52 protein-coding genes and 1 tRNA gene (1 of these 53 cut by a window edge) are annotated in these 57,017 nt (G+C 62.1%); 24 read left to right on the plus strand and 29 right to left on the minus strand.

What is annotated here, in order from left to right:
- A protein-coding gene (locus LVS58_RS07485) for a DNA polymerase II (RefSeq protein ID WP_233690514.1) crosses the window boundary here: on the minus strand, positions 1–201 show its start. The gene continues 2,160 nt to the left of window position 1, outside the view; the window shows 201 of its 2,361 coding nt (coding positions 1–201); its start codon is at positions 199–201; its stop codon lies off the left edge, out of view.
- Positions 202–267: 66 nt separating this feature from the next.
- The gene (locus LVS58_RS07490; protein ID WP_233690515.1) at positions 268–1,458 is read right to left on the minus strand and encodes an MFS transporter; all 1,191 of its coding nucleotides are present in this window, start codon (positions 1,456–1,458) and stop codon (positions 268–270) included.
- A gap of 117 nt (positions 1,459–1,575) precedes the next feature.
- Here LVS58_RS07490 and LVS58_RS07495 point away from each other — a divergent pair, with 117 nt between their 5' ends.
- The gene (locus tag LVS58_RS07495) at positions 1,576–2,472 is read left to right on the plus strand and encodes a LysR family transcriptional regulator (RefSeq protein WP_233690516.1); all 897 of its coding nucleotides are present in this window, start codon (positions 1,576–1,578) and stop codon (positions 2,470–2,472) included.
- Here the strand turns inward: LVS58_RS07495 and LVS58_RS07500 are convergent.
- A complete protein-coding gene (locus LVS58_RS07500; RefSeq protein WP_233690517.1) occupies positions 2,453–3,373 on the minus strand; it encodes a LysR substrate-binding domain-containing protein in 921 nt (306 codons plus the stop codon). The genes LVS58_RS07495 and LVS58_RS07500 overlap by 20 nt on opposite strands.
- Positions 3,374–3,532: 159 nt before the next feature.
- On the opposite strand from LVS58_RS07500, the gene LVS58_RS07505 reads away from it, so the two are divergent.
- From LVS58_RS07505 to LVS58_RS07535, 7 genes are all read left to right on the plus strand, one after another.
- Entirely contained in the window at positions 3,533–4,321 is a 789-nt protein-coding gene (locus LVS58_RS07505) for a YqcI/YcgG family protein (RefSeq protein ID WP_233690518.1), read from the plus strand.
- Between the two features lie 2 nt (positions 4,322–4,323).
- Entirely contained in the window at positions 4,324–4,950 is a 627-nt protein-coding gene (locus LVS58_RS07510; protein ID WP_233690519.1) for a LysE family translocator, read from the plus strand.
- A 39-nt stretch (positions 4,951–4,989) separates the two neighbouring features.
- A complete protein-coding gene (locus tag LVS58_RS07515) occupies positions 4,990–6,072 on the plus strand; it encodes a hypothetical protein (protein ID WP_233690520.1) in 1,083 nt (360 codons plus the stop codon).
- A 138-nt stretch (positions 6,073–6,210) separates the two neighbouring features.
- Positions 6,211–6,906: a sel1 repeat family protein gene (locus tag LVS58_RS07520; protein WP_233690521.1), complete on the plus strand. Its 696-nt coding sequence runs from the start codon at positions 6,211–6,213 to the stop codon at positions 6,904–6,906.
- 147 nt (positions 6,907–7,053) lie between these two features.
- The gene (locus LVS58_RS07525) at positions 7,054–7,746 is read left to right on the plus strand and encodes an AzlC family ABC transporter permease (protein WP_233690522.1); all 693 of its coding nucleotides are present in this window, start codon (positions 7,054–7,056) and stop codon (positions 7,744–7,746) included.
- A complete protein-coding gene (locus LVS58_RS07530) occupies positions 7,743–8,057 on the plus strand; it encodes an AzlD domain-containing protein (RefSeq protein ID WP_233690523.1) in 315 nt (104 codons plus the stop codon). The genes LVS58_RS07525 and LVS58_RS07530 overlap by 4 nt, the downstream gene beginning before the upstream one ends.
- A complete protein-coding gene (locus tag LVS58_RS07535; protein WP_233690524.1) occupies positions 8,054–8,956 on the plus strand; it encodes an AraC family transcriptional regulator in 903 nt (300 codons plus the stop codon). The genes LVS58_RS07530 and LVS58_RS07535 overlap by 4 nt, the downstream gene beginning before the upstream one ends.
- Here LVS58_RS07535 and dinB read toward each other — a convergent pair.
- The 5 genes from dinB to speD are packed head-to-tail and all read right to left on the minus strand — an operon-like array spanning position 8,904 to position 15,025.
- Complete coding sequence (gene dinB / locus LVS58_RS07540; protein ID WP_233690525.1) at positions 8,904–9,992, minus strand: DNA polymerase IV; 1,089 nt, start codon at positions 9,990–9,992, stop codon at positions 8,904–8,906. The two genes, LVS58_RS07535 and dinB, sit on opposite strands and share 53 nt — an antisense overlap.
- Complete coding sequence (locus LVS58_RS07545) at positions 9,985–12,036, minus strand: ornithine decarboxylase (protein WP_233690526.1); 2,052 nt, start codon at positions 12,034–12,036, stop codon at positions 9,985–9,987. The genes dinB and LVS58_RS07545 overlap by 8 nt, the downstream gene beginning before the upstream one ends.
- Positions 12,014–13,231, minus strand: coding sequence for an MFS transporter (locus LVS58_RS07550; RefSeq protein ID WP_233690527.1), 1,218 nt, complete (start codon positions 13,229–13,231; stop codon positions 12,014–12,016). The genes LVS58_RS07545 and LVS58_RS07550 overlap by 23 nt, the downstream gene beginning before the upstream one ends.
- A 14-nt stretch (positions 13,232–13,245) precedes the next feature.
- Positions 13,246–14,652: a coproporphyrinogen-III oxidase family protein gene (locus LVS58_RS07555; RefSeq protein ID WP_233690528.1), complete on the minus strand. Its 1,407-nt coding sequence runs from the start codon at positions 14,650–14,652 to the stop codon at positions 13,246–13,248.
- Positions 14,636–15,025, minus strand: a complete 390-nt coding sequence (speD, locus tag LVS58_RS07560; protein ID WP_233690529.1) for an adenosylmethionine decarboxylase — start codon at positions 15,023–15,025, stop codon at positions 14,636–14,638. Before speD ends, LVS58_RS07555 begins: the two co-directional genes overlap by 17 nt.
- Before the next feature lie 534 nt (positions 15,026–15,559).
- Here speD and LVS58_RS07565 point away from each other — a divergent pair.
- Positions 15,560–15,787 carry a hypothetical protein gene (locus LVS58_RS07565; protein ID WP_003250422.1) on the plus strand — a complete coding sequence of 76 codons (228 nt, stop codon included), beginning with the start codon at positions 15,560–15,562 and terminating at the stop codon, positions 15,785–15,787.
- Between the two features lie 51 nt (positions 15,788–15,838).
- On the opposite strand, the gene LVS58_RS07570 is transcribed toward LVS58_RS07565, so the two are convergent.
- The 5 genes from LVS58_RS07570 to LVS58_RS07590 all read right to left on the minus strand — a co-directional run bounded on the left by LVS58_RS07570 (position 15,839) and on the right by LVS58_RS07590 (position 21,296).
- Positions 15,839–16,321, minus strand: a complete 483-nt coding sequence (locus LVS58_RS07570) for a copper chaperone PCu(A)C (RefSeq protein ID WP_233690530.1) — start codon at positions 16,319–16,321, stop codon at positions 15,839–15,841.
- Positions 16,322–16,930, minus strand: coding sequence for an SCO family protein (locus tag LVS58_RS07575; protein WP_233690531.1), 609 nt, complete (start codon positions 16,928–16,930; stop codon positions 16,322–16,324).
- Positions 16,931–17,126: 196 nt separating this feature from the next.
- Complete coding sequence (gene nfuA / locus LVS58_RS07580) at positions 17,127–17,711, minus strand: Fe-S biogenesis protein NfuA (protein WP_003250416.1); 585 nt, start codon at positions 17,709–17,711, stop codon at positions 17,127–17,129.
- 58 nt (positions 17,712–17,769) lie between these two features.
- Complete coding sequence (locus LVS58_RS07585; protein WP_233690532.1) at positions 17,770–18,804, minus strand: acyltransferase family protein; 1,035 nt, start codon at positions 18,802–18,804, stop codon at positions 17,770–17,772.
- Between the two features lie 191 nt (positions 18,805–18,995).
- On the minus strand, positions 18,996–21,296 hold the full coding sequence (locus LVS58_RS07590) for a fatty acid cis/trans isomerase (protein WP_233690614.1): 2,301 nt from the start codon (positions 21,294–21,296) through the stop codon (positions 18,996–18,998).
- A gap of 181 nt (positions 21,297–21,477) precedes the next feature.
- On the opposite strand from LVS58_RS07590, the gene metH reads away from it, so the two are divergent.
- Entirely contained in the window at positions 21,478–25,185 is a 3,708-nt protein-coding gene (gene metH / locus LVS58_RS07595; protein ID WP_233690533.1) for a methionine synthase, read from the plus strand.
- 169 nt (positions 25,186–25,354) lie between these two features.
- Complete coding sequence (locus LVS58_RS07600) at positions 25,355–25,570, plus strand: DUF2970 domain-containing protein (protein ID WP_233690534.1); 216 nt, start codon at positions 25,355–25,357, stop codon at positions 25,568–25,570.
- Positions 25,571–26,231: 661 nt separating this feature from the next.
- Here LVS58_RS07600 and LVS58_RS07605 read toward each other — a convergent pair.
- Positions 26,232–27,308 (minus strand): ABC transporter substrate-binding protein, encoded by a 1,077-nt coding sequence (locus LVS58_RS07605; RefSeq protein WP_233690535.1) that lies wholly within the window; start codon positions 27,306–27,308, stop codon positions 26,232–26,234.
- A gap of 213 nt (positions 27,309–27,521) precedes the next feature.
- Between LVS58_RS07605 and LVS58_RS07610 the strand changes: the two genes are divergently transcribed.
- A complete protein-coding gene (locus LVS58_RS07610; protein ID WP_233690536.1) occupies positions 27,522–29,174 on the plus strand; it encodes a nitrite/sulfite reductase in 1,653 nt (550 codons plus the stop codon).
- A complete protein-coding gene (locus LVS58_RS07615) occupies positions 29,158–29,652 on the plus strand; it encodes a DUF934 domain-containing protein (protein WP_003250391.1) in 495 nt (164 codons plus the stop codon). Before LVS58_RS07610 ends, LVS58_RS07615 begins: the two co-directional genes overlap by 17 nt.
- 46 nt (positions 29,653–29,698) lie before the next feature.
- Here the strand turns inward: LVS58_RS07615 and LVS58_RS25235 are convergent, their stop codons facing one another.
- Positions 29,699–30,106 carry an NEL domain-containing protein gene (locus LVS58_RS25235; RefSeq protein ID WP_233690537.1) on the minus strand — a complete coding sequence of 136 codons (408 nt, stop codon included), beginning with the start codon at positions 30,104–30,106 and terminating at the stop codon, positions 29,699–29,701.
- 207 nt (positions 30,107–30,313) lie between these two features.
- On the opposite strand from LVS58_RS25235, the gene dkgB reads away from it, so the two are divergent.
- The 5 genes from dkgB (at position 30,314) to LVS58_RS07645 (ending at position 35,807) form a co-directional block, all read left to right on the plus strand.
- Entirely contained in the window at positions 30,314–31,117 is an 804-nt protein-coding gene (gene dkgB / locus LVS58_RS07625; protein ID WP_233690538.1) for a 2,5-didehydrogluconate reductase DkgB, read from the plus strand.
- A 20-nt stretch (positions 31,118–31,137) separates the two neighbouring features.
- Positions 31,138–32,310, plus strand: a complete 1,173-nt coding sequence (locus LVS58_RS07630) for an MFS transporter (RefSeq protein ID WP_233690615.1) — start codon at positions 31,138–31,140, stop codon at positions 32,308–32,310.
- Positions 32,311–32,472: 162 nt separating this feature from the next.
- Positions 32,473–33,705 (plus strand): MFS transporter, encoded by a 1,233-nt coding sequence (locus LVS58_RS07635; protein ID WP_233690539.1) that lies wholly within the window; start codon positions 32,473–32,475, stop codon positions 33,703–33,705.
- Positions 33,706–33,742: 37 nt separating this feature from the next.
- Entirely contained in the window at positions 33,743–34,516 is a 774-nt protein-coding gene (locus tag LVS58_RS07640) for an AraC family transcriptional regulator (protein ID WP_233690540.1), read from the plus strand.
- Positions 34,517–34,658: 142 nt separating this feature from the next.
- A complete protein-coding gene (locus tag LVS58_RS07645; protein WP_233690541.1) occupies positions 34,659–35,807 on the plus strand; it encodes a M14 family metallopeptidase in 1,149 nt (382 codons plus the stop codon).
- Between the two features lie 89 nt (positions 35,808–35,896).
- On the opposite strand, the gene LVS58_RS07650 is transcribed toward LVS58_RS07645, so the two are convergent.
- The 7 genes from LVS58_RS07650 to LVS58_RS07680 all read right to left on the minus strand — a co-directional run bounded on the left by LVS58_RS07650 (position 35,897) and on the right by LVS58_RS07680 (position 42,245).
- Positions 35,897–36,868, minus strand: a complete 972-nt coding sequence (locus LVS58_RS07650) for a Csu type fimbrial protein (RefSeq protein WP_233690542.1) — start codon at positions 36,866–36,868, stop codon at positions 35,897–35,899.
- A complete protein-coding gene (locus LVS58_RS07655; RefSeq protein WP_233690543.1) occupies positions 36,865–39,162 on the minus strand; it encodes a fimbria/pilus outer membrane usher protein in 2,298 nt (765 codons plus the stop codon). The genes LVS58_RS07650 and LVS58_RS07655 overlap by 4 nt, the downstream gene beginning before the upstream one ends.
- A gap of 108 nt (positions 39,163–39,270) precedes the next feature.
- Entirely contained in the window at positions 39,271–40,047 is a 777-nt protein-coding gene (locus LVS58_RS07660; RefSeq protein WP_233690544.1) for a fimbrial biogenesis chaperone, read from the minus strand.
- Between the two features lie 44 nt (positions 40,048–40,091).
- Positions 40,092–40,595 carry a Csu type fimbrial protein gene (locus LVS58_RS07665; RefSeq protein WP_233690545.1) on the minus strand — a complete coding sequence of 168 codons (504 nt, stop codon included), beginning with the start codon at positions 40,593–40,595 and terminating at the stop codon, positions 40,092–40,094.
- 3 nt (positions 40,596–40,598) lie between these two features.
- Positions 40,599–41,132, minus strand: coding sequence for a Csu type fimbrial protein (locus tag LVS58_RS07670; protein WP_233690546.1), 534 nt, complete (start codon positions 41,130–41,132; stop codon positions 40,599–40,601).
- An 18-nt stretch (positions 41,133–41,150) separates the two neighbouring features.
- The gene (locus LVS58_RS07675; protein WP_233690547.1) at positions 41,151–41,687 is read right to left on the minus strand and encodes a Csu type fimbrial protein; all 537 of its coding nucleotides are present in this window, start codon (positions 41,685–41,687) and stop codon (positions 41,151–41,153) included.
- A 30-nt stretch (positions 41,688–41,717) separates the two neighbouring features.
- Positions 41,718–42,245 (minus strand): Csu type fimbrial protein, encoded by a 528-nt coding sequence (locus tag LVS58_RS07680; protein WP_233690548.1) that lies wholly within the window; start codon positions 42,243–42,245, stop codon positions 41,718–41,720.
- Positions 42,246–42,512: 267 nt separating this feature from the next.
- On the opposite strand from LVS58_RS07680, the gene LVS58_RS07685 reads away from it, so the two are divergent.
- The 3 genes from LVS58_RS07685 to LVS58_RS07695 are packed head-to-tail and all read left to right on the plus strand — an operon-like array spanning position 42,513 to position 47,637.
- Complete coding sequence (locus LVS58_RS07685; RefSeq protein ID WP_233690549.1) at positions 42,513–44,759, plus strand: ATP-binding protein; 2,247 nt, start codon at positions 42,513–42,515, stop codon at positions 44,757–44,759.
- Positions 44,760–44,774: 15 nt separating this feature from the next.
- Positions 44,775–45,236, plus strand: coding sequence for a response regulator (locus LVS58_RS07690; RefSeq protein ID WP_020191520.1), 462 nt, complete (start codon positions 44,775–44,777; stop codon positions 45,234–45,236).
- Positions 45,237–45,249: 13 nt separating this feature from the next.
- Positions 45,250–47,637, plus strand: a complete 2,388-nt coding sequence (locus LVS58_RS07695; protein ID WP_233690550.1) for a hybrid sensor histidine kinase/response regulator — start codon at positions 45,250–45,252, stop codon at positions 47,635–47,637.
- A gap of 113 nt (positions 47,638–47,750) precedes the next feature.
- On the opposite strand, the gene LVS58_RS07700 is transcribed toward LVS58_RS07695, so the two are convergent.
- A tRNA-Gln gene (locus tag LVS58_RS07700) sits at positions 47,751–47,825 on the minus strand.
- A 259-nt stretch (positions 47,826–48,084) separates the two neighbouring features.
- On the opposite strand from LVS58_RS07700, the gene LVS58_RS07705 reads away from it, so the two are divergent.
- A complete protein-coding gene (locus LVS58_RS07705) occupies positions 48,085–48,327 on the plus strand; it encodes a hypothetical protein (RefSeq protein ID WP_012271609.1) in 243 nt (80 codons plus the stop codon).
- 133 nt (positions 48,328–48,460) lie between these two features.
- On the plus strand, positions 48,461–49,531 hold the full coding sequence (gene zapE, locus LVS58_RS07710) for a cell division protein ZapE (protein WP_233690551.1): 1,071 nt from the start codon (positions 48,461–48,463) through the stop codon (positions 49,529–49,531).
- A gap of 452 nt (positions 49,532–49,983) precedes the next feature.
- Here zapE and LVS58_RS07715 read toward each other — a convergent pair whose 3' ends face one another.
- Entirely contained in the window at positions 49,984–51,873 is a 1,890-nt protein-coding gene (locus LVS58_RS07715; protein WP_233690552.1) for a propionyl-CoA synthetase, read from the minus strand.
- 180 nt (positions 51,874–52,053) lie between these two features.
- Between LVS58_RS07715 and LVS58_RS07720 the strand changes: the two genes are divergently transcribed.
- Complete coding sequence (locus LVS58_RS07720) at positions 52,054–52,920, plus strand: LysR family transcriptional regulator (RefSeq protein WP_233690553.1); 867 nt, start codon at positions 52,054–52,056, stop codon at positions 52,918–52,920.
- Here LVS58_RS07720 and LVS58_RS07725 read toward each other — a convergent pair.
- From LVS58_RS07725 to LVS58_RS07745, 5 genes are all read right to left on the minus strand, one after another.
- Positions 52,894–54,048 (minus strand): HPP family protein, encoded by a 1,155-nt coding sequence (locus tag LVS58_RS07725; RefSeq protein WP_233690554.1) that lies wholly within the window; start codon positions 54,046–54,048, stop codon positions 52,894–52,896. The two genes, LVS58_RS07720 and LVS58_RS07725, sit on opposite strands and share 27 nt — an antisense overlap.
- A gap of 282 nt (positions 54,049–54,330) precedes the next feature.
- Positions 54,331–55,650: an ATP-binding protein gene (locus LVS58_RS07730; RefSeq protein ID WP_233690555.1), complete on the minus strand. Its 1,320-nt coding sequence runs from the start codon at positions 55,648–55,650 to the stop codon at positions 54,331–54,333.
- Positions 55,647–56,315, minus strand: coding sequence for a response regulator transcription factor (locus LVS58_RS07735; RefSeq protein WP_014591651.1), 669 nt, complete (start codon positions 56,313–56,315; stop codon positions 55,647–55,649). The genes LVS58_RS07730 and LVS58_RS07735 overlap by 4 nt, the downstream gene beginning before the upstream one ends.
- On the minus strand, positions 56,316–56,630 hold the full coding sequence (locus tag LVS58_RS07740; RefSeq protein ID WP_233690556.1) for a PepSY domain-containing protein: 315 nt from the start codon (positions 56,628–56,630) through the stop codon (positions 56,316–56,318). It abuts the gene before it with no gap.
- The gene (locus LVS58_RS07745; protein WP_233690557.1) at positions 56,630–56,938 is read right to left on the minus strand and encodes a PepSY domain-containing protein; all 309 of its coding nucleotides are present in this window, start codon (positions 56,936–56,938) and stop codon (positions 56,630–56,632) included. The genes LVS58_RS07740 and LVS58_RS07745 overlap by 1 nt, the downstream gene beginning before the upstream one ends.
- Between the last annotated feature and the right edge of the window lie 79 nt (positions 56,939–57,017).

Consider the following 57,017-nt stretch of genomic DNA (forward strand, 5'->3'; position numbering starts at 1 on the left):
CTTGAGCGTCGTCCCTGTTTCGTTGGCCAGCAGCACACGGGCGTGCTCGGCCTGCGCCTGAGGGATGAACGCCACCGACTCCTGCGCAGCCAGCCGCAACAGCCGCGGCCCAGCATCGGTGGCCAGCCAGAACTCCACACAGGTGCCCTCCGGCGTATCGTGCCAGTGCCGGGTCAGGACAAAACCCTGCTGCAACTCCACTGCGTCGACCTCTGGATTGTGGGTAGATGGCGTTATTCTACCTGTGTCGCGCCTGGCATGAGTGTTTTAGCGCCTACCCGCCACAAAACCGCTTCCACGCCCCGCCCAGGCCAGCAGCCAGGCCAAGGCGATCAACACCAGCACCACCACGCCAAACCACGCCACACCTGCCCCAGCCAGCAGTAATCCGCCAATGATCCCGCCCAGGGCAATGGCGCTGTTCCACACCGTCACCAACATCGACTGCGCCACATCCCCCCCCTCGCCTGCTGCGTCGGCGCACGCTGTCTGCAACAGGGTCGGGGCGCCGCCATAGGTCATTCCCCACAAGGCGATGCTCAAGTACACAAGCCACGACGATGCCTGCCCCAATGCGAGCGTGGCCAAGGCAAAACCGGCCAGACTCAGCAACACCAGCTTGCGCAGGTGCCGGTCGACCAGCAGCCCGACCAGGCCGATCCCGGCCAGCGCCGACAGACCAAACACCATCAGCACGGGGCCAATGTCCGCAGCCATGCCTGCCGCCGCCAGCAACGGCACGATATAGGTGTACAGAATGTTATGGCCAAGGATCCAGGTGAGGATCACCAGCAAGACGATCAACACCCCTGGCGTGCGCAATACCTGCATGGCCGCCGGGCGCTTGCCGGCAGCCTGCCCCGGGTAGTCCGGCACGGATCGCAACACCCACACCACCAGCAGCGACGCCACCAACGTGACGACCACGAACGTCGCGCGCCAGCCCAACCCCGCGCCCAGCCAGGTCGCAATCGGCAAGCCGAGCGACAGGGCAATCGGCTGCCCGAGCATGGCCAGCGCCATGGCCCGGCCCTGCAACGGTACCGGCACCATGCGCCGGGCATGGCCAGCGATCAGGCCCCATGCCAGGCCGGCCGCAGCCCCCGTGAAAAAGCGCAGCACCAGGGTCAGGCTGTTGGAGTCCGACATGGCCGTCAGGCCGTTGAACAGCACGAAGCCGATGATCGCCAGCAACAGCGCCCGGCGCCGATACCAGCCTTGGGTCAACGTCACCAACGGGATGGCAGTCAGCAACGAGCCCAAGGCATACGCCGTGACCCATTGCCCAGCCATGGCCTGGCTGATGTGCATGCCATCGGCGATCTGGTCGAGCAAACCCGCCGGCAGGGTTTCGCTGAGGATGGCGATGAAACCGGTCATGGCCAGCGCCAGCAGTCCGCCAACGGGCAGACGTTCGTTGCTGGCGGCCAGCAACGGTGCGGAAGATGTCTGGGACATTGCAAATGCCTTGAGTGGGAAACGAGGCGAACAGTCTGCAAGACAAGGCCATTGCGGAAAAAGACGGTTACAATACCGTTCACCCAGGACACCAATGTCCGCAATCAGGAATGAAACATGGACAGCCTCAGCGGCTTCGTGGTCTTCAATCGGGTAGCCGAAACCCGCAGCTTCGTCGCCGCCGGTCAGTCATTGGGGATCAGTGCCTCGGCAGTGGGCAAGCGAGTAGCGCGTCTGGAAAGCCGCCTGGGTGTGCGCCTGTTCCACCGCAGCACACGCAGCATCACCCTCACCGCCGAGGGCACGATGTTTCTCGAACGTAGCCGGCGCATCCTCGCTGAAATCGAGGCCACCGAGCAGGAGCTGTCACAAGCCAGCGAAACCCCGCGCGGGCGCCTGCGGGTGAGCATGCCGCAGGTCACCGGGCTGGTGATGCCGGCTCTGGCCGAGTTCATGGCGCTGTACCCACAAGTGGAACTGGACCTGGACTTCTCCGACCGCATGGTGGATATCGTCGGTGAAGGCTTCGATGTGGTGATGCGCGGCGGCCAGCCGGTGGATTCCCGGCTCAGCGCCAAATTCCTGGGGCACTTTCAGCACCGTCTGGTGGCCTCGCCCGAGTACCTGCGCGAACGCGGCACACCCTTGCACCCGCGCGACCTGGCGGCGCATACCTGCCTGCATTATCGCTTCCCCAGCAATGGCAAGCTGGAAACCTGGCCGCTGCGCCAGGAGCACCCCGAGCAAGCCTACGACATCCCCATCTCGATGGTCTGCAACCACGTCGAAACACGCGTCTGCTTTGCCTTGAACCACCGCGGCATTACCTGTCTGCCGGACTTCAACGTGGGTCGTGAACTGGGCAATGGCTCACTGGTCAGCGTACTCGACGACTTCATGGAGCGGCGCGGCAGCTTCTACCTGCTGTGGCCGTCCGGGCGGCAGATGCCGCCAAAGTTGCGGGTATTCATCGACTTCATGCTCGAGCGGGTATTCAACCGTACAGGTAGTTGATGTCCTTGTAGGCCAACGGCGGGACCTGGCCGAGCAGAAAGTCACGCAGCTTGTGCATTTGCCGCGCTTTCGGGCTGGCCTTGAGCCAGGTCATGTAGTAACCGTCGCCGGTCGCAACGGCATGCTTGAACGGTGTGACCAGGCGCCCGGCGGCCAGATCGGTGCTGGCCAGCACCAGATCGACCACTGAAATGCCCAGGCCTTGCTGGGCGGCCGATATGCCTTGGTCGAGGGTGTCGAACACCTGCCCCTGGTCGATGCTGATGTCCAGCGCATCCATTCGCGCCAGCCATCGCCGCCAGTCTCGCCGGTCGGGTGACGGGTGCAGGAACTCGCATCGGCTCAGGTCGGCCAGTTGCGGCTGTACCTGCGTCATGTAATCCGGATGACATACCGGGATCAGCCACTCATCGAACAGTTTGAAACTCTCGATATCGGCGGGAAAACGCCCGCTGGCCAAGAGAATGGCGCAGTCGTAGGGCTCGGAATAGAAGTCCACGCTGTCGATGTCCATCCAAACACTCGATAGCTGCACGCTGCAGTTGTCCTCAACCTTCTTGAACGCATCCAGCGCCCGCAGCAGCCAGCGCACCGTGAGCGTGGACGGCGCCTTCAGGCGCAGGCCGTAGCGATCCTGACGCAGCAGTGCGCAGGCATTTTCGATGATCTTGAAGCCGACCTTCAGCTCTTGGGCCAGCAGGCGGCCATGCTCGGTCAGGCTCAGTTTCGGCCCCCGCCGTTCGAACAGGTCGCAGCCGAACAGGGCTTCGAGGGTCTTGATGTGGTGGCTGACGGCGCCCTGGGTCAGGGCCAGCTCTTCAGCCGCACGGGTGAAAGAGCCATAGCGAGAGGCCACCTCGAAGGCACGCAGCGCGTGCAAGGCCTGAATCCGTTCCGACATGGCGGCGTCCCGAGCATGAGTAAGACTAATAGTAGGTCATAACTCCACGCGTTTTACAACGATAGGAGCGTCTCGGAAAATGCCGTAAATAACAAACATAACCAAGATCCTGCCTGCATGTGACTGGAACGTTCACTTAAATCAACGCCTGGGGAAATCATGTTTACGGGATATGGAAATTGCTATCGCCTGGATGCGCTGGAGCTCGCCGCTGACCATGGTCACACCATGCAACACTGGACGTTCAAAACCATAGAACACTTTCGCAGTATTCTCGCCAACCCCGAATTCCCCTGCCTGTTTGGCCGCAAGGCGGTAAACGGCGAAACCTGCCACATTCTCTTCGCTCGCGCCGAGCAACTGGCCGATGATATCGCACAGGGCCTGGCCAATTATGTGCGTACCGTCTCACCGATCGCACCCAAACAGCGCATTGGCAGCCCTTTGGTGGTGTTTCTCGAAACCGCCGCCGGCAGCAGCCTGGCCGAGCAGCAGGCCTTGGCCTGGAAGGTGCTGCGCGGCGTGCATGCGCGCGACCCGCACCCGTGGCCTCAGGGCATCCCGACCGATCCCGACGATAGCGGCTGGTCATTCTGCTATGCCGGCATGCCGCTGTTCATCAACATGAACTTCCCCGGCCATCAGCAGATGAAAAGCCGCAATCTGGGCCAGCACATCACCTTCGTCATCAACCCGCGGGAGAACTTCGACGAAGTGGCCAACGCCAGCACCGAGAGTGGCAGGCGAATCCGCGAGCGCATTCGCGAGCGCGTGCACCACTACAACGACGGCGTTGTGCCCAACACCCTTGGCTCTTTCGGCGATACCGACAACTACGAGTGGAAGCAGTATCAACTGCAGGAGACAGGCTCGCTCAACCCGTCACGCTGCCCCTTCCACGCCCATGCCGCGCACCAGTCGACACCCGACATACTGATCGAGAACTGACCGTGAATACCGCACTCACCGCCACCTATGCCCTCACCGTGCTGCTACTGATCGCCACTCCCGGCCCGGTGGTGGCACTGATCGTCAACACTGCGGCCGCCTCCGGCTCGCGCAAGGCCATGTTCACCGCCGTCGGCACCAACTGGGCATCACTGGTGCTGATCGGCGCGGCAGCGTGGATCATCCTCACCAGTGCCGCCATCGACAAGGCATGGCTCAGCACCATGAGCCTGCTGGGCTGCCTGTTCATCGGCTACATTGCCATCGGCACGCTGAGAGAAGCGCTGCAGGCACCCGCGTCCGACGCGGCGAGCGAGGCCCCCAAGGCTGGGCGCGGCGGGCTGATGCAAGGCTTCATGGTGGGCATTTCCAACCCGAAAGACATCATTTTCTTCATCGCCTTCTTCCCGCAGTTCATTCAGATCACCGAATCGTTCGGCAAGAGCATGGTGGTGCTGTCGCTACTGTGGGTGGCCATCGATTTCGCCGTGCTCAGCCTGTACATCTTCGCCATCGGCAAGATCGCCTCGCGGCGCAGCAACCGCATCATCAGCCTGGCGTCGGGCGTCGCCCTGCTGCTGATCGCCGCCGGCGGCCTGCTGTACAACCTCAAGGAACTGACAGCCTGAATCTGCTGCAAAGTACCCGGCATCAGCGAAGGAGAGACCATGACCACGACTGAAACGAGCCCGTCTCCTTCGCCGCTGCAGCAGGACTACCAGCGTTTTCTCCTGCTGGGCAGTCGCCGTGCCCCCTATACCCTGCATGTGCACGAAACCGGCTACCGCTCCGGCACCATCAACACCGATGCCCTTGGCCTGCGCTACAGCCATTGCGCCGGCAAGCGCTTTTCGGCGGCCGAGCACAGTGGTGCGTCGCGCATCAACCTGCTTGTCGGTGGTTCCACCGCCCTGGGCATCGGTGCCAGCTCCGACGAACACACGGTGGCCTCGCACCTGTCGATGCTCACGGGCGAAGTCTGGCTGAGCCTGGCCGGCTGCGGGCTCAACGCCACCCAGGAATTGATGATGTTCCTGACCCACCAGCACCGCCTTGGCCAGCTCGGCCATGTGGTGGTGCTCAGTGGCCTCAACAGCCTGGCTCACGAAGCCCTGTGTGAAATCCTCGCGGGTACCAACGACCCACAGCACGGCAAGGCCTACCAAGCCTTTCTCAACAGTTTCAGCGAAGGCGTGCAGCCCTGCGCACCACCCCGTCGGCAGTCGCTGTGGCGGCGCATCGGCCAGGCGCTGGCCCCTCCTGTGGTCGCAGCACCGGTCAGCTGGCCACTGTCGTCCCCGGAAAAACGGCTGACCCGTGCCGCCGACCACATTGGCCGCACCTTACGCCAATGGGACCGTCTGCTGGCAGACAGCCACGCCACGCTCACCTTCATCCTGCAACCACTGCTGCCCTGGTGCCGGGATATCCTCCCCGCCGGCGAGCAAGCCATGCTGACCGCGCTGCAGCAGCAACCGGCTAACTTCGACCGGCTGCTGGAGGGCGCATTCGACAGACAGTTGCATTCGGCATTTTTCCGCCGCATCAAAAGCCAGGCCGACCCGGTGCCCTGCTACGACATGAACTGCATGCTCGACAGCTCGCCCGTGTTCGGCGCCGACCTGTTCATCGACCGCCTGCACCTGAACGATCTGGGCAACAATGCCTTGGCCAAGGTGATCACCGCCAAGCTGGGGCTGGCCCAGGAAAAACATGCCCAGCGCAAGGTCACGCCGATCAAGCTCGTCTGACAGTTGCCGAGTGGTCTTTCGGCCACCCCCCTTGGGTGGCTAGAATACGTCGTCGTTACGACTTGCCCGAGGCGCACGCTTGACCGCCATGAACACCGAAGCCGTCCATCCGTACCTGGCCATCCATGGGGTTTGCCTGTGAGCCTTGTGCGACGCCTGCCCCCGCTGTTGGCTGCGCTGCTGCCACTGGCCGCGCAAGCGCTGGAGGTACGCATCGACCCGCATGCCGACCTGCTCTACCGTCAGGCCTTGCCGCTACTGGAGCAGGCCGATAACCAGGACGACGCTGCCAGCACGCTGCGCACCGCAGCGGGCGGCGACCCAGAGCTCAGCCGCCAGGGCCAGGCCATGGCCCACACGTTGCCGACAGCGGTTGCCCTGCTGAAGAAATCGGTTGCGCTTGGCCACCCGGTCGCACAGTACCGTCTGGCCCTGTATTACATGACGTACCTGCCCGCCGCGCAAATCCCGGAAGCCGCCTGCCCGTTGCTTGAAGCCAGCCTCCAGCAGGGGTTTGCCGCACCGGCGCCCGCCATCGCCACCTGGTGCCAGCCCTACAACGTCAGCAGCGAATACCGTACAGCGCTGGAGGCCATCCCCAGCATGGCCACCGTGTACGCCCCCTACTACCCGCAACCTGCCACGCGCCTGGCCTGCAACCGCAGTCGGCCACAAGGCCTGGAAATGCTGTGGGGGCGGCAGCGCGACTACCAGGCCGAGGTGTACCGCCTGCTTGGCGACCTCGACCCACAGCAGCGCACGAGCCTGCTGCAGAAAGCCGTAGACACCAATGGCTGCGCAACGGCGCACCAGCTCCTGACCAGCCACCCATAACCTCTGGTCATTCGGGGCCGCTTCGCGGCCCTGTTGTCAGTTGGCCACTGAGGTTGAGGCGAACACGCGTCGACCAGCAAGATCGTTCAAGCCATCCCCTGCCCCGTCTGTCATGCTGGCCTGCCACGTAGCCGTCATGCAGCCATCATGCCCCACATCGCCCGCCAAGCCTTTCTTCACGGCGCCATTGCCATTCTCCCGTTGTCCCTGGCCGTTGCCCCTTGGGGCCTGCTGGCCGGTTCCATGGCCATCGAGGCCAACCTCAGCGCCTGGCAGGGGCAGGGGCTGTCGGCCATCGTCTTCGCCGGCGCCGCACAACTGGTGGCCATTGGCATGCTCAAGGGGGGTGCCAACCTGGCGTCGATCCTGCTCACCACCCTGCTGCTGACCTCGCAGCACCTGCTGTATGGCCTGTCGATGCGCCCGGTACTGTCCAGCCAGCCGCTGCGCTGGCGGCTCGGCCTGGGCTTTCTGCTGACCGACGAATTCTTCGCCCTGACCAGCCAGTACGACCAGCAGCAATTCAACCGCTGGTATGCCTTGGGGGTGGGCCTGACCTTCTACATCGCCTGGAACCTGTTCACCCTGGCCGGCATACTGCTGGGCCAGAACATTCCTCACCTGGACCAGTTAGGCCTGGATTTCTCCATTGTCGCCACCTTTGTCGCCCTGATCGCGCCGCTGGTGCGCAACCTGGCCACCGTGGTGTGTGTAGCCGTGTCGCTGTTCTGTTCAGTGCTGTTCAGCTACTGGCACTGGGAAACCGCCCTGGTGGTCGCCGGCCTGTTGGGCATGAGCGCCGGGTTCATCTGCCAGAAATTAGCCGGAGCCCGCGCATGACCTGGATCCTGATTTTTGCCATGGGTGCCATCGTGTTCCTCAACCGCTACGCATTCCTGGAGCCGCGCCTGCCCTTGCGCCTGAGCTCGAATGCCCGGCAGTTTCTCGGCTTTGCCGTGCCGGGCATGCTCACCGCCATCTGCGGCCCGATCATCTTCATGGCTGACCACCAGCTCAACCTGAGCCTGTTCAACCCCTACCTGCTGGGCTCTCTTGTGGCCATCGCCCTGGTGTTGTTGACCCGCAGCGTCTTGCTGAGCATGCTGGTGAGCATGTTGATCTTCTTCCTTCTGCGCAGCTGGCTGGCATGAGCCCGCCCTTGCGCGAGCAGACACACCTCTGGCAGGCGCCAGCCCTGGGCGACGTCGAGATGCTGCACGCGCGCTACTTCCAGCAGCGCTTCGCCCCGCATGTGCATGAAGGCTATGTGTTCACGGTGATCGAATCCGGCGCCCAGCGCTTCTGGCACCGCGGCAGCGAGCACCTGGCGCCGGTCGGCAGCATGGTGCTGATCAACCCCGACGAACTGCATACCGGCGCTACGGCCCACGAAGCCGGCTGGCGTTATCGCGGCTTCTATCCCGAGCACGAGCGGGTCACCGGTGTGCTCGAGGAACTGGAACTGGGCCGCCACGGCATGCCCAGTTTCAAGGACAGCGTGATCCATGACCCGGCCCTGGCCATCGCCTTCAGCCAGCTGCATCAGTTGTCCGAAAACGGCGCCAGCGCCCTGCAGCAACAGACCGCCTGGCGCCAGGCGGTGCTGGCCCTGGTGCAACGCCACGGGCAATGCGCCGAACCCTCGGCCCCAGGCCGCGAACCACTGGCCGTGGCCCGCGCCCGCGAACTGCTGGAAAGCCAACTGGCCGACCCGCCCTCGCTCGAAGCGCTGGCGGCAGCAGTCAACCTGTCGCCCTTCCACTTCGCTCGAGTGTTCCGCCAAGCCACCGGACTGCCACCCCATGCCTGGCTGAAGCAACGCCGCCTGGCCCGCGCCCGGGAAATGCTGAAGAGCGGCCTGGCCGCTTCGGAGGTGGCGTTCGACCTTGGTTTTGCCGACCAGAGCCATTTGAGCCGGCAGTTCAAGCAGGCCTACGGAGTGACACCGGGGGCGTATCGGCAGGCTTGTGTTCATTCGGTCGTGCACGGCCAAGTGCTCATAGCGCCAACTCAAGTTGAAAAGGGTCCAAATGATCCCTTCGAACCCTGACGGCAATACCGACCAGTCGTACTGACCGCCCTTGCCGTTTGGTGTCCCAAAGCGCACGGCACAGGCCCTGCATCACCTGCGGTTCCAACGCCAGGGCAGGCGCCTCGGTGCTGGCGATGGAAAAATCCGAAAACTTGAGTTTGACCTGGTTCCTGACAATGCGGGGCTCGCTGCCAAGCGCGTCCAGGCGTGCTGCCAATGCAGCCAGTAGTTCATCCAGCTCTCTGGCACAGCAGGCGAAGTCATTACAGTCACTGGGCAACGTATATTCAACACCCAGCGACTGGAAACTCCCAGGCTTCCCTTCGTAGCTCTCCTGCCCCCGACATCGCTCCCATACATAGAAACCGTGCGTCCCAAGCTGGCGCAGCAGTGCCGGTATCATCTCATCAGTGACATCAGCACATGTGATGCAGCCCATGGCCTGCAGAACAGCCCAGGTCTTGGGCCCTACCCCGGGAATCTTGCGAACGTCCATGTTCGCGAGAAAAGACTGCACCTGATCCGGCTTAACAACAAACTGGCCATTGGGTTTGTTCACTTCCGAAGCCATTTTCGCCAGATACTTTAAAGGTGCGATGCCTGCGGAAGCCGTCAACTTCAGCTCCTGTTCAATTGCTTTACGGATCTGCAATGCCATGAGCGTCGCCGAACCGTTGCAATGTACCTGCCCTGTAACATCCAGCGTGGCCTCGTCCAGCGAGAGAAATTCAACATTCGGATCGTAGCGGCGAAAGATGCTGTCCAATCTGCGGGTCACCGCTTCATACCGCTCGAATCGCACAGGTAACAGCACCAACTCGGGGCATAACCGCTGCGCAGTGGCGGTTGCCATCCCGCTTCTGACACCAAACTGCCTGGCGATGTAGTTGGATGTGCTGATCACTCCGCGGTCGATCGCCCGGCCTCCCACGGCAACAGGCCGGTCGCGCAGCCACGGTGCATCCAGCAACTCGACGGCGACGAAGTAGGAATCCATGTCGACATGAATGAACTTGCTGTCAGGGGCCGATGGTGGTTGTACCTTTTCAGCCAAGCACGAATACCCCCAGCGACGTTGAGCCATCCGCATTACGAATGGCATGAACCCCTTGAATGTGCGGGGCGAACTCGGGGTACTGCGCCGACAACGTCTCGATCGCCAGCAGGTAGGCAACCAGAGCACTCGTCCAGCGTTCACCTGGTGCGATGCACATGATCCCCGGTGGGTAGGGGATAACACCCTCGGCTGCTACTCTGCCTGCCACCTGTCCGACCCTGACCAGGCTGGCCTCACCACGCACAAACTGCTGATTGGCCTGATAGGGTGAGCGATCTGCCTGTGCAACTTCGATGACACTGAAAATCTCGCTTTGCCGCTGCTCCAGCTGATGTGCATGGTAGAACTTGTTGATGTGTTCACCGAGCGTCGCGAGCGATATCCCGTGATAAGGCTCAGGAGCAGCACGCAATGAAGGGAGCACTTGCAGCGCCTCTGTACCCTGGAGCAAATGCGCCTCAAAAGCTTCAAGGGCATCTACCAGCCTCATCAGGACGGCACTGTCGCTAGAAGGCGTCATTAGAAGGGTGAAGGAGTAGAAGTCCGTTTTCTCCGGAGTAAAGTCGCAGTCTCGCAGGTACTGGGTAACCAGGCATGCCGGAATATCGAGCTGCCCCCGAGTGATGAAGATGACTTTGCACGGGTCGACATGGTGCAAGCCGGGCTCGATACTCAATGCACCCTGTGGCTGGTATTCGGTTGAAGCATCCGAAACAGACGGGGCTAGAGGCCGGATGAAGCGGCAGCGGCCTGCAACGTGATCACGCAGTGCCTGTGAACCCGACAAGGCCTGCTGCCAGTGGCGCTCGCCTTCACCATCGGCAAGCATGGCAGCATTCACTTCCAGGGACATGAACAGCGGATAAGACGGACTTGTTGAAGCGTGCTGCATGAATGCGGCGTTGAACACTGGCCACCTGCAATAACGGCGCAGGTGCCTTATATGCTTGTCCTTCTTGTGAATCTGCGAGGTCTGTGAGAGCCCGGACATCTGTTTGTGCACTGACTGGGTCACGACAATGCCGGGGGAGGTTTCGGTCAAATGCACCTTCAGCGGCGATAGCCCAGCCAGCGTAGGGACAAAAGGCTCATAGCCAGCCCAGGCACCGTCGAAGAGTACGTAATCACACAGATGTCCGATGCGTGCCAACAATGCTGCCGCATCCACCACTACTCCATCGCAGGTCGTCTGCTGGATCACGGCCAAACGAAAGGGCCTGGGCTCGTGCGCTCGGTGCTCGCATATTTGCCTCACCCGGCTGCGCAACCGGGCTTCATCCAGGGCGCCCAGCCGATAGCCGCCTAGCAACCCCCGCTCATCTCGCACGTTGTCCAGATACACCGGCAAGGCGCCGCACTGGACCAATGCACCAAGAAACACCGACTTGTGGTTATTGCGATCCATCAACACCAGATCACCGGCCGACAACAGCGCGCTGGCAACAACTTTGTTGGCTGTGGACGTGCCATTGAGCACAAACCACGTATCGTCGGCACCGAAAACCCTTGCAGCCAGTTGCTCGGCCTGCTGTACCGGGCCTTCATGACTTAACACATCACCCAGCTCCGGCGCTGCATGCGGCACATCCACATGGAAAACGCCAGGCCCCAGCAACTGCGAGAAACGGGCCCCGGCGGGATGCTGCCGCAAACACGCTCCCCCTTGATGGCCAGGACAGGCAAAAGTTGGCCGTCGTTTGCCCACAAACGATGCAACCGTACGCGTGAAAGGTGGCAGCACTTGATTATCAAAGGCGAGCGCGGCAGCCGTCAGCCTGGCCCTGTCGAACTCCGACAATGGTAAGACCAGGCACCCTTCATTGTCCGCTGGTACCGGGTCATCCACAGGGGTCAAGGCAATGAACAGTGGTATGCGCCAACGCGCTAACGCCTCGCGCACATTGGCTTGCCGCGCATCATCAGGCGTCAAGAGTAAAGCCGAAGCTAGCGCAAGATTTCCCGCCATATGCAAAGGTACAGTCTGCACCCCCTCCCATGCGTCTACATCAAACAGCACGCTATAAACGATTGTCGGTGTCATGAGCACTTCCTTTCAGGTTCCAGCGTACCGGCGCGATGAACAGCATGAACGTCATCCAGATGAAGGTGGCCGGCCCCGCAAGCACAAAGACCAAGCTGGCAACCAGACCTGAAACGGCATCACCAATGACGGCAGTGAAGTAGTAGAGGGAGAAATTTCTGCCAACCTCATGCTCGCTCGACAAGCACTGGATGTTCGTCACGATAGCGATATCGACAAATGCACCAATGAAGCCGACCAGGAACAAAATCAGCAGGAACAGCCAGCTGTTGAATTGCAGTGCCACTGCCGCGGCAAAAAAGAGTGCGCCGTAAAGCACCCAGTAACGCAGAACCAACCGTGGGGTTGTGCGCGGGTTGCAGCGTGTGTAGAGCACGCCGCCCAGTACGGTGCCTGCCGCAAGCAGTGAGAATACATAACCGACCGCCGCTTCAGAGGCGAAGTGTTCCAGCACCGACGCCGGAAGGATGAAGCGAATTACCGACGTGGCGAACATCGCGCAGAGCGTGGTGCAGCCAATAACAGCAAACAAAGGCGCATTGCTAACCCTGAGCTGACTCACACTGCGCGCCGAGTCCCGGACTATGGCCCGCCCATCGAAAGCCTGCCGGACGCCCTTTCTGGCAGGAGCCAAGGTGGCGATGGAAAAGGCCGACAGCACCAGGCTCGCCGCAAAAAACAAAAAGGTTGCTTCGCGAGAAAGCAGTAACACACATGCCGAGAAAACCAGCGGCCCGATAATCGAGGCAGCATCCTCGATCACCTGTATACCGCTATTGACCGAGGCCAGCTGATCCTTTTCGACAAGGTCGGGAAAGTACGCGCGAAACGTAGGTACATAAAGGCATTCGAGCGCTGTCATGACCATCGCAAGGCCCACCAGGACGGGCAATACCGGCGACGACAAACTGAACAAGGTAAAGAAAGCAAGTGCCAAAAGGCCCTTGGCTCCCTCTACTGCAAATAACGTTCGTTTCTTGTCGACGTTATCCGCCAGCCACCCCCCCAAAGGTGAAAACAGCATACTCGGCAGATAGCGGAAGAAGTACGCGATGCCAATCAAAAGCAGATCCGCCTCGGTCATGGACACGATGGCCACGGCAAATGCAGCTTCGAATGCGAACTCACCACATTTGGAAAAACAATAGCCCAATGCCAAAAAACGCGTACCGTGGTTAAGACTCAACGCCTGCATAGTCCGTGCTTCCCTCAGCCAGCGGCATAGATCAACTCATGTTCGGTAATGTCACGCCCAGGTACATCAAGCCGCTCGAAAACCAGCTTCCTGAGAATGTCTTGCTCACTTGCCGGCATCAGGTAGAACATGATGTTGCTGTACCAAAGCCAGCCAAGCCGCGTCAGCCGGTAACAGTGGTGGTCTTCCAGAACCAGTCCTGCATGGATCAGTGCATCAAGCCGCTGCATCAACGCCTCAGGCACACGGTCCAGCTCAACCAAACGCTTGTCGACGTAACCGTGATATGCCGAACGAAGCACAAGTGGCTTGACCACATCCAGCACCGGGTCATGCCCGCTCACCTGGCACAGGTGCTCTCCTGCCGTCATACGTTGGATGTATTTTTCGCGCAAGGAAACGTTGGTAATCACCTGCCCCGCCACCGACGAAATGGCACCTACCCCGAAGCCCAACAGGTCATGATCGGCATAGCCATAAACATGTTCGTGGTAGATAAAGGAGTAATCATTGGTGAAGAGCGCACCATCAGTTCCGGATCTATGCACATAACCATGTCCATTGTAGGGGACATAGCCATACTGTCGCAGATGCTCATCGAGCATGAATTTCATGTTGAGCTTACGCATGGCGGGCATCACATCATTAAAGCGAGCCCTGATCTGCTTGTGAAGTTTTACGGATGTAGCGGCATTGTTTATGGGATAGATATCGACATTGCTGACACCCATCGCGACAGCTTTGTCTATATCGGCGAGCGTTTGCTGCTCGCTGCTGCCATTCATGCCATACAGGATGTCACATAGCACATATCCGAAATGGGTACGTAACTGTTCAACGGCACGTTCGATCTTGCCAATATCAGGGTCGAGATTGAAAAGCTGACGCCATTCGCTATCTGTCGTTTGCAGACCAAAACGCGCATGGGTTACACCAATTTCAGCCAGAACACGAGCGCGCTCTTCGGTCACACTGGTCACGTTGAATTCTAATGAAAACTCCTCTACAGTGCTCATATCAAAATGATGATGCAACGCCTCACCAATGTCATGAATATTCCGCGGCGACAATAGTGAGGGTGTTCCTCCGCCAAAAAATATTGCCCTTACAGGAACCGCCCTCAAGTCGACAATCTGCGCTTTGTACTCTATTTCACGGATGAGTGCATGTGTGTATCGGTCAATAGCCTCGGAATTCTTGTACAACCCGCGTGTAAACGGGCAGAACGAGCAGATGGCTTCGCAAAAGGGAATATGAAAATACAACGCACGCGAGCGTGCCGCCTGATTGGCGCCGGCCATTATTTCGGAAAACTGACGTTTATCAGGCTCGTAGAGATTGTGCGTCTGAGCGGGGAAGAAAAAATTATAAAGTGGAAACTGGTAGTCAAATTTTACCAGCCCTTTATCGAGCAGTCGCATACGTCACCCCCGACAGGCCAGTCACCATACTCCCGCGTAACAGTGTCCTTCTGTTGACTTGAACGTCCGCGCCAAAAAACGCAGAGATACCGTCGTTGATCGAGTGATTATTTTTCCCACAGGTATAGACATCAATACTAATATATCCACGCTCCGGATAAGTATGGTACGAGAGGTGAGACTCAGACAGAAGAAAAATCCCCGTCACCCCCTCCCCACCCGAAGAAAACTTGTGGATCATATCGCTTATGACGGTGAACCCGGACGCCTGCAATGCAGTAAGAAAAAAACGGTGCAGAACTTTTTCATTGCTCAACAACCTAGCACTGGCGCCAGTAATATCCCAGATGGTGTGGTAGCCACGATCGTTCATAAACCATGCTCCTCTCAAGGGAAATAAAGGGGCGGCATGACGCCACCCCCGTGCTTACCACATGCAAACACCTTTAGTGGTTACGCCAGTTACATCGGTCTTGAACAGTTCGATTGCAGATTTCATATGAGAGCTCCTTTCAGATTATTGAAATCGCCCTTGCTTGGCTCGGGCAATATCAATCTAAGACTCACCCAGGATTGCGCACAACATGAAAACTGTAACAACAGAAACTCGCACTACATGCTCAGAACAGAACCTAGGAATAGTCCTACAGGCCAGATTTTTTGGATATAGACATTGCTACTGCTGCCAGGCAGCGCGACAGAGCGCTTTCACCCATTACTTTCAAGTGCCGCGCCTCATGCCTTACGCAACGCGCCAGCAGCAACAATAAACATGCCGTGTATAAGTAACGAGTTGTTACGGCGCTATCAGGGAAAGCCCTTGCCATGGGCTCAGCCGTTCTGGCCAAGGGAGTAGAGCCCCGCCAACCCTCTGCTACACTGACAAGGCTGAATGGAGGATCCTGCCATGTCCGAAAGAGAGCTCACCACCCTTCTGTCGCTGATGAACCAGCGCCAGGCCTGTCTGAGCAGTGCCTGCAAGGAGATTGCCGACTGGATCGACCGGCAGGGCGATGTGCCCGCCGCCGGCAAGATCCGCGCCAGCCTGAAGGCACTGGAGGCCGATGAGGCCCAGGTTCGAAAGACCCTGACCTCGCTGACGCTCGACAGGCCGCTGCCGCGCTTTCGTAGCTGAAAGACGCAGCTGAAGAAAGAAAAGGGCCGCTAAGCGCGGCCCTTTGGTCTGTCAGTGCTTCATGTGCATGTGGTCATGCCCACCGCCAGCCTCGGCGTTGAGCGGGCGCACTTCTGCCTGCACGTCCAGTGTTTCCTTGGCACCGTTTGCATCTTCGATGGTAAGGGTCAGCGGCACTTTATCGCCTTCCTTTACCTGATTGTGCAGGCCCATCAGCATCACATGCAGGCCATTCGGGTCCAGGGTTACTGCCTTGCCGGCTGGCAACTCGACCGCCTTGACCTCACGCATGCCCATCACGTCACCGTTCATGGTCATCTCGTGCACCTGCACGGTCTCGGCAACGGGCGAAGCCACGCCTACCAGCTTGCTGTCGCCGCTGGCGGTCAGGACCATGAACGCACCGGTGGACTGCTGATGCGGCACGCTGGCGCGCACCCAAGCATCACTCACGGTGGTCTGGGCCAAGGCCGGCAGGGTCAGCCCGATCAGTACCAGGGCAGCCAAACCGCGTTTGATCGGTTGCGTCGACATTCAGCAGATCTCCATCAGGGTGACCAGATCTTCGGCGCATTCCTTGGCATTCAGGGAATGGCCCAGGCTCAGGCGCAGGGTGCCACGTGTATCGTAAACGTAGCTGGTGGACGAATGAGAAATGGTATAGGTGTCTCCGGCCGGAACCTTCTCGTAGAACACCTTGAATTCCTTGGCCACGGCGGCAATTTCCTCGGGGGTGCCGGTCAGCGCGGTGAACGTCGGGTCGAAGGCCTTGACGTAGGCATCGAGCACCTCGGGTGTGTCGCGCTCCGGGTCCAGGGTGATGAACACCACCTGGAACAGGTCGCGGTCGCGACCCCTCAGCAGCTTGCGAATTTGCGCCGCCCGCGCCAGCGTGGTCGGGCAGACGGCCGGGCACTGGGTGAAGCCGAAGAAGATCATCGGCATGCTGCCGTAAAAGCTCGACAGGGTGCGCACGTTACCTTGCGGGTCTTTGAGGCTGAACTTGCGCCCGAGGATTTCGTTGCTCATGTTCTTGCCGTACTTGAACTCGAGCCCCCGGGCCGGGCTGCAGCCTGCCAACAGGCCAAGCCCGAGAACGCCCATGCCGGCGACAACTGCACGCCGGGTCAAAAGATCATTCATGAAACCATCCTTTACAGGGAAGGTGCCGGCCCTTGGGACGGGCCGGTCGAAAAACCGGGGCATTCTGGCATGACACCCAGAGGGGTTCTACCCGACCAAGGCGGGGATGGCCTGCAGCCCTTTGAATACGGGCTGCGGCCTGTTGTCGCAGGGGTTGAAACCGTAACACTTTGTTGCTAAGGGAGCCGCCTTCAACTTAGTAGTAGGCGTTTTCTTTCTGGCTGTGGTCAGTCACGTCACGCACGCCCTTCAGCTCCGGAATACGCTCGAGCAGGGTGCGCTCGATGCCTTCCTTCAGGGTGACATCGGCCTGGCCGCAACCCTGGCAGCCACCACCGAACTGCAGCACGGCAATGCCGTCGTCGACCACGTCCACCAGGCTCACCTGGCCGCCATGGCTGGCCAGGCCGGGGTTGATCTCGGTCTGCAGGTAGTAGTTGATACGCTCGTTGATCGGGCTGTCTTCGTTGACCATCGGCACCTTGGCGTTTGGCGCCTTGATGGTCAGCTGGCCGCCCATGCGGTCGGTGGCGTAGTCGACCAGTGCGTCTTCCAGGAACGGCACGCTGACGGCGTCCAGGTAAGCCGTGAAGCTTTTCAGACCCACGGCGGTGTCGTCAGGCTTCTCTTCGCCCGGCTTGCAGTAGGCGATGCACGTCTCGGCGTACTGGGTGCCCGGCTGGGTGATGAAAATGCGAATGCCGATGCCGGGCGTATTCTGCTTGGAGAGCAGATCGGCCAGGTAGTCATGGGCGGCGTCGGTAATGGTTATAGCGCTCATGTAGGTTCCTCACAGACTTGCGGCCAAGTGTACGCCAACCCAGCCCTCGAACAAAGTCCTAGCAATTGACTCGGGAAAGCGCATATTCAGGGGCCGGCCCCCGTTGCGCCGCCAGCCAGGCCTGCATGCGCCGGTACAGGCCGCGCTCCAGCCACTGGTAGCTGAACCACGACATTAGTCCAATGGACGGCACGCACAGGGCAAATACCAGGTACGGGTTCAGATGCAGGCGCTGGCTGGCGAACCAACCGGCATACAGCACCAGCACATGTATGAGGTACACCGAGTACGAACAGTCGCCAAGGGCCTTGAGCAGCCGATTGCCCTGGAACAGCGGCTCCATGGCCACGAAGGCCAGGACGATCATCGCACTCGGTACCCCCCAGTGCAGCAAGCGTTGGGAAGCGTCCAGACAGTAGATCGCCATGCCCGCTACGCCCAGCAACGCCAGCGGCAACCACCGGCCCTGCCGGATCAGCCCGCGGCGGTACAGTACGCCTACACCAATGCCCAGCAGAAACTCGTAGATGATGTCGTTGTTGTAGAAGCGGCTGACCACGCCCATGCGCCCCAGCACCTCACTGACCAGCAACAGAGCGGCAGCCACCAGCAGCAGGTGATACCGTTGGCGTACCAGGAAGGCCAGGCCGAACAGCAGGTAGAAGAACATCTCGAAGTTCAGCGTCCAGCCCACGTTCAGGGTCGGGTACAGGCCATAGCCACCTGGGTTTTCCGCCGGGATGAACAGCAGCGACAGGAACAGGTGCCGCCAGGCAAATGCCTGATGTGGCATCCATTGGCTGAATGCCAGCAGCAACATGGCCATCAGGGCTGTGTAGAACCAGTAGGCCGGAACGATGCGCAGCACCCGATTGAGCAGGAACTGGCGCGGTGCGATGGCTTTGTCGCGGGTTGACAGGTAGATGACCAGCCCGCTGATGACGAAGAAGATGTCGACGCCTACGGCGCCCCGGTCGGTAAGCAGTTGGCCGATGGGGCCGGTGGCGTGGAAGTCGAAGAAGATCTGCATGAAATGGTGGCAGACCACCACCCAGGCGGCGAACGCCCGCAGTGCCTGAAGCGAATACAGCATGGAATACCCTGCGCTTGGCGGTGCATTGAGGCCCGTATCGAGTGCAGAAGCCGGCGCCAGCCTTGATGGCAGCGCCGTACTTGTATAGCAGCGGGTTCACCCGCGAAGGGCTGCAACGCAGCCCCCAGCAATCGATCCAGACCACCTACCCTGTCCGACCGCAGGCAAATCGGAAAGGTCAGCCAACCCGATCAGAGGTTCTCGTAGCGGTTCATGTCCAGCACGCCCGCCTCGACCGGTTCGGTCTCCTTGATATAACTGTTCAGGTCGTGGAAGTAGCGCCAGAACGCTGGGTGACTGCGGCGCACACCCCAGCGCATGACAATGCGCTCGAACTTCGCCGCATCATCTTTGGCATACTCCATGTCCTCGACGAACTCCGGCACATCCTCGATCGGGATGTTGAAGATGAAGTTCGGGTAGCTGGAGAGCACCCCCGGGTACAGGGTCAGGGTATCGAGCCCCGGCTGGTAGCGGTACGCCTCACCCAGCAGAAACGCCACGTTGCTGTGCGCGCGGTTGCGCAGCAGGCTGTACACCTGACGCTGGCCGCCCTGCCCCTCGATACGCAGCATGGTCGCCTCGGGCAACTGGTTGATCACCTTGAGCCCGGCCGCCGGGCGCGACACCAGACGGCTGAGCGACTGCTCGGCATTGCGGAACGCTTCGCTCATCTGCGGCCGTGAGCAGAACGCGCCCTGGCAGCGGTTGATCGGGTCCGGTGCGGCATTCAGGCTGCCGGTGCGCTGCAGCAGCTTCAGGCCGAAGTCGCGTTTGGGGTTGTGCGGGTCGAGCGTGATGCCACTCGGGGTGTCAGTGTCGATGTCTTCATAATCCATCCACATCTTCACCTTGCCACTGTTCTGGTACCAGTCGCCAAGGATCGCCTTGCGCTGGTCGGCTGGCATCAGGCGCAGGAAGTTGACCTCGGCGCCGTTGCGGATCAGGTCGAAGTACAGGCGCGTCTGCAACTGGTGCGAAACGTTGCCATATACATCGAAGTTGACCGCCAACTGGTAATACGTGCGCTCGAACAACGGGTAGTCGAACAGCCACACGGTCAGCGGCACATCCCCCACCAGGCCCTTGGTCACCGAGGCGCTGTCGAAGTGGCGGAAGATGCTCAGCAGCGCATTGTCGTTACCGGCCCACAGCGTCGACCATCTCGGTGCAGGCATTTCGGCATAGGCTTCACGGCGCAGTTTCTCGTAGTCGTTGCGCTTGTCACGATAGGCGTGCCACAGGCTCAGCACACTGCCCACGTCATCGATCTGACCAGGCATGGCCAGCAGTGGGGTAGCCTCGCCCCGGTACTCGGCGTCGGTGACGTAGCGATCGAAGGCCGGCTCCTGGAACAGCGCCCAGAAGTTGTCGCGGATCACGTCAGTGGCAATCTGCCCGCGGCACACCGGGCCACGGATGAAGGTGCGCACGAAGTACTCGGCGTTATCCAGCATGAACTGGTAGCGCGCCACTGCCGGGATCGCCTCGAAGGTTTCGAACGGATTGGCCCGGTGGCGCGGGCCGTAGCCCGGCAGCGCGGCGGCATGCCAGTCGCCGGCATAAAACAGCTGCTTCACGCGCTTGAGCTTCTGCGGCCCCATTGGGTAGGTGATGTGCGTCTTGTGCACGATCACGCCCTGCACCGGGATCAACCGGTAGTAGAAGTCCGTGCCCGGCGGGTCATTGGGGCGGCGGGTGGCAATGATATCGACCGGCTTGCCGCTTGGCGTACGCGAGCGCACCCACTGGAAGAAGTGGCCCTGCTCGCCGCCAGCGAAGTAGATGTGCGCCAAAAACAGGTGCTCGTACAGCCAGCGGCCCACCAGCGCCTCAGTGGAACCCGGGCGGTTGAGCAGCTCTTCCCACGTTGCGATCTGCCCGGCTTCGGCCGCGCTAGGCTGGATCGGCTGGTACTCCACCGGCGCACCAGCGGCCAGCCAGCGGCGCATGGTGTCATATTCCTTGTCGGTCAGCCCGGTCACCGCCAGCGGCATGCCCTCCTTGGGGTGTGCGCCGGCATAGGCGTCGAACTCATGGGGCAACGGGCACATGTTGTTGCGGCTCAGGCCCAGGACGATCTCTTCGGGCAGCTTGGCGTTGGGCGTAAGCGGGGTCTTGTGGCCCAACTCCAGCATGCGCGCCATCAGCGCGGCCTGACCGCCCTGGTTGTCGAGCACCGAGTAAAAGCCCTTCTGGCGCCACTGCTCTTCGCTATGTGCGTCGTAGAACAGCCGCGTGGTGGGAACCGCCTTGCTCCGCTCGCCCTGGTACACCGGGACCTTGCTGGCCCCGCGTACAGCGCCTTCAGGGCTTTCCAGCTTCAGCTGGCAGGCGGCGTCGTTGCAGGCATGACAGGCTACGCACTTCTCGGTAAAAATCGGTTGAATGTCCCGGGTGTAGGAAATAGCCGGGCTCGACTGGAGGACCTGCCCGAACACCGCGCCGCTGACGAGCAGGGCAAAGGTGCCGGCAAGGATACGATGCACCATGTGCGGATAGTCCTGGTTCTTGAAGCCATCACGATTTATTGCCTGGTCGTCCTGGGTGCTTTGCGCTGACAGCGGCCGCCCAACATGAGCAGTTTTCATGCAAATGGGCGACATGCGTAAAAACCGCGCAGCTTTGTTATGATTCGGCACCTTCTGTTATTCGCCCGACCAGGTAGTTCCTATGTCCGACCGCAGCGCTCGTCTCCAAGCACTCCAGAACGCACTCAAAGAGCGCATCCTGATCCTCGACGGCGGCATGGGTACTATGATCCAAAGCTACCGTCTGGAGGAACACGACTATCGTGGCACGCGTTTTGCCGATTGGCCAAGCGATGTAAAGGGTAACAACGATTTGTTGCTGCTTAGCCGCCCGGACGTGATCGCCGCCATCGAGAAGGCCTACCTGGATGCTGGTGCCGATATTCTCGAAACCAACACCTTCAACGCCACGCAGATTTCCCAGGCCGACTACGGCATGGAGTCGCTGGTGTACGAACTGAACGTCGAAGGCGCGCGCATCGCCCGCCAGGTTGCCGATGCCAAGACCCTGGAAACGCCGGACAAGCCGCGCTTCGTCGCCGGCGTGCTCGGCCCTACCAGCCGAACCTGCTCGATTTCCCCGGACGTCAACGACCCAGGGTTTCGCAACGTCACCTTCGACGAGTTGGTAGAAAACTACATCGAGGCCACCCGCGGCCTGATCGAAGGCGGCGCCGACCTGATCCTGATCGAAACCATCTTCGACACCCTCAACGCCAAGGCGGCGATCTTCGCCGTGCAGCAAGTGTTCGAGGACGACAAGGTCGAACTGCCGATCATGATCTCCGGCACCATCACCGACGCCTCCGGCCGCACCCTGTCGGGGCAGACCACCGAAGCGTTCTGGAACTCGGTGCGTCATGCCAAGCCGATTTCCGTGGGCCTGAACTGCGCCCTGGGCGCCAAGGACCTTCGCCCGTATCTGGAAGAGCTGGCCACCAAGGCCGACACCCACGTATCCGCCCACCCCAATGCCGGCCTGCCGAACGCCTTCGGTGAATACGACGAAACCCCGGCCGAGATGGCCGCGGTGGTCGAGGAGTTCGCCGCCAGCGGTTTCCTCAATATCATCGGCGGTTGCTGCGGCACCACCCCAGGCCACATCCAGGCCATTGCCGAAGCCGTGGCCAAGTACAAGCCGCGCGTGATCCCGCAAATCGCCAAGGCCTGCCGCCTGTCGGGCCTGGAACCGTTCACCATCGACCGCCAGTCGCTGTTCGTCAACGTCGGTGAGCGCACCAACATCACCGGTTCCGCCAAATTCGCCCGGCTGATCCGCGAAGAGAACTATACCGAAGCCCTGGAAGTCGCCCTGCAGCAGGTCGAGGCCGGCGCCCAGGTAATCGACATCAACATGGACGAAGGGATGCTCGACTCCCAGGCGGCCATGGTCCGGTTCCTCAACCTGATCGCGGGTGAGCCGGACATCTCGCGTGTACCGATCATGATCGACTCGTCCAAGTGGGAAGTGATCGAAGCCGGCCTCAAGTGCATCCAGGGCAAGGGCATCGTCAACTCCATTTCCATGAAGGAAGGCGTCGAGCAGTTCAAGCACCACGCCCGCCTGTGCAAGCGCTATGGCGCTGCCGTGGTGGTCATGGCCTTCGACGAAGTCGGCCAGGCCGACACGGCCGCGCGCAAGAAGGAAATCTGCCAGCGCAGCTATGACATCCTGGTCAACGAAGTGGGCTTCCCGCCAGAAGACATCATCTTCGACCCGAACATCTTCGCTGTCGCCACCGGTATCGAAGAACACAACAACTACGCCGTCGACTTCATCGAGGCCTGTGCCTATATCCGCGATCACCTGCCCCACGCCCTGAGCTCGGGCGGTGTGTCCAACGTGTCGTTCTCGTTCCGTGGCAACAACCCGGTGCGTGAGGCGATCCACTCGGTGTTCCTGTATCACGCGATCCAGAACGGCCTGACCATGGGTATCGTCAACGCCGGCCAACTGGAAATCTACGACGAGATCCCGGCCCAGCTGCGTGAAAAGGTCGAGGATGTGGTGCTCAACCGCACCCCCCATGGCACCGATGCACTGCTGGCCATCGCCGACGACTACAAGGGCGGCGGCGCAACCAAGGAAGTGGAAAACGAAGAGTGGCGCTCGCTGCCGGTGGAAAAACGCCTGGAGCATGCGCTGGTCAAGGGCATCACCGCGTTCATCGTCGAAGACACCGAAGAATGCCGCCAGCAGTGCGCGCGCCCCATCGAAGTGATCGAAGGCCCGCTGATGAACGGCATGAACGTGGTCGGTGACCTGTTCGGCGCGGGCAAGATGTTCCTGCCGCAGGTGGTCAAGTCGGCCCGCGTCATGAAACAGGCCGTTGCGCACCTGATCCCGTTCATCGAGGCCGAAAAAGGCGACAAGCCGGAAGCCAAGGGCAAGATCCTGATGGCCACGGTCAAGGGCGACGTGCACGACATCGGCAAGAACATTGTCGGCGTGGTGCTGGGCTGTAACGGATACGACATCGTCGACCTTGGCGTGATGGTGCCGGCGGAAAAGATCCTGCAAACGGCCCGCGAGCAGAAGTGCGACATCATTGGCCTGTCCGGCCTGATTACCCCATCGCTGGACGAAATGGTCCACGTTGCCCGCGAAATGCAGCGCCAAGGCTTCGAACTGCCGCTGATGATCGGTGGCGCCACCACCTCCAAGGCGCACACTGCGGTCAAGATCGAACCCAAGTACAGCAACGACGCGGTCATCTACGTCACCGACGCCTCGCGCGCGGTCGGCGTGGCCACCCAGTTGCTGTCCAAAGAGCTCAAACCAGGCTTCGTCGAGAAGACCCGCCTGGAATACGTGGACGTGCGCGAGCGCACCGCCAACCGCAGCGCCCGCACCGAGCGCCTCAGCTACGCCCAGGCGATCGCCGCCAAGCCGCAGTACGACTGGGCCGGCTACCAGCCAGCGGTGCCCTCCTTCACCGGCGTCAAGGTGCTGGAAGACATCGATTTGCGCACCCTGGCCGAGTACATCGACTGGACTCCGTTCTTCATCTCCTGGGACCTGGCCGGCAAGTTCCCGCGCATCCTCACCGACGAGGTGGTTGGCGAGGCTGCTACGGCGCTGTACAAGGATGCCCGCGAGATGCTCGACAAGCTGATCGACGAGAAGCTGATCAGCGCCCGTGCGGTATTCGGTTTCTGGCCGGCCAACCAGGTGGCCGATGACGACATCGAAGTCTACGGCGAAGATGGCCAGGCACTGGCCACCCTGCACCACCTGCGCCAGCAGACCATCAAGCCGGACGGCAAGCCCAACTGGTCGCTGGCCGACTTCGTCGCACCGAAAGACAGCGGCATTACCGACTACGTAGGTGGTTTCATCACCACCGCCGGCATCGGTGCCGAGGAAGTGGCCAAGGCTTACCAGGACAAGGGCGACGACTACAGCTCGATCATGGTCAAGGCCCTGGCCGACCGCCTGGCCGAAGCCTGTGCCGAATGGCTGCACGAGCAGGTGCGTAAAGAGCACTGGGGCTATGCCCGCGACGAACACCTGGACAACGAGGCGCTGATCAAGGAACAGTACAGCGGTATCCGCCCTGCGCCGGGCTACCCGGCCTGCCCCGACCACACCGAAAAGGAAACCCTGTTCCGCCTGCTCGATGGCACTGCCATCGGTGAAACCGGGCCAAGCGGGGTGTACCTCACCGAGCACTTTGCGATGTTCCCGGCGGCGGCGGTCAGCGGCTGGTACTTTGCCCACCCGCAGGCGAAGTATTTTGCCGTCGGCAAGGTCGACAAGGACCAGATTGAACGTTACAGCGCGCGTAAAGGCCAGGATATCAGCGTAAGCGAGCGCTGGCTGGCGCCTAACCTGGGGTATGACAGCTAAACGACTGCGCTGGCTTCTTCGCGGGCTCGTCCCCACAGGTATGGAACAGGCCGCAAGGGCCGTGATTTACCTGTAGGTGCGCGTTTACCCGCGAAGAAGCCGGCACGGGCAACCTCACAGCCATTGCCTACACTGTCCTTGATTGCCTCTGATTTCCCCAGGAGCCACCATGGACGATTCCAGCAAGGGCAAACCCCCGACCTTCTGGCAAATGCTGCACAGCATCCTCGCCGCCGCGTTCGGCGTGCAAAGCGGCAAAAACCGCGCACGCGATTTCACCCACGGCAAGGCCAGCCATTTCATTGCGCTAGGGGCGCTGTTCACCCTGGTGTTCATTGCGATATTGATCGGCCTGGTGCAATTGGCCCTGCACCTGACCCGCTAACCTGTGCCGGCCTCTTCGCGGGTGAACCCGCTCCTACAGCGGCCTGTGCCCAACCCCCGACCTGTGTCCACCACCGATCCGGTGTAGGAGCGGGTTTACCCGCGAATACGGCAGCGGCGGCAACGGTGAACGGCAGGTGGAAATTGGCCAGCAGGCCCGGCCCTTCGCGGGTGAACCCGCTCCTACATGCGGCCTGTGTCCAACCCCCGACCTGTGTGCACCACCAATCTGTTGTAGGAGCGGGTTTACCCGCGAATACGGTGGCGGCGGCAACGGTGAACGAAAGGTGGAGATTGGCCAGCAGGGCCGGCCCTTTCGCGGGTGAACCCGCTCCTACGACGGGACTACGCCATTCTCGAGGCAGATGTTCTCACAGCAAAGAGACGGGCACAGGCAATAATAAAGCGCCTGCGAGATTCCCTCCCGCAGGCGCCCTGCTACATCACGGTCTTGAGTTTCAAGTCACTGGTGGCTGACCCAATACACGGCAGTGACCACCACCAGAACGATCAGGCACAGGATCGCCCAGGCATCGACGCTGCTGTCAGCTTTGCGGACCTTGGTTGAGTTTCCCATTGCATTGCCTCTTGTAGTGGTTATGGGAATGCACTTCACCATCAGCAGTTAAGACGAGCAATGCCCTTCCCTCAAGCAGGGTCATTCAATATTCGACCGGTGACGCCAGAAACGGGTAACGGTAACCGGGCGGCCGCCCTTCGGCACTGTAACGCCGAAAATCGACGCCGTAATCGTCCCTATCCAACAGCTCCAGCCAACGCCTGGCCTTGGCCTGATCGATTTCCTGCAATACCGGAACACGGTGCTCGAGCAGGCCGTCGCGGTTCAACGCCAGCCCGTGGGCGTCATCGTGGAGCATCACCATGGCCCAACCACCAAGGGTGAAATGCCCACCCATCAGCACGCTCAAGCGCCCATCGATACGCGCGCGCAAGGCTTCGGGCGAGCTGTTGACGGCACCGAACAGCACGTCACGGCCCGGCGTGTAGCCGGCCTCCTCGAACGCTTGCATGGCACCAAAGGCCATCTGGTCATTGGCCGACCACACCAGGCGGGTGGCCGGGTAACGCTCCAGCAACTGCTGCGCTTGCTCGTAGGCGCGCTGACGGTTCCAGCCGCCGTATACCACTTGCCGCAAGCGCACCTGAGGGAAATCGGCCAAGGCGCGGCGCATGCCCTCAACGCGCAACTGCGAGGCCGGGGTGGTCTTGACCCCGGCAAAAGCCACCAGGTCCACCGGCCCGGCGTCGCGTGGCAGCTGTGCGAGCATCAGGTGCAACATCTGGAAGCCTGCCTGCTCGTCGTTGCTCATCAAGGTACCCAGGGGCTCGGCATACTTGTCGGGCTGGGCCTCGATGCTCAGGCGCTGGCTATCGGTCAGGCCATTGTTGACCAGCAGCAACTTCACCCCGGTGCCGCGCGACAGCCGCAGGATTTCCGGTGCCACGTACTGCTCGTTGACCAGCACCAGGTAATCCGGCCGCTGCGGCGCGCTCAGGATAGCCCGGGCCTGGGTCAGTGCCAGGTCGGCTCGGCGCTCGCTGTATTGCACCTGCAGGGTCATGCCCAGCTCGTCTGCGGCGGCCTGCATGAAGCGGGTGTAGCTGGTCCAGAATGTCTCGGTGGACAGCCCCGGGTTGAGGAACACCACCGAAGCCGGTTGCGCATTTGCCACCAGTGGCAAGGCAAGGCACAAGTTTTGGCACAGGGCCTTGAGCATGGGGTCACATCTCTGCGAAGCAAACACCGGATTATAAACGCCTGGCGATGCTCAGCGCACAAATGGCAGTCAATCTCACATAGTCCATTTGGTTCTTTTCATATGCAAAAACATCACTTTAGCGCATAAACGCAACCTGCTATCGTTCCCCGGCTCCGTACCGGAGTGCGCGGCCGTGCGCGCGAATAGCTGCATGCCTGAGACAGGACTTTTATGTACGTATACGACGAGTACGATCAGCGGATCATCGAGGACCGCGTCAAGCAGTTCCGTGATCAGACCCGCCGCTACCTGGCCGGTGAGCTGAGCGAAGAAGAATTCCGCCCTCTGCGCCTGCAGAACGGCCTATACATCCAACGTTTCGCGCCGATGCTGCGTGTAGCGGTGCCGTACGGCCAGCTGAACGCCAACCAGGTCCGCACCCTGGCCAAGATCGCGCGCGACTATGACAAGGGCTATGCCCACATTTCCACCCGCCAGAACGTGCAGTTCAACTGGCCGGCGCTGGAAGACATCCCTGATATCCTCGCCGAGCTGGCCACCGTGCAGATGCACGCGATCCAGACCAGCGGCAACTGCCTGCGCAACACCACCACCGACCAGTTCGCCGGTGTGGCCGCAGACGAAGTCATCGACCCGCGCCCGTGGTGTGAAATCGTCCGTCAGTGGACTACCTTCCACCCGGAATTCGCCTACCTGCCACGCAAGTTCAAGATCGCCATCAACGGCTCGCAGGAAGACCGCGCCGCCATCGAAGTGCACGACATTGGCCTGGAGCCGGTGCGCAACGCTGCCGGTGAACTGGGCTTCCGTGTGCTGGTCGGTGGCGGCCTTGGCCGTACCCCGGTGGTGGGCTCGTTCATCAACGAGTTCCTGCCATGGCAGGACCTGATCAGCTACCTCGACGCCATCCTGCGCGTGTACAACCGTTACGGTCGCCGTGACAACAAGTACAAGGCGCGGATCAAGATTCTGGTCAAGGCCCTTACCCCGGAAGTGTTCGCCGAAAAGGTCGAGGCCGAAATGGTCCACCTGCGTGGCGGCAGCACCACCCTGACCGAGGCTGAAGTACAGCGCGTCTCGCGCCACTTCGTCGACCCGGAGTATCTCGCACTCGACAACGTCGACTACACCGCCGTTGATGCCGAGTACCCAGGGTTCGCCCGCTGGCGCTCGCGCAACACCCGCGCCCACAAGCGCCCGGGCTACGTGGCTGTTACCCTGTCACTCAAGCCTACCGGTGTTGCCCCGGGCGACGTGACCGACAAGCAGCTGGACGCCGTGGCCGACCTGGCCGAACGCTACAGCTTCGGCTTCCTGCGCACCTCGCACGAGCAGAACATCATCCTCGCCGACGTCGAGCAGCGCCAGCTGCACGCGCTGTGGCTGGAACTGCGCGAAGGCGGCTTCGCCACCCCGAACATCGGCCTGCTGACCGACATCATCTGCTGCCCGGGTGGCGACTACTGCTCGCTGGCCAACGCCAAGTCGATCCCGATTGCCGAGTCCATCCAGCGCCGCTTCGACGACCTGGACTACCTGTTCGACATCGGCGAAATCGACCTGAACATCTCTGGCTGCATGAACGCCTGCGGCCACCACCACGTGGGCCACATCGGCATCCTCGGCGTGGACAAGAAGGGTGAGGAGTTCTACCAGGTGTCGCTGGGCGGTAACGCCGCACGCGGCGCAAGCCTGGGCAAGATCCTTGGCCCGTCCTTCGCGCAGGATGACATGGCCGATGTGATCGAGAAGCTGATCGCCGTGTACGTGGAACAACGTACCGAGGAAGAGCGTTTCATCGACACCTACCAGCGTATCGGCATCGACCCCTTCAAGGAACGCGTCTATGCAGCGAATCATTAAGAACAACCAGATCGTCGACGAAACCTGGCACCTGCTGCCCAAGGAAACCTCGTTCGACGAGCTGACCAACTGCGACGACTACATCGTGCCGCTGCAAATGTGGCGCGACCATGCCCACGTGCTCAAGGCCCGCGATGGCGGCCTGGGTGTATGGCTGGACAGCGACCAGGAAGCCGAGGAAATCGGTGAAGACGTGCACCACTTCCAGGTCATCGCCCTGAACTTCCCGGCATTCACCGACGGCCGCAGCTACTCCAATGCGCGCCTGCTGCGTGACCGCTACAAGTTCAAAGGCGAACTGCGCGCCATCGGCGATGTGCTGCGCGACCAGCTGTTCTTCATGGCCCGCTGCGGCTTCGACGCATTCGCCATCCGTGCCGACAAGGACCCGGAAGACGCGCTGCAAAGCCTGAAGGACTTCTCGGTGACCTACCAGGCCGCCACCGACGAGCCGCTGCCGCTGTTCCGCCGCCGCTGATCGTCCTGCCCCAGCGAACAGCCCGCCGCTCGGCGGGCTGTTTCGTTCACAGGCCGTGGCGCTGAATTGCCTCACGGCTCAATTCAAGCAGAAGCTGGCGTTTCGCGACCTCACGCCTGACGCGATAGGTCAGGTAATCCTCAACGGGATCGTTAGAAAAGTAATCAGCAATATGCCGCGCCGCAATCGCGTTGACTTTGTCCAGACGGAACAATGAACGCCCCAGCCTGACCAGCGCTCGCTCCTTCTGCAACCCAGTACCAGCCGTTCCGGTACCCTCCAGGGGGGTTATGGCCCCCAACCAGGCGTCGACCTGGCCCTGCGCGCGCTGTTGGCGCAAAGCAGCGGCGCCCAGCCCTGTCAGCTCTTGGGCAGACGCGCGCTTGAGCCAGCCTGGCAACTGACGGGCAATCAGCGCATCGATGGAATCGGCAGGTATTACGGAAGGGGTCATGGGCAGCCTCAACGCTTGTTAAAAAAGCGCTAGCTGAACAAGGTTCCAGTCCCCTCGGGCCCTATTTATGTAGTGAATGCACAGCTTGAAAATGCATTTGTGCCTACAGGTCAAATGACTTTGGCGCCGCAGCGGATTATTCGCTGCCGTTCAAACCTGCACACTGGGCACCACATGATCCTCCCCCCTATTCAGGAGCAACCCCCCATGAGCGTTCCTTCCTTCGGCCTCGGCACCTTCCGCCTCACCGGCCAAACCGTCATCGACTCGGTCAAGTCTGCCCTGGCAGTCGGCTACCGCGCCATCGATACCGCCCAGATCTACAAGAACGAAGCCGAAGTGGGCCAGGCCATTGCCGAAAGCGGCGTGCCGCGCAGCGAGCTGTTCATCACCACCAAGATCTGGGTCGACAACTATGCCGCCGACAAGTTGATCCCCAGCCTGCGTGACAGCTTGCAGAAACTGCGCACCGACTATGTCGACCTGCTGCTGATCCACTGGCCGGCGCCGGGCAACGGCGTAGAGCTGCCCGAGTACATGAAGGCCCTGGCCGATGCCAAGCAGCACGGCCTGGCTCGCCAGATCGGCGTTTCCAACTTCAACATCGAGCTGACCAGGCAAGCCATTGCCGTGGTCGGTAAAGGGGAAATAGCCACCAACCAGATCGAGCTCAGCCCCTACCTGCAGAACAGCAAGCTGACCGCGTTCCTCAAGGAACAAGGGATCACCGTCACCTCGTACATGACCCTGGCCTACGGCAAAGTGCTGAAAGACCCGGTGCTGGCCCAGATCGCCGCCAAGCACAAGGCTACCGTCGCCCAGGTTGCCCTGGCCTGGGCCTTGCAACTGGGCTATGCCGTGATCCCGTCGTCGACCAAGCGTGAAAACCTGGCCAGCAACCTGCTTGCCCGTGGCCTGAAGCTGGACACCGACGATATGGCACGCATCGCCGAGCTGGAGCGCAATGGCCGCGAGGTCAGCCCTGACGGCCTGGCGCCAACCTGGGACTGACACCGATGACTGCTCAAGCAATGAGACCCGGCCGCGTGCTCTTCGCGCTGGCCATTGGCGCCTTTGGCATCGGTACTACCGAGTTCACCCCAATGGGGCTACTGCCGGTCATCGCCCAGGGCGTACAGGTGAGCATCCCCAGCGCCGGCATGCTGATCACCGCCTATGCCATTGGTGTGATGGTCGGCGCGCCGATCATGACCTTGCTGTTCAGCCGCTTCGGGAAGCGCGCTGCACTGATGGCGCTGATGGCCATCTTCACCCTTGGCAACCTGCTGTCGTCACTGTCGCCGGACTACTACACCCTGCTCGCTTCGCGACTGGTCACCAGCCTCAACCATGGGGCGTTCTTTGGCCTGGGAGCCGTGGTGGCAGCCAGCGTGGTGCCCAGAGAGAAACAGGCCAGCGCCGTGGCCACCATGTTCATGGGCCTGACCATCGCGAACATCGGCGGCGTGCCGGCCGCCACCTGGATTGGCCAGCAGATCGGCTGGCGCATGGCATTTGCCGGTACCGCCGTACTTGGCCTGCTGGCCATGGCCGCGCTGTGGTGCGCCCTGCCCAAGGGTGAACGCGGCAGCGTGCCGCACGTGCGCAAGGAACTGGCGGTCATTGCCCGCCCCAGCGTGCTGCTGGCCATGGCCACCACCGTGCTCGGTGCCGGTGCCATGTTCACCTTGTACACCTACGTGGCGCCGGTGCTGGCCGAACTGACCGGTGCCTCGGACAGCTTCGTAACCTTGGGGCTGGTACTCATCGGGGTTGGCTTCACCCTTGGCAACAGCCTGGGCGGCCGGCTGGCCGACTGGTCGCTGGATGGCGCGGCAAAAATCTTCCTCGCCGTGCTGGCGCTGATCATGCTGCTGATGCCCCTGGTACTGGGTAGTCACATCGGCGCTGCCATCGCCCTGCTGGTCTGGGGCATGTTCACCTTCGCCGTGGTACCGCCGCTGCAAATGCGCGTCATGACTGCCGCCATCGAAGCGCCAGGCCTGGCATCGTCGATCAACGTGGGTGCGTTCAACCTGGGTAACGCCGTGGGCGCGGCGCTGGGTGGTGCGGTTATCAGCCTGAACCTGGGCTACGCCGCCGTGCCAATGGCCGGAGGTGTGCTGGCGGCGGCGGGTCTGTTGCTGGTATGGCTGGGCGGGCGCAACAAGGTCGCCGGCAAGACCGCAGCCGATATGGCCTGAAGGCAATCACCTGCAGGAACGCCTCCGTTCTCCTGTCAGGCGGTGGGCACGGATGCCCGAATCGCGACATTGGCTGCCTGTTCGGCGTGAGACAGGCACCCTCGGCACTGGATAACCTGCTGCGGCAATGCCTTGCTCCCTTGCCATAGAAGAACCTTGCCCATGACAACTTCCGCCGCCTCCGTAGCCGCCGCCACGCCTGCCGACCAGCCTCAGGGCTTTGTCGTGCGCATCGTCGGCGCTGCCGCATTCGCCCACCTGCTCAATGACCTGATTCAAGCCGTACTGCCGTCGATCTACCCCATGCTGAAAAGCGATTTCGCGCTGAGCTTCGCCCAGATCGGCTGGATCGCCTTGGTGTATCAGGTGACCGCTTCCCTGCTGCAACCTTGGATCGGCCTGTTCACCGACAAACACCCGCAACCCTACCTGCTGCCTGCCGGCATGTTGGTGACGCTGTTGGGCATCGCCCTGCTCGCCTTTGCCGGCAGCTATGAAATGCTGCTGGTGGCCGCCGCCGTGGTCGGCGTGGGTTCGGCCACCTTTCACCCAGAGGCCTCGCGGGTCGCCAGGATGGCCTCCGGCGGGCGCTTCGGGACCGCGCAATCAACCTTCCAGGTCGGCGGAAATACCGGCTCGGCCCTCGGCCCACTGCTCACCGCTGCCATCATCATTCCGCACGGCCAACCGGCCATTGCCTGGTTCATGCTGGCCGCTGCGCTGGCTGTTCTGGTGCTGCTGCGGGTGACGGGCTGGAGCGTGCGCCACGGCCAGGCCCGGCTCAAGCGCTTCGCGGGCCAACAGGCCCCCGGCCTGTCGCGGGGTGCCATGTGGCGCGCTGTGGTGGTGATCGCCGTGCTGATGTTCGCCAAGTTTGTCTACATCGCTTCGTTCACCAACTTCTTCACCTTCTACCTGATCGAGCATTTCGGCCTGAGTGTGCAGCACAGCCAGCTGTACCTGTTCGTGTTCCTCGCAGCCGTTGCGCTGGGCACCTTTGCCGGTGGCCCGGTGGGTGATCGCATCGGGCGCAAGGCCGTGATCTGGGTCTCGTTCCTCGGTGTGGCGCCCTTCGCCCTGGCCCTGCCCCATGCCAACCTCGCCTGGACAGCCGTGCTGGCGGTGGCCATCGGCCTGGTGATGTCCTCAGCATTCGCTGCCCTGGTGGTGTATGCCCAGGAGGCGGTGCCGGGCCGGGTCGGCATGGTGTCGGGGGTGATGTTCGGGCTGATGTTCGGCATCAGCGGCATAGGTGCTGCGGGCCTGGGCGCACTGGCCGACCGGCATGGCATCGAATGGGTGTACCAGGCCATTGCGTTTCTGCCGCTGCTCGGGTTGGCCACGGCCTTGCTACCGGCCACCCGCTCACGGGCCCGCCCTGGCCGTTGCTGCTAAAGTGGCGCTGCCAGGCTGCATCTAGTAAGAGGTCACGATGGTAAAACCGCAGCGTGAATTGCTGGTGGAGGTCGATGAGTGGACCTGGGAAGTGGGTAGCCGTGCGACAGACTACCCAAGCGACTGGTTCATCGAGCCCCATCGCCATACCAAGCATCAACTGATCTATGCCATCAAGGGCCTGATGATCGTCGAGTCCGGAAGCGAATGCTGGACGGTGCCACCCAGCCGCGGTGTGTGGATGCCTTGCGGCCAGGTGCATGCCATTCGCTGTGTCGGTGACGTGAAGATGCGCAGTGTGTTCGTGCGCGTCGACGCGGCAACGGGCTTGCCCCTGCAGAGCAAGGCCATCAGCATCTCGCCCTTGCTCAGCGAACTGATCAAGGCCTCGGTAGGCTTCACCGCACCGTTTGCCGAGGACTCGCGCGAAGCCCGGGTCATGCGCCTGATCCTCGACGAAATCTGCGTACTGCCGACCTTGCCGCTGAAGCTGTCGCAACCCAGCGACCAGCGCCTGCGGGTGATCTGCACGGCACTGCATGAGCGGCCCGACGATAACGCCACCGTTGCCAACTGGGGTGTGCAACTGGGGGTGGACGAAAAGACCATCCAGCGGTTGTTCCGCAAGGAAACCGGCATGACCTTCGGCCAGTGGCGCCAGCAGGCGCGGCTGATGCAGGCACTGGAGCGCATTGCCCTGGGCGAGCGAATCATCGATGTGGCGGGCGCGTTGGGCTATGACAGCCCAAGTGCCTTCGCCAGCATGTTCAAGCGCCAGTTCGGTACTACGCCCAGTCAGTTCTTCAAATAACCTGAAGGTCCCACATTTACCGGCCGCAGGCTCGCGGCATAGCGGCTGCCCGCCAACGGCTCGCCCTGCCCGTTCTTGCACAGCATCCCTGCCAAGCCGTATACAGTACCCCTACAACAATGCCCGCAAAGGAGCCCGGCACATGACCGTGACGCTGTCCCCCCTGCAGATCGACTGCGATTTCGACTCCGGCAACATACAGGTACTGGATGCCAGCAACCCGGCCCAGGTACACCTGGCCATTCGCCCGGACACCCACAGCGGCCACTACCAGTGGTTCCACTTCAAGGTCAGCGGGCTCACGCCGGGGCAGGTCCATCGCTTCAGCCTGGACAACGCTTCTGGCTCCTCGTACAAGAACGCGTGGAGCGGCTACAACGCTGTGGCCAGCTACGACCAGCAGCGCTGGTTCCGCGTGCCCAGCCAGTTCGACGGTACGGCGCTATCGTTCGAGGTCAAGGCTGAACAGGACCAGATCTGGTTCGCCTACTTCGAACCCTACCCGCGTGCCCGCCACAACCAGCTGATCGAACGTGCCCGCCAACTCCCGGGGGTCGAGTTGCTGGCCAGCGGCCGCAGTATCCAGGGCCGCGATATCCCGCTGCTGCGGGCAGGCGACGGTGCCGAAGGCAAGCGCAAGCTGTGGCTGATTGCCCAGCAGCACCCGGGCGAGCACATGGCCGAATGGTTCATGGAAGGCGTGATCGACCGCCTGCAGGCCAACGACGCAGTGATCCAGCAATTGCTGGCCAAGGCCGACCTTTACCTGATCCCCAACATGAACCCCGACGGCGCCTTCCTCGGCCACCTGCGCACCAATTTCAAGGGCAAGGACCTCAACCGTGCCTGGCAGGACGCCAGCGTCGAATTCAGCCCGGAAGTGTTCTTTGCACAGGCGCAGATGAAGCAGTACGGTGTGGATGCCTTCATCGACGTGCACGGTGACGAAGAGATCCCGCACGTGTTCACGGCCGCATGCGAGGGCAACCCGGGTTACACCCCTCGGCTGGCCAAGCTCGAAGAGCAGTTTCGCAGCACCTTGTGCAGCCTGACCCGCGACTTCCAGACGGTGCATGGCTATACCCGTGACGAACCCGGGCAGGCGAACACGACGCTGGCCTGCAATGCGGTGGGCATGGCACATGACTGCCTGTCACTGACGCTGGAGATGCCGTTCAAGGACCATGACGACGCGCCCGATGCAGTCACTGGGTGGTCGGGGGCGCGCTCGAAGGCACTGGCCGGGGCGGTGCTGGAGACCCTGGCAAGCATGGTCGGCGATTTGCGCTGAACCTCGTCTTGCGCAGCCCCTGCAGGAGCAGCCCGTCGCGACACGCGGCGGCTCCTTCGGGGGTATCAACCGCCGGAAGGACGACAGGTTCAGAATTGCACATCCAGTATCACACTGTCGGTATAGGTCGCAGCCGGCGGTGTCGCCTGATCGGTATAGACCTTGGCGTTGTAATTGAACACCTGGCTACCCGTGCCGGTACCCACGCCGGGGTTGATGTCGGCATCGGTGCTCGAACGCCTGGCAGCCCCTGACGGCCCCCAGCGCACGGTGCCGGCACTTTTGAAAATGTCATAGGCCAGGTAGTTGTTGGCCGAAGACTTCATCCGCCGCCGCCCACCAGACACGTTCTGCCCGTCACCCAGCCCTACCGTGTAGCTGCTGCCCTTGGTGCATGACACGTTTATGCCCTGGCTTACCGTGCCGAACCCCGCCACCACCGGCGCACTGGCGAAACTGATGTCAGGGGTGGTGATCTGGCAATCGTTGGTTACCGTCAGGCTCACGTTCAAGGTCTGGCTACCCGAGTTAATGTCGCGCCCAAGGCACACTCCTAACGCGCCAATGCCCGAGCAATAATCCCAGCTCCAGGCCACGGTCAGAGCCTCTTGATACAACCCGGCCGCGACATTGCTGCCCACCTGGGTGCGCATGTAGATCGGCACCGCCTTGGGCGTGGTACCCCCGAGCAGCCCCAGCACGTCGAGGATACCGTTGCGGGCGAAGTCGTAGGCCACACCCCGGGTAATCGGGTAGCGGGTGGTGTTGTCGGCATAGAGTGTGTAGGGAATGACATCGCCTGTCGGGCCGACCAGCCCGCCCGAAGCGGGCGTGATCGTGGCGTAGAAATGGTCACCGCTGCTGAGCACGGTCAGTAGCGAACCGGTGCACTGCAACCCTGAGTTGAGGCTGGAAGCCGTCTGTACCGTGGTGCGAACCTGCGTCGAATTAAGGCTGCCAAACGCTGCCGGCAACGTGGCCACCGACGAGCAAAGCGCCCAGGCCGTGCCGCTCGGCAACAGCAGCACGCTCGCCACTAGGCCCCGCCGCCAGGCATTCATCGGCACACCAACGGACCAATCAAAGGGACCGAGCCTTGCGCTTCGGGCAGGTCGAACGCCACTTCGCAATGCCCACCGCCTTCAAGCGCCACTTGAAGGCGGTTATGCGACGACAGGTTCTCCAGGTACACCAACCCGTCCCACCCCACCACCGCCTGGGTGCCACTCTCTGCGTGGGTCACACGGCTACCGAGCTTGAGCACCTGCTGGTTGCCATCCACCAATTCGACACTGGCCGCCATGACGCGCTTGAGGGGGAATTCCAGCAAGTAGCCACTGCCCCGTCGTACCGCCACACGTTGCTCAACGTCCGGCGCGAGCACATCCGGTGGCAGGTTCATGGGGTCGATCTCGTATTTGCCCCGGTAGTAACCGCTGCTGTAAGGCACCAGCAAGTGCCCCTTGGCATCGGTACGGCCGATCTCCTGGTTTTCGTAACGCACCGGCACATCGGCGTAATCTGCGGTGCTGACCACCACGAAGGCATCATCGATACGATTGGCGGCGAACACGCCGGCATCCATCCACACCAGAGAACCACTGGCATCTGCCCAGCGGGTCATCTCGCCGCTGCTGCCATACACACCGGCCTGCAATTGCACCGACTGCAGGCGCCAGGTGACGTCGGCCTGGCGATAGGCATCACGGTCGCTGCCTGCGGCATAGCCCAGGTTGTAACCAACACCCACACCCGCTGGCACTGCACGGCTGTAGTTGACCCGTTGCAGGGTCTCGCCTTCACTGCTGCGTTCCATGCTCAGCGCCAGGGTGCCGTGCAGGTCGAACGGGATCACCAGTTGCGCCTGCACCGCCCACTGGTTGTCACCCACTTCCCGGTTGGCCGACAGGTACACACTGCTGCTGCCCCACAGTGGCTTGCTGTAGCTCAGGTTGATCAACCGGGTACGCGTACCGTCACCGGCACGCACGTCGAAGTAGCCAGCGCCAATGCTGCCGTACTGGCTCAGGTTGAAACTGACGGTAACCTGTTCGCTGCTTCTGCTCAGTTGCATGTCCGGGGAGCCCACCCGGCTCAGGTCGGCATAATCGCCATGGCGTTGCAGGCGCTGGTAACCAAAGCCGATGCGCTGGCTGTTGTACTGGTAGCCAAGGGCGACCTGGTGGCCCTTTTCGCTGTCGAACCGGCTTTGCGCCAAGGCGGCATTGAGCACGCCGAAATTGCCCACGCGCATGTTGCCACCCAGCCCCCCCAGCATCAGCGACTCAGCCGTTTCGACGTGGGTTTCCAGGGTGAATATGTCACTCAGCCCATAGCGCAGGCTGCCCGAGGCAATACCCGGCCCATAGCTGAAATCACGTACGCCGTAATCACGGCGCAGGCTGCCGGCGGCCACCGAATAGTCCGACAGGCCCTTCTGCAGCAGGCTGCTGGTGACATAGAACGGCAAGGTGGTCGACACCTGCCGGCCAAGGGCATCAGTGGTGACCACCACCGCCTCCCCGGCACCGTTGATGAACGGCACGTTGGTCAGGGTGTACGGGCCTGGCTGCAGTTCGGTGGTACTGGACTTGAAACCGTTGATGAACAGGTCGAGCGACGTTGGCACCGCCGCTTCGCCGGCGAACGCAGGCAACGGGTAAGTGACAAGATCCGGACGTGCAGCGAAGTCGCGTGACAACTGCACCCCGCCCACTCGCACCGAACTGCTCCAGGGCAACGCGCCCGTCACGAAGTCACCGGCTTCGTAGGTCAGCAGGTGCTGCTCGTCGGTGAAGCGCCAGGTGGTGTCGTAACGCATGAAGCCCCGGCGCGTATCGTCCGCCTGTGCGCCATTGAAAGACTGGCGCCACTGCCCGGTACTGGAAAAGGTACCCCAGCTGTCAAACAGGCGCAGCTCGTTCCAGGCGGCCAGGTAGGTGCCGCCTTCATCGGTGTCGTTGAGATACAGGTCGTAGTTGAACAAGGCACCGAAACTGCTGCGCGCATCGCTGGCCGGGTAGAGGTTGCGATCACCCACTTGCTGGTCTGGCAACCAGGCCGGCGGCACCTGCAGCAGCAGGCGCTGGTTTTGACTGTCGTAGTCGGTGTGCAGCCCCGCGATGCTTTCCAGGGCCACCTCACCCTGGGGGTTGCCCGGCAGCGAGACGCCGGCTGCTCGCAATATGTCACTGTCCAGGTACAGCTGCCCGGCCCGCTGCTGCACCGGTATCAATTCAACCCTGGGCATCTGGTTCACCACCAGGTCGAGGTAAAGGGTGGCCTCGGCGATGGCGGACATCTCCGTGGGCGGCGGGGGCAAGTCGTCGGCCAGCGCGAGCGCGGGGCTGACCATGACCAGCCCCAGGCACCAGCAGCAGGTCGTCGCCGGGCGCCTTTTCACACACGGTTTCCAACCATTGCCGGGGCCTCCTTGGTCCCTGCACTTCATGCGGCCGTTGGCTCATTGGCCTTGGCGGATGGCGTCCGCCGAGCCTTGACCATTGACCCTGCCCTTCAGCACGCTGCCGTTGCCGGATACCACGGGAGCCGGCCAGCGCATGCTTGCCCCCGGCAGCACATAGCCCAGCAGGCCTTCAGCCAGTGGCTTGCTCTGGGGGCCTTGCTGCACGACCACATCGGTCAGCCGCGCATGGACTGGGCCCGTGTTACGCAGTTCGATGTAGGGCTTGCCCTGCACCGTCACCGGGCGCCAACTGAGCTGCGGCTTGCCCACGCCCTCGACATTGCGTTTGCCGTCAGGGTCAGCCTTGCCCCATAGCCCTTCGCCATAGACGAACAGCGGCACCGAATAGCGCATCTGCAAACGAATGGCCGCCGTGGCACCGGGCTCGGCCTTGTCGACCGGGATGGCGGACGGAATCTCGTCGATGATGATGCGGTAGGCCTGTTCCTGCCCGGCGGGTGAAGGGCCAGTACGGATCAGGCGGATCAGCTGCTTCTGCCCGGGTGCAATGTTGGCAACCGGCGGGCTGCCGATTATCTCGCGCTGCGCCTGAAACTGCTCCTGGTAATCGTCCTGGCGCCAGGCGAATACCCGCACCTGCAGGTTTGCCGGCGCAGTGCCACGGTTTTCCAGCCACAACGCACCTGCCTTCTGGTCGGCCTCCAGCACCGGGTCGATCGGCCAGATCAGCACCGAAGTGGCCGCCCAGGCCGGCAGGCTTGCCAGCGACAACAATCCAGTCAATCCACGCGTCCACTTCGCGCCTGCCCGCATGCAACTCTCCTTAGACACTCATCATGGGTGGCGCTGGCCGTTCGTTACCAGGTCACCGTCACTTGCACCACATCGGTATAGGTCCCTGCCGGCAGCGTGCCGGTCAGCTGGACCCGCCCGTACACCGGTAGCTTGATCGCCGTCGGGTCGGAATAGCTCACCGCCACGCTCTGGCCGATTGCCAAGGCCTGGCTATAGGCGGCGTCCCGGTACAACTGGTAGGCCAGCACTTGCGTGCCGCTCGTGCGCTTCAGGTTGCGTGTGCCACTGGCGCTGTTTTGCCCGCCGTCCAGGCTCATGCTCATGGCCACGCCCGGCGTGCACTGGAACGTCACGGTAGAACCACCCAGCGATGTGCTGAGCAGCCCCGTGGACAGCGCCGACTGCGAGCCATAATCGAGCGTGCCGTAGCTGGTGACACCCCCCACCACCAGGCACCCGGCGACCACCTGCGCCGTTACCGTGAAGGTACTGGTGGTCACTGCCCCCAAGGGGGCGGCCAACAGCATGCTGACGCCAGTCAGGCTACCTGCCAGCCAGCGGCGCATGGGTCAGAACGACAACTCGACCGAGATTGTGTCGCTGTAGACCCCTGCGGGCAGGCCAGCCTTGCCGACGGCCTTGCCGTAAAGGTTGACGGTCTGGGCGGCGCCGGTACTGGTCGGCAGGGTGATAGTGCCGTCGACAGCCAGCAGCGCCGTTCGCCCAGAGTCGGTATAGAGGTCATACGGTACATAGTTGCCAGAACCATCGGCGAGCGCACGGGTGCCGCCGCTCGACTGGCCGTCATGCAGGCCGGCACGCACTTTGATCACGGGCACCGTACCCGCCGAGCACAGGATGCTCATGGCGCCACCTCCGCCCCCCAGCACCTGGGCGTTGGCGGTGACGAACAAGGCGTCCTGGGTACCGAAGTTCAAGGCACCGAAGTTAAGCCCCGACGTGCCCGACGTGCCATTGACCTGGCACGCTGAGATCAGCGTTAGGGTCGAGCTGATATTTCCCGTTACCGTGGCCGCCTGGGCCTGGGAAGCCAACGCCAGGCCCAAGCCTGCGAGGAAGCAGCATGAAAGGTTCGTTCGCATCGGAGTCTCCTTGCGTGGTTACCAGTCCAGGGTCACTCTGAGGGTGTCGCGGTAAAACCCGGCTGGCAGCGCACGCGGTTGCGCCACTACCACACCGTAGATGGGAATCGGTATTTTCTGGTTGCTGCCAATGATGAAAGCCCGCGCCTGGCCGACCCCGTAGCGGCTGTTACCGCCTGGGTCGACCGCCAGCTGATAAGGAATCAGTTCACGGCCGTTGCTCAGGCGGCGAATGCCATCCTCGCCATTGAGGCCGCCATTGATACGCACGTTGAAGGCCCGGACTTCAGGCGTGCAACTGATCTGCAGGCTGCCCTGACCGGCCACTTCCTCCACCTGGCTGCGCAACGGCTGGTCCCAGTTCGGACCGCGCTCGCCAAAGTCCAGCACGCCTGGGTCACCCAGCACGGCCGGTTGCGTCTCGTTGCTACTGATCTGGCAAGACGCGCTGATCACCAACCGCGCCTGGATGAAACCGGTGGTGCTGCCATGCACCGCACCACCAGGGATCAGCAGTGGGCCAAGGGTGAGCAACAGGATTGACGTGCGGTTCATGGCATGGCGTCCTTGTGCATGGTGGCGTCCCTACCAGGTGACGGTGACTTTGAGCAGGTCGGCATAAACCCCTGCGGCCGGCACCCAGGCCAGTTTGTCGATACGTGCGTACAACGGTAATTCAACCGAACCACTGCCCGGCACACGCGCCGACTGGGCTACCCCCACCGCCAGAGGCTCACGCCAGGCGGCGTCACGGTACAAGCGATAAGGTATGGGCCGCGCCAAGCGGTCATGACTAGCCAGGTAGCGCAGTTCGCCGACGCCACCATGCTGGCCCCCATCGACACGCACCTGATAGGGCGTATCCGGGTTGCACTCCAGGCGCGGCGGGCGCTGACTCAGCAGCACACCGCTCAAGGGCGCGCCAGGGCCATCCAGGCGCGCCGTGGCTCCCAGGTCGATACGTCCCAGGGCCTGGGCTCCCGCATCGCGGGTCTGGTTGACCAGCATGCAGCCACGCTGCACCAGTACCCGCACTTCCACGAGAAAATCCGCAGCCACGGTACTGCCGCTGAACAACAGGCCGAACAGCACGGCCAGCATGCGCTCCGTCACCTTGTTATCCCTATCGAAACGTCTTGAACTGAGCGTAGCAGTGAGGCGGCACAGTCGATGTGGCACAAAGCCATTTTTTTGTATTAGCGACAAAGCGATACCGTGGCATCAAAAAAAGCCTGTACCGCACAGAACCCGTGGCCAACCCGTGCCTCCAATGGCCAGGAGCCGATAAATGTACCGGGATTCTGGTAGGGTGAATCGTACTCGTCCTGCGCCCGACACCTGCGCCGTAAACGGATGGACATGACAGGAGCTTTTTCAATCATGACTGCAGACAACTCGCTGGCAGAAGCCATGGAGCGCTGTGCCCAGGAGCCGATCCAGGTTCCGGGCAGCATCCAGCCTCACGGCTTTCTGCTGGTGCTGGATGCCACCGACCTGTGCGTGCTGCAGGCCAGTGAAAATGTCGAGCACTGGTTGGGCTTGCCAGCCCGTGAACTGATCGGTTGCCACTTCGCCGACCTGGTTCATGAGGGCTTTGACCTGCACGCGCACCTCTCACGGCTTCCCGAAGATGAAGTCTTCCCGTTCCACATTGGCGACGTGCGCTTGCGCCAGGGCGCACACATCAGTGCCCCGCTGCACGTGCTGGTCCATTGCTACGATCAGGTACTGATTGCCGAGTTCGAACCGCCCCGCCTGCCAACAGACCTGGTCGAACAAGGTGACTATTACCCATTGGTGCGCAGCTTTGTCGCCAGTCTGCAGATGGCCAGTAGTATCGAAGACCTGCTGCAGCAAACGGTGTTGCAGCTCAAGCGCATCACCGGCTTTGGGCGGGTCAAGGCGTACCGTTTCGATGCCGAAGGCAACGGCCAGGTGCTGGCCGAGGTGGCCGACCCGGGCTACCCCAGCTACGCGGGCCTGTGCTTTCCGGCTGCAGACATCCCGCGCCAGGCGCGCGAGCTGTACCGGGTCAACCGTATCCGCGTGATCGAAGATGCCAACTATCAGCCCTCGCCCCTGCTGCCCGCTACCAACCCGCGCACCGGCAAGCCGCTGGACTTGAGTTTCGCTGTGCTGCGCAGCGTGTCACCCGTGCACCTGCAGTACATGCGCAACATGGGCACGCTGGCCTCGATGTCGCTGTCGATCGTGGTCGACGGCCAGTTGTGGGGGCTGATTTCCTGCCACCATCAGCAGCCACGCCCGGTGGACCTGCGCACCCGCACGGCCTGCGAGCTGTTGGCCAGCGTACTGTCGTTGCAGATAGAGTCCCGCGAGGCCCATGCCAGCACGCGCAAGCTGTTGGCGCTGCGCCAACACATCGTACGCATGATCTCGTCCATGGCCGACCACGACAGCGTCAGTGACGGCTTGCGCAACCTGCCTGGCGTGCTGCTGGCCTTTGCCGACGCCCAGGGTGCGGCAGTGATCTCGGCCGAGCGCTGTGACCTGATCGGCCAGACCCCGCCTGAGGCTCAGGTGACGGCGCTGGTGCACTGGCTGGGCCAACGGGACGAAGACAGCGTGTTCCATAGCGACAACCTGCGCCGCGACATCACTGAGCTACCCGAGCTGGCAAACCATGCTGGCGGGGTGCTGGCAGTGGCCATCTCGCAGATTCATTCGCACTACCTGCTGTGGTTCCGCCCCGAGCAGATACGCACGGTCAACTGGGCCGGCCAGCCGACCAAGCAGGTCGGGCCACAGGGCAACCTCGACCCGCGGCACAGTTTTGAACGCTGGCAGGAAGAACAGCGCGACTATTGTCAGGCGTGGGACCCGCTGGTGATCGAGGGCGTGATGGAGCTGCGCACCGCGGTACTGGGCATTGTCCTGCGCAAGGCCGAAGAGCTGGCACAACTGGCTGGCGAATTGCGCCGTTCCAACAAGGAGCTCGAAGCGTTTTCCTACAGTGTTTCCCACGACCTGCGCGCACCGCTGCGGCACATCGCCGGCTATACCGAACTGCTTGGCGAAATCGAAGGCCAGGGCCTGAGCGAACGCGGCAAGCGCTTCCTGCAGCATATCGGTGAAGCAGCGCACTTTGCCGGCAGCCTGGTCGACAACCTGCTCAACTTCTCGCAGATGGGCCGCTCGGCCTTGCGCCTGTCCGACGTCGACCTCAACGCCCTGGTCGAGGCCATTCGCAGCGAGCTGGCCCCCGATTACGAAGGCCGCGCAATCGTTTGGGACATCGCCCCGCTGCCCAAGGTGATCGGCGACCCGGCATTCATCAACATGGCCTTGCACAACCTGATAGCCAATGCCATCAAGTACACTCGCGGCCGTACCCCTGCTCGCATCGAGATCAGTGCCGTACAGCACCCTGACGAAACCGAGGTCTGCATCCGCGACAATGGCGTGGGCTTCGACATGGCCTACGCCAACAAGCTGTTCGGCGTCTTTCAGCGCCTGCACCGCATGGAGGATTTCGAAGGCACCGGCATTGGCCTGGCAAGCGTACGCCGCATCATCGAGCGCCATGACGGTCGAGTCTGGGCCACTGGCCAGATCGACCAGGGCGCCAGCTTCCACTTCACCCTACCCCGTAACACTGTTACCTGAGGCACCGCCACCATCATGCTCAAGCCCATTCTACTGGTCGAAGACAATCCCCGAGACCTGGAGCTGACCCTACTGGCCCTGGAACGCAGCCAGTTGGCCAACGAGGTCATCGTGCTGCGTGACGGCGCCGATGCGCTCGACTACTTGCTGCGCCGCAACGCCTATGCCAAACGCGATGACGGCAACCCTGCCGTGCTGTTGCTCGACCTGAAACTGCCCAAGGTCGACGGCCTGGAAGTGCTCAAGGAAGTGCGCGCCACTGCCGAACTGCGCAGCATCCCCACCGTGATGCTGACCTCTTCGCGCGAAGAGCCCGACCTGTTGCGTGCCTACGAGCTGGGGGTAAACGCCTATGTGGTCAAACCCGTGGAGTTCAAGGAATTCGTCACCGCCATCTCTGACCTCGGGGTATTCTGGGCAGTGCTCAACGAACCACCACCCGGCTCACTGCGACTGAACCGTCGCGGTAGCAACTGAGGCCGCCGCGACGATGCAGCAAACGCCGTTGAAAATACTGATGGTCGAAGACAGCTCGATGGACGCCGAGCTCACCCTGATGCGCCTGGAGCGCAGCGGGCTGCATGTTGAGGCACAGCTGGTGTTTGACCATGCGGGTGTCGAACATGCCCTGCGCGAGGCCCGCTACGACCTGATCTTGTGTGACTGCGTGCTACCAGGCTCGTCCGGCACCGAAGTGCTGGCCATCGCCCAACGCCTGGCACCCGACACCCCGTTCATATTCCTGTCCGGCATTTATGGCGAAGAGCACGCGGTGGAAATGATCCGCCTGGGCGCGACCGACTATGTGCTGAAGAAGAACCTGCCCCTGCTGCCCAAAGCCGTGCGCCGAGCCCTGAGCGAAGTGCAGGAACGTCAGCGCCGTCGCCGCGCCGAAGAGGCCTTGGCGGACGTCGAAGCACGTGCTCGCATTGCCATCGACGCCGCCGGCATGGGCACCTGGGACCTGCGTCCGCAAGAGGGCCTGTTGCTGTGGGATGACCGCTGCAAGACCTTGTTCGGCGTGCCCACCAGCACCGAAATGAACCTTGAAGTGTTTTACGCCGGCATCTACCCCGATGACCTGCCACTGGTGCGCCAGGCAGTGGAACATGCCATGCGCCCGGAAAGCGGCGGTCATTACCGCGTGGAATTTCGGATTGCGCAACCCAATGGCCTGGAGCCCCGCTGGTTGCTGAGCAGCGGCCAGAGCCAGTTCGTCGGTGATCAGTGCGTTCGCTTCTCAGGTGTACTGCAGGACATTCACGCGCAACGCCAGGCCACCCAGGCGCTGCGTCAGCTGAACGAGATGCTCGGCGAGCGGGTCGAGCGACGTACCCGCGAACGCGATCGTGCCTGGGAGCTGTCGCAAGATTTGCTGGCAGTGCTGAACAAAGACCTGACCCCGGTCGCACTGAACCCTGCCTGGGAAGCCAGCCTGGGCTTCTCACGCGAACGCCTGAGCCAGTCCTCCTTGCTGCACCTGCTGCCTGAGCACGATCAGGAACAGTTACTCACCGAACTGGCCGCCCTCTCCCACGGCCGCACCAGCGTACGCTTCGTCGGTCGCATCCTGCATGCCGGCGGCCAACAGCGCTGGCTGTCGTGGGTGGTGGTGCCGGAGGACACCCTGCTGTACGTGGTGGCACGCGACATCACCAGCGAGCGCGAAGCCGCCCTGGGGCTGGCAGATGCCAACGCCCGGCTGCGTGAACAGATCAACGAGCGTGAGCGCATCGAAGCCGCTCTGCAGCAGATGCAGCGGCTGGAAGCGGTTGGGCAACTGACGGCTGGCGTGGCGCATGACTTCAATAACCTGCTGACGGTGATACTCACCGGTGCCAGCTTTCTGGAGCGCGATCTGGCCAAGGCCGACCTGGACAAGGCCCGCACTCGCCTCACCCATATCCGCGAAGCGGGCGAGCGTGGTGCCAAGCTGACCTCGCAGTTGCTGGCCTTCTCCCGCCGCCAGCGTCTGGAGCCGGTGCCGCTGAACCTCAACCGTACCCTGGCCGGCCTGGAAGAGCTGCTGCGCCGCACGCTGGGTGGCAATGTCTCGGTGCGCCTGGACCTGGACCTGGCCCTGTGGCAGGCACTGACCGATCCCACCCAGACCGAGATGATCATCCTCAACCTGGCGATCAATGCCCGCGATGCCATGCCCGACGGCGGCCAGCTGACCCTGACAACGCGCAACACCCATATCGATACGCGCCCGCAACGTCCGGAAGACCCGGACCCGGGCGAGTACGTGATGCTGAGCATCCGCGATACCGGTTGCGGCATGAGCGAAGACGTGCTGGCCAAGGTATTCGAGCCTTTCTTTACCACCAAGGACATCGGCAAAGGTTCGGGCCTGGGCCTGGCCCAGGTGTTCGGCTTTGCCAAGCAGTCCGGTGGCGGCGTGCGCATCGACACCACACTCGGTCGCGGTACCGAGGTGGCGGTATACCTGCCGGCGGTAAAAGAGGAGATGGTGAACGAGCCCGCAGCAGCTGTGCTCAGTCAGCCGATCAGCGAAAGCGGCCATAACCGCACGGTGCTGCTGGTGGACGACGACCATCTGGTGCGCGACATGCTTGGCGATGTGTTACGCCAATACGGCTACCAGGTGCGCCAGGCGCACAGCGGCGAGCAGGCATTGGCATTGCTGGATGACGATATTGACCTGCTGCTGACCGATTTCGCCATGCCCGAGTTCAATGGTGCACAACTGGCGCTGGCTGCCCGTGAACGCTACCCCCGCGTGCCGGTGGTGTTTCTTACCGGTTATGCGGAGTTGCAGGGGCTGGAACTGCCAGGCAGCCTGGTGATCCAGAAGCCGGTGCAGGCTGATGAACTGGCCAGGGCGCTGAATGAAATGCTGGGGATGTCCGGATAACCCGGTACGGCACGACCCGCGCTCAGGCGCGGAGGCGCGCCAAAGCACACAAACGCGAAAACCCAGTGCTCGTCTTTACTGGCACCGAGTGAAATACGTTTTAATCTGGAAAATGGCAGGGGCGGCTGGATTCGAACCAACGCATGGCAGGATCAAAACCTGCTGCCTTACCGCTTGGCGACGCCCCTGTATCGGATGCAGCGTTTGCTGCTCTGACAATTCCAACTGAGTGACAACTGGGTTGTTGTCTTGGAATGCGCGGCACTTTAACAACAAACTTTCGGTCTGTGAACCCCCCTGATAAAAAAAATTACCGAAAAACAGCGGGTTAGTCATTTCGGCGCTGGCGCATCGACCGTCCGTCGGTTTCCGCCCGCCTCGCTTCAACACAATCGCATTCCGCACTTCCAATCAGATAAGCCCATCGCATTGACCAAGGAGGACTCCATGCCTGTCTCTCACGACCTCTATCAGGACCTGCACTACCCGCGCGAAATCGTCCAGCAGCGCCGCCAGCAGGACAAGGCGCTGGACCGCCTGCTGGACGAGTACATGGACATCGACAACCAGGTGCTGGCTGCCGAATCGATTTCGGCCGGGAACTTCGTCGACGAAGACCTGCGCCACCTCAAGGAACGTCGCCTGGCGGTGAAGTACATGATCGAGCGCCAGCTGGAGCGAAAGGCGTAACCCGTGATCGCGCAACAGGCGGCAAGACCTATCGCAAGAAGTGATGATTGTTCGGCACTTTCTCTATTAGTCAAAATGGCCGCTCTCGGGCAAGCTGCAGGCTACCCCCGCCATCGCCCAAGGAGCGTCGCTTTTGTCTGCCTGGATCCCTACCCCGCTGCGCCAGCTTGGCCAACGCTGGCGCGGCGCCGCCAATCAACAGAGCGAGCTGCTCGGCTGGTTCGAGGACAAGGCGCAAAGCCGCGGTTATCAGCTGAGTGACGGCCAGCGGCGGGTCATCCACTGCATGGCCGAACAACTGACGCAGCTTGAACAAGGTCAACCGCGCAGTCTTTACCTGTACGGCTCGGTCGGCCGTGGTAAAAGCTGGCTGCTCGATGGCTTTTTCCAGGCCGTGCCAATAGCCGCCAAGCTGCGCCTGCATTTTCATGATTTCTTTGCACGCCTGCACCAGGGTATGCACCGCCACCGGGCGCTTGACGACGCGCTGGGCGCAACGCTGGACGAGCTGGTGGGGGGGTGCCGGGTACTGTGCTTCGACGAATTCCACGTGCATGACATAGGCGATGCCATGCTGCTCACCCGGCTGTTCAACGCCTTGTTCGCCCGTGGCGTGTACCTGTTGGTGACCTCTAACTATGCGCCCGAAGGGCTGTTGCCCAACCCGCTGTATCACGAGCGCTTTTTGCCGGTCATTCGTCTGATCAACAGCTCGATGCAAGTGCTCGAAGTCGGTGGTGACACTGATTTTCGCAGCTTGCCGGCCAACCGCGAGCATCAGCGATTTACCCAGGGTCATTATGTCTGGCCGGGTAATGCGGCGCAGCGCCAGGCGCTGAATGTGCCGAACGAACAACCGGTGATACTGGACGTGAACAAGCGCCCGCTACGGGCGCTGGCGATCGATGGCCGTCGGGTGGTGCTTGGCTTTGACGATCTGTGCGAGAAGGCCACCGCAGTCATCGACTACCTGGTGCTGGCCAGGGAGTATGACGAGTGGGTCATCGATGGGCTGGATGACCTTTCCGCGTGTTCGCTGGCGGCTCAGCAGCGCTTCGTCAACCTGGTGGATGTGCTGTATGACCAGGATCGGCGGGTGGTTGTCATAGGCAAACGTCCGCTGGAAGAGAGCCTGGGCGGCCCGCTGGCCGACCTGATGCGTACCCGCAGCCGGTTGAGGCAACTGCACCAGATTGCTCCCTAAGAGTGCAGTGCCTGAGCCGGCCCCTTCGCGGAAACCCGCTCCTACGAACCACCGGCCTGTGTAGGAACGGGTTTACCTGCGAATACGGTAGCGCAGCAACGGTGATCGGCGGGTGGAAATTGGCCAGCAGGGCCGGCCCATTCGCGGGTTAACCCGCTCCTACGAACCACCGATGCCTGTGTAGGAACGGGTTTACCCGCGAATACGGTAGCGCAGCAACGGTGATCGGCGGGTGGAAATTGGCCAGCAGGGCCGGCCCATTCGCGGGTTAACCCGCTCCTGCGAACCACCGATGCCTGTGTAGGAGCGGGTTTACCCGCGAATACTGTAGCGCAGCAACGGTGATCGGCGGGTGGAAATTGGCCAGCAGGGCCGGCCCTTCCCCAGGTGAACCACCGACGCGCGTCCGGCGTAGGCGCTTCGCCCGCGAAGGGGCCATCGAGGTCAAACCGTCAACCCGCCCTGGGCAAATCCGCCAGCACCGCTTCGATCTCTCCCAGCACTGCCGGGTCATCCAGGGTCGAAGGCGGCACATAATCCTGCCCATCGGCAATCTTGCGCAGCACCGCCCGCAGAATCTTGCCGGAACGGGTCTTGGGCAAGCGCTTCACCAGCCGTACCCGGTTGAAACAGGCCAGCGGGCCAATTTCCTCGCGCACACTGCCCACCAGTTCCACCAGCAACTGCGCCTCGGCAATGCCCTCGCCATCCTTGAGTACTACCAGCGCCAACGGTACCTGGCCCTTGATCTCGTCATGCACGCCGATCACGGCACATTCCGCTACCGCCGGGTGGCGGGCGACCAGGTCTTCCATTTCGCCGGTAGACAAACGATGACCGGAAACGTTGATCACATCATCGGTGCGCCCCATGATGTAGACGAAACCATCATCGTCCAGATAGCCGCCATCGCCCGTGTGGTAGTACCCCGGATACGTGCGCAGGTAGGCCTGCAGGTAGCGCTCGTGATCCCCCCACAGCGTCTGGCTGCAGCCGGGGGGCAGTGGCAGGGCAATCACGATCGAACCCTGATGGTTGGCCCCGAGCAAGTGGCCTTCGTCATCCAGTACACGAACGTTGTAGCCCGGCACCGCGCGGTTGCTCGAACCTGGCTTCGCCGCGCTGCCCTCCAGCCCGACGCAAGGCGCGGTGACCGGCCAGCCGGTCTCGGTCTGCCACCAGTGGTCGTGCACCGGCTTGCCACTCACTCGCTCCAGCCATTCATGGGTGCTGGAATCCAGCTTTTCACCCGCCAGGAACAGCTGACGCAGCGAGCGGAGGTCATGCTTGCGAATCAGTTCGCCCTCCGGGTCTTCCTTACGGATGGCGCGCATGGCCGTAGGTGCACAGAACAGCGCGTTGACCTGGTATTGCTCCACCACCCGCCAATAGGCCGAAGCATCCGGGGTGCGGATCGGCTTGCCTTCGTAGAACACCGTGGTACAACCGCTCATCAACGGCCCATAGACGATCAGTGAATGGCCAACCACCCAACCGACGTCGGAAATGCCCCACCACACATCGCCGGCCTGCATGCCATAGATATGGCGCATGGCGTAACACAGCGCGACGGCATTGCCGCCGTTTTCCCGGACGATACCCTTGGGTTTACCGGTGGTGCCTGAGGTATACATGATGTACAGCGGGTCGCCGGCATCCAGCTCGACGGGCGCCACCGGCTCGGCACCGGCCAAGGCCGCCCGCCAGTCCAGGTCGCGGCCTGGCAGCAGTTCTGCGTGCGCCTGCGGCCGCTGCAGCACCAGCACATTGCGCGGCTGGTGCCGGGCCAGTTGCAGGGCACGATCAACCAGCGGTTTGTAAGCAATGACCCGGTCGAACTCCAGCCCGCACGAGGCCGTCAGCAACAAGGTGGGCCGGGCGTCATCGATGCGCAGGGCCAACTCGTTGGCGGCAAAGCCACCGAACACGACCGAATGCACCGCGCCGATCCGCGCGCAGGCCAGCATCGCCATGGCCGCTTGCGGCACCATGGGCATGTAGATGATCACGCCATCGCCCTTGCTCACACCCAACTGACGCAGCAAACCGGCCAGGCGTGCTACTTCATCGCGCAACTGGTTGTAGGTGTAGGTCTGCTGCACACCGGTCACTGGCGAATCGTAGATCAGCGCCAACTGCTCGCCCCGGCCCTGCTCGATCTGGTGATCGAGGGCCAGGTAACAGCTGTTGAGGCGGCCATCAGCGAACCAGCGGTGGGTGCCGTCGGCGTTATCTTGCAGGGTCAAGGCAGGCTTGCGGTGCCAGGCCAGGTGTGCGGCCTGTTCCGCCCAGAAAGCGGCAGGGTCGGAAATGGAATGGGCGTAGCTGTGCTGGTAGCTCATGTCGTAAGAAACCCGGTACTTGTTGTTATTGAAGGGCGAAACTTGAGTATGGACCGCTATGCCCACGCCGCCATGGGACTAAAGTCACAACCGACCTGCAAATTTGCAGACAACGCAATAACGCCTCATAACGGTGCAAAGCCTCTAGAATAGGCCACCCCTTCAACCACCGAGCAGCCCATGGACATCGAGCAGGCCCGTACCTTCCTGGAAATTGTGCGTAGCGGCAGCCTGGTCGCCGCCGCCGAACGCCTGTTCGTGTCACAAACCGCGATCACCGCGCGCGTACAGCGCCTGGAACAGCAACTGGGTTGCCAGCTGTTCGTGCGCAGCCGCAGCGGCGCCAGCCTGACCAGCGATGGCGAAGCGTTCGTCAGCTATGCCAACCAGTTGGTGCAAACCTGGGAAGCCGCGCGCCGCGACCTGCCGTTGCCTGAAGGTTGCCAGCAGGTGCTGCATGTGGGCGGTGAGGTGAGCCTGGGCAACCCGATGATGCTCGACTGGGTAAGTGCCTTGCACCGCGAACTGCCCAGCCATGCCATCCGCAGCGAGGTCAGCGATGGCGAGTCGCTGCTGCGCAAGGTCGAGATGGGCTTGCTGGACGCCGCGCTGGTCTACCAGCCGACCTACGGCCCAGGCTTGCAGGTGGAGCAGTTGATGGAGGAGAAGCTGATTCGCGTGCGCCGGGTGGATCGGCCCGAGCCCTACATCTACATCGACTGGGGCGAGGCCTTCCGACGCCAGCATGATGCGGCCCTGCCCGACTGCGCGCGCCCGGCGCTAAGCTTCAACCTTGGCCCGCTAGCCCTGCAGTTCATACTCGACCAAGGTGGCAGCGGCTACTTCCGTACGCGGGTGGTGCAGGCCTATCTGGACAGCGGCGTGTTCGAGCGGGTACCGCAGGCACCGGAGTTCACCTATCCGACCTTTCTGGTGTACCCGCGTAAACGTGACAGCGAAGCCCTGCAACAGGCCTTCGCGGTCCTGCGCCGGCTGGTCGCTGCCGGTGCCAGCGACTGGTCACAACGCTGGGACCCGCTTATCTGAAGCCTCAGTCTTGCTGAGCAAGTGACGCTTGAGGCCGGCGATCAGGTCGGTCTGGGTGATCACCCCCACCAGCTTGTCGGCATCAAGCACCGGCAAGCAGTGCAGGCCTTGTTCGCACAACAATGGCAGCAGGCGTTCCAACGGGTGCTGGCTGCTGACACTGACAACCCGCCTGCTCATCACTTGCGCCATGCGCACCGCCTGGCGGCCGAACAGGTTGCGCCAGCTGAAACGGCCACGCTGCATGGCCGGGCCAACCAGGTCGCTGAGGCTGACGATGCCTACAAGCTTGCCGTGCTGCAGTACAGGCAGGGTTTTCAGGTGATGGCTGGCGAGCATTTTCCAGGCCTGCTCCAGCGTGGTATCAGGCGTGACGAACTGCACATCGCGGGACATCACCGAGGCCGCGGTGATACCGCCAAGGCTGCGCTGCAGGGCGTGCTGCTCGGTGGCGAGGATGATGCGCTCCAGCTCGTCACGAGTGACGTCGACGAACTCGCCCAGCTCTTCCAGGGCCTGGTCCAGGTCTTCACTGCGGATGCCGACCCGCTCGCCGGGCAGCGGGTCATGGGTGTGGTGCAGGTCTTTACGCGGCACCGCGCCTTTCGGGTAGCGCACCCCCGTCAAACGGTTGTAGGCGATTGCCACTGTCACCAGGATCAGCGCATTGAGCAGCACCGGCTCCAGCAGGTGATCGCCCATGGCGGTCAACCCCGGGTCGGCCAGCACCGCGCTCACTGCCACACCGCCACCCGGCGGGTGCAGGCAGCGCAACAGGCACATGACCAGGATCGAGAGGCCGAGCGCCGCAGCAGCCACCCACAGCTCGGGACCGAAGCCTTCGCGCATGGCCAGCCCCACTGCACCCGCCAGGGCGTAGCTACCCAACACCGGCCAAGGCTGGGCCAAGGGACCGGAATGCACCGCAAACACCAGCACCGCTGAAGCAGCCAGCGGGCCGAGCAAGTGCAGGGCGATGCTGGGGCCAAAGGCCATGCTGGTCAGCCAGCCCGCGAGGAAAAGGCCCAGCAGCGCACCGATACCGGCACGCAACCATTCTTTTGGGGTGATGTTCAGGGGGGCCGGCAACAGCCGCTGCAGACGACTTTCGAAACGCGAGGCAGACATTTGGGCAATCGGAATCTTTGGTTTTTCTGTTTAAAAAGAAAGCCCAGCCGAGTTGGCCTGGGCCTCGTATTGCGCATGCAATATCACAAGGGGCTCCGTCCGTGGAGAGATGGAAACCGCAGGGTTTCGTGGGGGAATTTTGCCGGGTGGGGGCAATTTGGGCTAATTCAAAAAACTGCGGCTGTACTGCAATTTTTTTGCAGTACTGATAGAGCCAAAGGGGATTGCATACACCTGTCGGAGCGGCCTTGTGTCGCGATGGGCCGCACAGCGGCCCCGGCATTATGAGGCCTTGCGCGGCAGGTCGATGCTCACCCGCAGGCCGCCCAGCGGGCTCTCCAGCAAGGCCAGGTGCCCTCCCCAGGCATCAACGATATCGCGCACGATGCCCAACCCCAGCCCATGCCCGTCCATCTGCTCGTCCAGCCGCGAACCACGCTCCAGCACCTGTTGCCGCTGCCCTTGCGGAATACCTGGGCCATCGTCATCGACCCACAGCCGGTAGCCCTCGGCGTTCGCCACGATACCCAGGCGCACCTCGCTGTCTGCCCACTTGCAGGCGTTGTCCAGCAGATTACCCAACAGTTCCAGAACGTCCTCGCGGTCCCATGGCAACAACAGCCCGGGCGACACATCACTTGCCAGCAGCAGGCCCTCGCCATGAATCATGCCCAAGGTCCCGAGCAACCCTGGCAGTTCGGCATCACAATCGAACTGCGCGCCCGGCAGCGCATCCCCTGCCAGGCGCGCACGGTTCAGCTCGCGTGCCAGGCGCTCCTGAATCTGCTGCAACTGCTCACGCATTTGCGCGCGGACTTCCGGCAGACCCTGCAGGCGTTCACTGGAAGCCAGGCTCAGCAGCACCGCCAGCGGCGTCTTCAGCGCATGGCCGAGGTTACCGAGGGCATTGCGCGAGCGGCGCAGGCTGTCTTCGGTATGGTTAAGCAAGTGGTTGATCTGCCCCACCAGCGGTGCCAACTCGCTGGGCACCTCGGCATCCAGCTGCGAGCGCTGCCCCTGCTGCAGCTGGGCGATCTGCTGGCGGGCCCGCTCCAGCGGCCGCAGCGAGCGGGTAACCGTGATGCGCTGCAGCACCAGAATCAGGATCAGCGCCACCAGGCCCATGCCCAGGCCGATCTGCTGCAAGCGCCGGAAACCTTCGCGCACCGGTGAATAATCCTGGGCCACACTGATCGAAATGTCCTGGCCCAGGCGCCGGTAGTCGGCACGAAGGGCCAGCAGTTGCTGCCCTTCCGGGCCGAGTTCATGGCTATCGGAAAGCCCGGGCGCTGTGGGCTTGGGCATGTCCAGGTCCCACAGCGAGCGAGACCTCCAGGTACCCTGGTCGAGATCGATGCGGAAGTAGTAACCGGAAAATGGCCGCTGATAGGCAGCCGAAATGCGCCGCTCATCCAGCTGCAGGCCGGAAGGCCCACGCACCAATGCCACCAGCAGGTTCTCGCTTTCCTTGCGCAGGCCGTTTTCCAGATAACGTTGCAGGCCGGCTTCGAACAGCCACAAGGTCAGTTGCGCCAGCACCACGCCGACCACCACCAGTACCGCCACCAGGCCCAGGCTCAGGCGTGCCTGGATCGACTTCACTCGCCGCTCCCGGCATAGATGTAGCCTTGCCCGCGACGGGTTTCGATAACACTGCGGCCCAGCTTGCGGCGCAAATGGTTGACGTGGACCTCCAGCACGTTCGAGTCGCGCTCGGTTTCACCGTCGTAGAGGTGCTCGGCCAGGTGGCTTTTGGACAGGATCTGCTGCGGGTGCAGCATGAAGTAGCGCAGCAGGCGGAACTCGGCGGCAGTCAGTTGCACGTCCACACCATCGCGGCTCACGCACTGACGGCTTTCGTCAAGGTGCAGGCCGGCCGCTTCCAGCTTCGGCTGGTTGGCCAGGCCACGGGCGCGGCGCAGCAACGCCTGGATGCGCAGTTGCAGCTCTTCGGGGTGGAAGGGCTTGCTCAGGTAATCGTCAGCCCCGGCCTTCAGCCCTTCGATGCGCTCGGCCCAGGAACCGCGGGCGGTGAGGATCAATACCGGTGTGGCAAGACCAGCGGCGCGCCACTGGGCCAGCACGTCCAGGCCAGGCAAGCCGGGCAGGCCGAGGTCCAGGATGATCAGGTCATAAGGCTCGCTTTGCCCCTGGTAAACCGCGTCACGGCCATCAGCAAGCCAGTCCACCGCATAGCCCTGGCGCTGCAGGCCGGTGGTCAGTTCATCGGCCAGCGGTACGTTGTCCTCGACAAGCAACAGGCGCATTCAGTCATCTTCCTCGTCTTTGAGCAGGGCGCCGGTGCTGGCATCGAGCTTGATCTCGCGCACAACACCTTCAGTCGTCAGCAACTCGACTTCATATTCGAAGCGATCATCGTCTTCTTCCAGCTCGGCTTCCAGCAGACGCGCCCCGGGGTGACGCCCCAGGGCGGTCTCGAGCAGTTGTTCGAGCGGCAGGATGATGCCCTTCTGACGGAGCATCAAGGCTTCATCCTGGTCCAGGTCGCGGGCAACAGCCAGGGAGCAGACGGCCAGCAGCGAGAGCGTCAGGTAACGTGCCGTCCGGGATACAGGGATCATCAGTTGTCTCGTGCGTCCTTGAGTACCTCACCGGTCTTGGCATCCATGTCGACGTCCCATTCGACATTCTGCGCATCACGCAGCTCGACCTTGTAGATGTAGCGGCCGTACTCGTCTTCAAGTTCCGAGTCAGTGACGGTGGCGCCTGGGTGCTTGGCCACGGCAGCGGCCTTGAGCTCGTCCAGCGACTTGATGGTCTTGGCGTTGACCAGTTTCACCACTTCGTCAGGCTGAACATCCTTGGCGAAGGCGACATTGGCGCCCAGGGCGAGGGCAGCGGCGGTGATCAGGGCAGTCATGGTTTTCATCGTTTTTCTCTCCTGAGAACAGTGCAAGTTGTCTACGGGGTTAAGATTAACCAGCGGTCCTTAATTCAACCTGAAAACA

Source organism: Pseudomonas sp. JR33AA, assembly GCF_021378985.1.
GTDB lineage: Bacteria > Pseudomonadota > Gammaproteobacteria > Pseudomonadales > Pseudomonadaceae > Aquipseudomonas > Aquipseudomonas alloputida.

Excerpts from the sequence above, each read along its gene's own strand:
- LVS58_RS07490 (WP_233690515.1), bottom strand. The coding sequence starts at position 1,458 with ATGTCCCAGACATCTTCCGCACCGTTGCTGGCCGCCAGCAACGAACGT.
- LVS58_RS07495 (WP_233690516.1), top strand. The coding sequence starts at position 1,576 with ATGGACAGCCTCAGCGGCTTCGTGGTCTTCAATCGGGTAGCCGAAACC.
- LVS58_RS07500 (WP_233690517.1), bottom strand. The coding sequence starts at position 3,373 with ATGTCGGAACGGATTCAGGCCTTGCACGCGCTGCGTGCCTTCGAGGTG.
- LVS58_RS07505 (WP_233690518.1), top strand. The coding sequence starts at position 3,533 with ATGTTTACGGGATATGGAAATTGCTATCGCCTGGATGCGCTGGAGCTC.
- LVS58_RS07515 (WP_233690520.1), top strand. The coding sequence starts at position 4,990 with ATGACCACGACTGAAACGAGCCCGTCTCCTTCGCCGCTGCAGCAGGAC.
- LVS58_RS07525 (WP_233690522.1), top strand. The coding sequence starts at position 7,054 with ATGCCCCACATCGCCCGCCAAGCCTTTCTTCACGGCGCCATTGCCATT.
- LVS58_RS07530 (WP_233690523.1), top strand. The coding sequence starts at position 7,743 with ATGACCTGGATCCTGATTTTTGCCATGGGTGCCATCGTGTTCCTCAAC.
- LVS58_RS07535 (WP_233690524.1), top strand. The coding sequence starts at position 8,054 with ATGAGCCCGCCCTTGCGCGAGCAGACACACCTCTGGCAGGCGCCAGCC.
- LVS58_RS07545 (WP_233690526.1), bottom strand. The coding sequence starts at position 12,036 with ATGACACCGACAATCGTTTATAGCGTGCTGTTTGATGTAGACGCATGG.
- LVS58_RS07550 (WP_233690527.1), bottom strand. The coding sequence starts at position 13,231 with ATGCAGGCGTTGAGTCTTAACCACGGTACGCGTTTTTTGGCATTGGGC.
- LVS58_RS07555 (WP_233690528.1), bottom strand. The coding sequence starts at position 14,652 with ATGCGACTGCTCGATAAAGGGCTGGTAAAATTTGACTACCAGTTTCCA.
- speD (WP_233690529.1), bottom strand. The coding sequence starts at position 15,025 with ATGAACGATCGTGGCTACCACACCATCTGGGATATTACTGGCGCCAGT.
- LVS58_RS07565 (WP_003250422.1), top strand. The coding sequence starts at position 15,560 with ATGTCCGAAAGAGAGCTCACCACCCTTCTGTCGCTGATGAACCAGCGC.
- LVS58_RS07570 (WP_233690530.1), bottom strand. The coding sequence starts at position 16,321 with ATGTCGACGCAACCGATCAAACGCGGTTTGGCTGCCCTGGTACTGATC.
- LVS58_RS07575 (WP_233690531.1), bottom strand. The coding sequence starts at position 16,930 with ATGAATGATCTTTTGACCCGGCGTGCAGTTGTCGCCGGCATGGGCGTT.
- nfuA (WP_003250416.1), bottom strand. The coding sequence starts at position 17,711 with ATGAGCGCTATAACCATTACCGACGCCGCCCATGACTACCTGGCCGAT.
- LVS58_RS07585 (WP_233690532.1), bottom strand. The coding sequence starts at position 18,804 with ATGCTGTATTCGCTTCAGGCACTGCGGGCGTTCGCCGCCTGGGTGGTG.
- LVS58_RS07590 (WP_233690614.1), bottom strand. The coding sequence starts at position 21,296 with ATGGTGCATCGTATCCTTGCCGGCACCTTTGCCCTGCTCGTCAGCGGC.
- metH (WP_233690533.1), top strand. The coding sequence starts at position 21,478 with ATGTCCGACCGCAGCGCTCGTCTCCAAGCACTCCAGAACGCACTCAAA.
- LVS58_RS07600 (WP_233690534.1), top strand. The coding sequence starts at position 25,355 with ATGGACGATTCCAGCAAGGGCAAACCCCCGACCTTCTGGCAAATGCTG.
- LVS58_RS07605 (WP_233690535.1), bottom strand. The coding sequence starts at position 27,308 with ATGCTCAAGGCCCTGTGCCAAAACTTGTGCCTTGCCTTGCCACTGGTG.
- LVS58_RS07610 (WP_233690536.1), top strand. The coding sequence starts at position 27,522 with ATGTACGTATACGACGAGTACGATCAGCGGATCATCGAGGACCGCGTC.
- LVS58_RS07615 (WP_003250391.1), top strand. The coding sequence starts at position 29,158 with ATGCAGCGAATCATTAAGAACAACCAGATCGTCGACGAAACCTGGCAC.
- LVS58_RS25235 (WP_233690537.1), bottom strand. The coding sequence starts at position 30,106 with ATGACCCCTTCCGTAATACCTGCCGATTCCATCGATGCGCTGATTGCC.
- dkgB (WP_233690538.1), top strand. The coding sequence starts at position 30,314 with ATGAGCGTTCCTTCCTTCGGCCTCGGCACCTTCCGCCTCACCGGCCAA.
- LVS58_RS07630 (WP_233690615.1), top strand. The coding sequence starts at position 31,138 with ATGAGACCCGGCCGCGTGCTCTTCGCGCTGGCCATTGGCGCCTTTGGC.
- LVS58_RS07635 (WP_233690539.1), top strand. The coding sequence starts at position 32,473 with ATGACAACTTCCGCCGCCTCCGTAGCCGCCGCCACGCCTGCCGACCAG.
- LVS58_RS07640 (WP_233690540.1), top strand. The coding sequence starts at position 33,743 with ATGGTAAAACCGCAGCGTGAATTGCTGGTGGAGGTCGATGAGTGGACC.
- LVS58_RS07645 (WP_233690541.1), top strand. The coding sequence starts at position 34,659 with ATGACCGTGACGCTGTCCCCCCTGCAGATCGACTGCGATTTCGACTCC.
- LVS58_RS07650 (WP_233690542.1), bottom strand. The coding sequence starts at position 36,868 with ATGAATGCCTGGCGGCGGGGCCTAGTGGCGAGCGTGCTGCTGTTGCCG.
- LVS58_RS07655 (WP_233690543.1), bottom strand. The coding sequence starts at position 39,162 with ATGGTCAGCCCCGCGCTCGCGCTGGCCGACGACTTGCCCCCGCCGCCC.
- LVS58_RS07660 (WP_233690544.1), bottom strand. The coding sequence starts at position 40,047 with ATGCGGGCAGGCGCGAAGTGGACGCGTGGATTGACTGGATTGTTGTCG.
- LVS58_RS07665 (WP_233690545.1), bottom strand. The coding sequence starts at position 40,595 with ATGCGCCGCTGGCTGGCAGGTAGCCTGACTGGCGTCAGCATGCTGTTG.
- LVS58_RS07670 (WP_233690546.1), bottom strand. The coding sequence starts at position 41,132 with ATGCGAACGAACCTTTCATGCTGCTTCCTCGCAGGCTTGGGCCTGGCG.
- LVS58_RS07675 (WP_233690547.1), bottom strand. The coding sequence starts at position 41,687 with ATGAACCGCACGTCAATCCTGTTGCTCACCCTTGGCCCACTGCTGATC.
- LVS58_RS07685 (WP_233690549.1), top strand. The coding sequence starts at position 42,513 with ATGACTGCAGACAACTCGCTGGCAGAAGCCATGGAGCGCTGTGCCCAG.
- LVS58_RS07690 (WP_020191520.1), top strand. The coding sequence starts at position 44,775 with ATGCTCAAGCCCATTCTACTGGTCGAAGACAATCCCCGAGACCTGGAG.
- LVS58_RS07695 (WP_233690550.1), top strand. The coding sequence starts at position 45,250 with ATGCAGCAAACGCCGTTGAAAATACTGATGGTCGAAGACAGCTCGATG.
- LVS58_RS07705 (WP_012271609.1), top strand. The coding sequence starts at position 48,085 with ATGCCTGTCTCTCACGACCTCTATCAGGACCTGCACTACCCGCGCGAA.
- LVS58_RS07715 (WP_233690552.1), bottom strand. The coding sequence starts at position 51,873 with ATGAGCTACCAGCACAGCTACGCCCATTCCATTTCCGACCCTGCCGCT.
- LVS58_RS07720 (WP_233690553.1), top strand. The coding sequence starts at position 52,054 with ATGGACATCGAGCAGGCCCGTACCTTCCTGGAAATTGTGCGTAGCGGC.
- LVS58_RS07725 (WP_233690554.1), bottom strand. The coding sequence starts at position 54,048 with ATGTCTGCCTCGCGTTTCGAAAGTCGTCTGCAGCGGCTGTTGCCGGCC.
- LVS58_RS07735 (WP_014591651.1), bottom strand. The coding sequence starts at position 56,315 with ATGCGCCTGTTGCTTGTCGAGGACAACGTACCGCTGGCCGATGAACTG.
- LVS58_RS07740 (WP_233690556.1), bottom strand. The coding sequence starts at position 56,630 with ATGATCCCTGTATCCCGGACGGCACGTTACCTGACGCTCTCGCTGCTG.
- LVS58_RS07745 (WP_233690557.1), bottom strand. The coding sequence starts at position 56,938 with ATGAAAACCATGACTGCCCTGATCACCGCCGCTGCCCTCGCCCTGGGC.